42 protein-coding genes and 1 rRNA gene (1 of these 43 running past the window's edge) are annotated in these 57,671 nt (G+C 73.8%); 31 read left to right on the forward strand and 12 right to left on the reverse strand.

The features are described from left to right. Together rrf and ABTZ03_RS16385 are read left to right on the forward strand one after the other, a co-directional pair. Nucleotides 1-87: ribosomal RNA gene (gene rrf / locus ABTZ03_RS16380) — 5S ribosomal RNA — on the forward strand; the annotation flags it as partial. Between the two features lie 61 nt (nucleotides 88-148). Continuing rightward, the gene (locus ABTZ03_RS16385; RefSeq protein ID WP_350513635.1) at nucleotides 149-1,006 is read left to right on the forward strand and encodes a phosphatase PAP2 family protein; all 858 of its coding nucleotides are present in this window, start codon (nucleotides 149-151) and stop codon (nucleotides 1,004-1,006) included. Here ABTZ03_RS16385 and ABTZ03_RS16390 read toward each other — a convergent pair. Together ABTZ03_RS16390 and ABTZ03_RS16395 are read right to left on the reverse strand one after the other, a co-directional pair. Next, the gene (locus tag ABTZ03_RS16390; RefSeq protein WP_350513636.1) at nucleotides 999-1,562 is read right to left on the reverse strand and encodes a GPR1/FUN34/YaaH family transporter; all 564 of its coding nucleotides are present in this window, start codon (nucleotides 1,560-1,562) and stop codon (nucleotides 999-1,001) included. The two genes, ABTZ03_RS16385 and ABTZ03_RS16390, sit on opposite strands and share 8 nt — an antisense overlap. A 271-nt stretch (nucleotides 1,563-1,833) precedes the next feature. Next, nucleotides 1,834-4,389 (reverse strand): SpoIIE family protein phosphatase, encoded by a 2,556-nt coding sequence (locus tag ABTZ03_RS16395; protein WP_350513637.1) that lies wholly within the window; start codon nucleotides 4,387-4,389, stop codon nucleotides 1,834-1,836. 497 nt (nucleotides 4,390-4,886) lie between these two features. On the opposite strand from ABTZ03_RS16395, the gene ABTZ03_RS16400 reads away from it, so the two are divergent. The 9 genes from ABTZ03_RS16400 (at nucleotide 4,887) to ABTZ03_RS16440 (ending at nucleotide 18,159) form a co-directional block, all read left to right on the forward strand. After that, the gene (locus ABTZ03_RS16400) at nucleotides 4,887-9,497 is read left to right on the forward strand and encodes a HAMP domain-containing protein (RefSeq protein ID WP_502894488.1); all 4,611 of its coding nucleotides are present in this window, start codon (nucleotides 4,887-4,889) and stop codon (nucleotides 9,495-9,497) included. Between the two features lie 297 nt (nucleotides 9,498-9,794). Then, nucleotides 9,795-10,430, forward strand: coding sequence for a response regulator (locus ABTZ03_RS16405; protein ID WP_350513638.1), 636 nt, complete (start codon nucleotides 9,795-9,797; stop codon nucleotides 10,428-10,430). A gap of 148 nt (nucleotides 10,431-10,578) precedes the next feature. After that, entirely contained in the window at nucleotides 10,579-13,263 is a 2,685-nt protein-coding gene (locus tag ABTZ03_RS16410) for a DNA translocase FtsK (RefSeq protein ID WP_350513639.1), read from the forward strand. A gap of 282 nt (nucleotides 13,264-13,545) precedes the next feature. After that, nucleotides 13,546-14,406 carry a helix-turn-helix domain-containing protein gene (locus tag ABTZ03_RS16415; protein ID WP_350513640.1) on the forward strand — a complete coding sequence of 287 codons (861 nt, stop codon included), beginning with the start codon at nucleotides 13,546-13,548 and terminating at the stop codon, nucleotides 14,404-14,406. Nucleotides 14,407-14,503: 97 nt separating this feature from the next. After that, a complete protein-coding gene (gene rimO, locus ABTZ03_RS16420) occupies nucleotides 14,504-15,994 on the forward strand; it encodes a 30S ribosomal protein S12 methylthiotransferase RimO (protein WP_350513641.1) in 1,491 nt (496 codons plus the stop codon). Next, complete coding sequence (gene pgsA / locus ABTZ03_RS16425; RefSeq protein ID WP_350513642.1) at nucleotides 15,991-16,629, forward strand: CDP-diacylglycerol--glycerol-3-phosphate 3-phosphatidyltransferase; 639 nt, start codon at nucleotides 15,991-15,993, stop codon at nucleotides 16,627-16,629. Before rimO ends, pgsA begins: the two co-directional genes overlap by 4 nt. Before the next feature lie 20 nt (nucleotides 16,630-16,649). Further along, nucleotides 16,650-17,126 carry a CinA family protein gene (locus ABTZ03_RS16430; RefSeq protein WP_350513643.1) on the forward strand — a complete coding sequence of 159 codons (477 nt, stop codon included), beginning with the start codon at nucleotides 16,650-16,652 and terminating at the stop codon, nucleotides 17,124-17,126. 316 nt (nucleotides 17,127-17,442) lie between these two features. Further along, nucleotides 17,443-17,811: a helix-turn-helix domain-containing protein gene (locus tag ABTZ03_RS16435; protein WP_030290911.1), complete on the forward strand. Its 369-nt coding sequence runs from the start codon at nucleotides 17,443-17,445 to the stop codon at nucleotides 17,809-17,811. Between the two features lie 57 nt (nucleotides 17,812-17,868). Continuing rightward, the gene (locus ABTZ03_RS16440) at nucleotides 17,869-18,159 is read left to right on the forward strand and encodes a hypothetical protein (protein ID WP_350513644.1); all 291 of its coding nucleotides are present in this window, start codon (nucleotides 17,869-17,871) and stop codon (nucleotides 18,157-18,159) included. An 83-nt stretch (nucleotides 18,160-18,242) separates the two neighbouring features. Here ABTZ03_RS16440 and ABTZ03_RS16445 read toward each other — a convergent pair whose 3' ends face one another. Further along, entirely contained in the window at nucleotides 18,243-22,982 is a 4,740-nt protein-coding gene (locus ABTZ03_RS16445) for an ATP-dependent helicase (protein ID WP_350513645.1), read from the reverse strand. 289 nt (nucleotides 22,983-23,271) lie between these two features. On the opposite strand from ABTZ03_RS16445, the gene ABTZ03_RS16450 reads away from it, so the two are divergent. The 6 genes from ABTZ03_RS16450 (at nucleotide 23,272) to rny (ending at nucleotide 30,313) form a co-directional block, all read left to right on the forward strand. Beyond that, nucleotides 23,272-24,810, forward strand: a complete 1,539-nt coding sequence (locus tag ABTZ03_RS16450; protein ID WP_350513646.1) for a S8 family serine peptidase — start codon at nucleotides 23,272-23,274, stop codon at nucleotides 24,808-24,810. A 57-nt stretch (nucleotides 24,811-24,867) separates the two neighbouring features. Further along, nucleotides 24,868-25,062: a DUF3046 domain-containing protein gene (locus ABTZ03_RS16455; protein ID WP_350513647.1), complete on the forward strand. Its 195-nt coding sequence runs from the start codon at nucleotides 24,868-24,870 to the stop codon at nucleotides 25,060-25,062. Nucleotides 25,063-25,087: 25 nt separating this feature from the next. Then, nucleotides 25,088-26,311 (forward strand): AI-2E family transporter, encoded by a 1,224-nt coding sequence (locus ABTZ03_RS16460; protein ID WP_502894487.1) that lies wholly within the window; start codon nucleotides 25,088-25,090, stop codon nucleotides 26,309-26,311. 209 nt (nucleotides 26,312-26,520) lie between these two features. Then, on the forward strand, nucleotides 26,521-27,636 hold the full coding sequence (gene recA / locus ABTZ03_RS16465; RefSeq protein WP_350513648.1) for a recombinase RecA: 1,116 nt from the start codon (nucleotides 26,521-26,523) through the stop codon (nucleotides 27,634-27,636). A gap of 4 nt (nucleotides 27,637-27,640) precedes the next feature. Next, nucleotides 27,641-28,708 carry a regulatory protein RecX gene (locus tag ABTZ03_RS16470; protein ID WP_350513649.1) on the forward strand — a complete coding sequence of 356 codons (1,068 nt, stop codon included), beginning with the start codon at nucleotides 27,641-27,643 and terminating at the stop codon, nucleotides 28,706-28,708. A 132-nt stretch (nucleotides 28,709-28,840) separates the two neighbouring features. Further along, a complete protein-coding gene (gene rny / locus ABTZ03_RS16475) occupies nucleotides 28,841-30,313 on the forward strand; it encodes a ribonuclease Y (protein WP_350513650.1) in 1,473 nt (490 codons plus the stop codon). Between the two features lie 28 nt (nucleotides 30,314-30,341). On the opposite strand, the gene ABTZ03_RS16480 is transcribed toward rny, so the two are convergent. From ABTZ03_RS16480 to ABTZ03_RS16500, 5 genes are all read right to left on the reverse strand, one after another. Further along, nucleotides 30,342-32,081, reverse strand: coding sequence for an FAD-dependent monooxygenase (locus ABTZ03_RS16480; protein WP_350513651.1), 1,740 nt, complete (start codon nucleotides 32,079-32,081; stop codon nucleotides 30,342-30,344). A 122-nt stretch (nucleotides 32,082-32,203) separates the two neighbouring features. Further along, the gene (locus ABTZ03_RS16485) at nucleotides 32,204-33,052 is read right to left on the reverse strand and encodes an amino acid ABC transporter permease (protein WP_350513652.1); all 849 of its coding nucleotides are present in this window, start codon (nucleotides 33,050-33,052) and stop codon (nucleotides 32,204-32,206) included. Further along, a complete protein-coding gene (locus ABTZ03_RS16490) occupies nucleotides 33,049-33,699 on the reverse strand; it encodes an amino acid ABC transporter permease (RefSeq protein WP_350513653.1) in 651 nt (216 codons plus the stop codon). Before ABTZ03_RS16490 ends, ABTZ03_RS16485 begins: the two co-directional genes overlap by 4 nt. 56 nt (nucleotides 33,700-33,755) lie before the next feature. Further along, nucleotides 33,756-34,658, reverse strand: coding sequence for a glutamate ABC transporter substrate-binding protein (locus tag ABTZ03_RS16495; RefSeq protein WP_350513654.1), 903 nt, complete (start codon nucleotides 34,656-34,658; stop codon nucleotides 33,756-33,758). Nucleotides 34,659-34,778: 120 nt separating this feature from the next. Next, complete coding sequence (locus tag ABTZ03_RS16500) at nucleotides 34,779-35,552, reverse strand: amino acid ABC transporter ATP-binding protein (RefSeq protein WP_350513655.1); 774 nt, start codon at nucleotides 35,550-35,552, stop codon at nucleotides 34,779-34,781. 398 nt (nucleotides 35,553-35,950) lie between these two features. Here ABTZ03_RS16500 and ABTZ03_RS16505 point away from each other — a divergent pair, with 398 nt between their 5' ends. Next, entirely contained in the window at nucleotides 35,951-36,709 is a 759-nt protein-coding gene (locus tag ABTZ03_RS16505; RefSeq protein WP_350513656.1) for a response regulator transcription factor, read from the forward strand. 6 nt (nucleotides 36,710-36,715) lie between these two features. Then, entirely contained in the window at nucleotides 36,716-38,149 is a 1,434-nt protein-coding gene (locus tag ABTZ03_RS16510) for a sensor histidine kinase (RefSeq protein ID WP_350513657.1), read from the forward strand. A gap of 60 nt (nucleotides 38,150-38,209) precedes the next feature. On the opposite strand, the gene ABTZ03_RS16515 is transcribed toward ABTZ03_RS16510, so the two are convergent. Next, nucleotides 38,210-39,229, reverse strand: coding sequence for a TAXI family TRAP transporter solute-binding subunit (locus ABTZ03_RS16515; RefSeq protein WP_350513658.1), 1,020 nt, complete (start codon nucleotides 39,227-39,229; stop codon nucleotides 38,210-38,212). A 117-nt stretch (nucleotides 39,230-39,346) separates the two neighbouring features. On the opposite strand from ABTZ03_RS16515, the gene miaB reads away from it, so the two are divergent. Together miaB and ABTZ03_RS16525 are read left to right on the forward strand one after the other, a co-directional pair. Next, nucleotides 39,347-40,849, forward strand: coding sequence for a tRNA (N6-isopentenyl adenosine(37)-C2)-methylthiotransferase MiaB (gene miaB / locus ABTZ03_RS16520; protein ID WP_350513659.1), 1,503 nt, complete (start codon nucleotides 39,347-39,349; stop codon nucleotides 40,847-40,849). Between the two features lie 131 nt (nucleotides 40,850-40,980). After that, the gene (locus ABTZ03_RS16525; RefSeq protein ID WP_350513660.1) at nucleotides 40,981-41,679 is read left to right on the forward strand and encodes a class III extradiol dioxygenase subunit B-like domain-containing protein; all 699 of its coding nucleotides are present in this window, start codon (nucleotides 40,981-40,983) and stop codon (nucleotides 41,677-41,679) included. Nucleotides 41,680-41,682: 3 nt separating this feature from the next. Here ABTZ03_RS16525 and ABTZ03_RS16530 read toward each other — a convergent pair whose 3' ends face one another. Beyond that, nucleotides 41,683-41,940, reverse strand: coding sequence for an antitoxin (locus ABTZ03_RS16530; protein WP_350513661.1), 258 nt, complete (start codon nucleotides 41,938-41,940; stop codon nucleotides 41,683-41,685). 238 nt (nucleotides 41,941-42,178) lie between these two features. On the opposite strand from ABTZ03_RS16530, the gene miaA reads away from it, so the two are divergent. The 5 genes from miaA (at nucleotide 42,179) to hflX (ending at nucleotide 49,043) form a co-directional block, all read left to right on the forward strand. Continuing rightward, nucleotides 42,179-43,114, forward strand: a complete 936-nt coding sequence (gene miaA / locus ABTZ03_RS16535) for a tRNA (adenosine(37)-N6)-dimethylallyltransferase MiaA (protein WP_350513662.1) — start codon at nucleotides 42,179-42,181, stop codon at nucleotides 43,112-43,114. Nucleotides 43,115-43,343: 229 nt separating this feature from the next. Beyond that, nucleotides 43,344-43,856, forward strand: a complete 513-nt coding sequence (locus ABTZ03_RS16540; RefSeq protein ID WP_350513663.1) for a hypothetical protein — start codon at nucleotides 43,344-43,346, stop codon at nucleotides 43,854-43,856. A 149-nt stretch (nucleotides 43,857-44,005) separates the two neighbouring features. Beyond that, nucleotides 44,006-44,914 (forward strand): diaminopimelate epimerase, encoded by a 909-nt coding sequence (dapF, locus tag ABTZ03_RS16545; RefSeq protein ID WP_350513664.1) that lies wholly within the window; start codon nucleotides 44,006-44,008, stop codon nucleotides 44,912-44,914. Between the two features lie 184 nt (nucleotides 44,915-45,098). Continuing rightward, the gene (locus ABTZ03_RS16550; RefSeq protein ID WP_350513665.1) at nucleotides 45,099-47,414 is read left to right on the forward strand and encodes a RelA/SpoT family protein; all 2,316 of its coding nucleotides are present in this window, start codon (nucleotides 45,099-45,101) and stop codon (nucleotides 47,412-47,414) included. Between the two features lie 126 nt (nucleotides 47,415-47,540). Beyond that, nucleotides 47,541-49,043 (forward strand): GTPase HflX, encoded by a 1,503-nt coding sequence (gene hflX, locus ABTZ03_RS16555; protein WP_350513666.1) that lies wholly within the window; start codon nucleotides 47,541-47,543, stop codon nucleotides 49,041-49,043. Between the two features lie 41 nt (nucleotides 49,044-49,084). Here hflX and ABTZ03_RS16560 read toward each other — a convergent pair whose 3' ends face one another. Together ABTZ03_RS16560 and ABTZ03_RS16565 are read right to left on the reverse strand one after the other, a co-directional pair. After that, nucleotides 49,085-50,248 (reverse strand): trypsin-like serine peptidase, encoded by a 1,164-nt coding sequence (locus ABTZ03_RS16560; protein WP_350513667.1) that lies wholly within the window; start codon nucleotides 50,246-50,248, stop codon nucleotides 49,085-49,087. A 28-nt stretch (nucleotides 50,249-50,276) separates the two neighbouring features. After that, on the reverse strand, nucleotides 50,277-51,476 hold the full coding sequence (locus ABTZ03_RS16565) for a trypsin-like serine peptidase (RefSeq protein WP_350513668.1): 1,200 nt from the start codon (nucleotides 51,474-51,476) through the stop codon (nucleotides 50,277-50,279). Between the two features lie 434 nt (nucleotides 51,477-51,910). Here ABTZ03_RS16565 and ABTZ03_RS16570 point away from each other — a divergent pair, with 434 nt between their 5' ends. The 5 genes in view from ABTZ03_RS16570 to ABTZ03_RS16590 are tightly spaced (at most 12 nt apart) and all read left to right on the forward strand, a layout consistent with a single transcriptional unit that may run on beyond the window. Next, nucleotides 51,911-53,821, forward strand: a complete 1,911-nt coding sequence (locus ABTZ03_RS16570) for an IucA/IucC family protein (RefSeq protein WP_350513669.1) — start codon at nucleotides 51,911-51,913, stop codon at nucleotides 53,819-53,821. Then, nucleotides 53,713-54,384, forward strand: a complete 672-nt coding sequence (locus tag ABTZ03_RS16575) for a GNAT family N-acetyltransferase (protein ID WP_350513734.1) — start codon at nucleotides 53,713-53,715, stop codon at nucleotides 54,382-54,384. The genes ABTZ03_RS16570 and ABTZ03_RS16575 overlap by 109 nt, the downstream gene beginning before the upstream one ends. Nucleotides 54,385-54,393: 9 nt before the next feature. Then, nucleotides 54,394-55,815 (forward strand): lysine N(6)-hydroxylase/L-ornithine N(5)-oxygenase family protein, encoded by a 1,422-nt coding sequence (locus tag ABTZ03_RS16580; RefSeq protein WP_350513670.1) that lies wholly within the window; start codon nucleotides 54,394-54,396, stop codon nucleotides 55,813-55,815. Beyond that, nucleotides 55,793-57,616 carry an IucA/IucC family protein gene (locus ABTZ03_RS16585; protein ID WP_350513671.1) on the forward strand — a complete coding sequence of 608 codons (1,824 nt, stop codon included), beginning with the start codon at nucleotides 55,793-55,795 and terminating at the stop codon, nucleotides 57,614-57,616. Before ABTZ03_RS16580 ends, ABTZ03_RS16585 begins: the two co-directional genes overlap by 23 nt. Nucleotides 57,617-57,628: 12 nt before the next feature. Continuing rightward, a protein-coding gene (locus ABTZ03_RS16590; RefSeq protein ID WP_350513672.1) for an ATP-dependent DNA helicase crosses the window boundary here: on the forward strand, nucleotides 57,629-57,671 show its 5' end (the start). 2,099 nt of this gene lie beyond the right edge of the window; the window shows 43 of its 2,142 coding nt (coding positions 1-43); its start codon is at nucleotides 57,629-57,631; its stop codon lies beyond the right edge, outside the window.

The raw sequence follows: 57,671 nt of genomic DNA on the forward strand, positions 1-57,671 counted from the left end.
GGTTACATTCCGAACCCGGAAGCTAAGCCTCACAGCGCCGATGGTACTGCAGGGGGGACCCTGTGGGAGAGTAGGACGCCGCCGAACAATCATTCCAAAAAGACCCCCTCCCATTCGGGAGGGGGTCTTTTTGCGTTACCCTCTGCCAATGCAGAACCTGACCCTGACCTGGCAGAGTGCCGGGGGTGCCGCCGTCGTCCTCTACGGAGGTGCGTACGCCGCCGCGAGGGTCCGGAAACCGGGGGCCTCGGCCCTGCTGCGGGAGGCCGGCACGCTGTTGGCGCTGTTCGCGCTCTGGCAGCTGGTGGGGCACCTGTCGGTGATGAGCGCCGACCACGCGCTGGACCGGGCGAGTTGGATCCACCGGACCGAGCGCTCGCTGGGGCTGCCGGACGAGGCGGCCTGGCAGGCGGCCGTCACACCGCATCCGGTGCTGGTGCGACTGGCGAACTACTACTACGCGGTCATGCACTTCGCCGTGATGCTGGGCGTGCTGCTCTGGGTCTTCCTGCGGCACCGGGAGCGTTACGCGTGGGTGCGCAACACGGTGGTGATCACCACCGCGGTCTGTCTGCTGGTGCAGTTCGTCCCGGTGGCGCCGCCGCGGATGCTGCCGCAGAGCGGCTTCGTCGACGTGGCCGCGGAGTACGGGCAGTCGGTGTACGGCGGCGCGGTCGGCGGGGTGGTGGTGGCCGATCAGCTGTCGGCGATGCCGTCGGTGCACGTCGCCTGGTGCGTGCTGGCGGCGGTCGCGGTGGTGCGGGTGTCGCGGAGCCCGTTCCGCTGGGCGGTGCTGCTGCACCCGGTGCTGACGGTCGCGGTGGTCGTGGTGACGGCCAACCACTTCTGGGCGGACGGCATCGTCGCGGTCGCGATCCTGCTGTTCGCCTACGCCGTCCTGGCCCTGGCGGCCCGGGCGGTGGCACGGCGACGGGGCCGGGGCGCCGTCGAGACGGAGCTCCGACCCCGCGCCGGTGCCGAGGAGCGGCCCCGGCAGGTCACTTGACCGGCAGGGCGACCTTCCCCCAGGAGCCGTTGCTCAGTGCGGAGGTGGCCCAGTACCAGGCGACCAGCCCGGCGACCGCCGCGACCCAGCCGGCGGCCTTGGCCAGGCCGCTGTAGCCGCCGAGGACGGCGATCGCGTTCAGCACCAGGGCGACCGTGAACAGCCCGTAGACGGCGCGGCTGAACAGGCCCGCCCCCCAACTGGCCGCCGTGAGGCTGAGGGCGAGCAGGGCCCACAGCAGCAGGAACAGGCCCGCGGCGTTCTTGCCGGCGCCGCCCGCCACCGACCAGGTCGCCCAGAAGGCGCCGAGGCTGGTGAAGGCGGTCCCGGTGAAGCCCTCGCCGCCGCGGAGCTGCCAGAGGCCCGCGACGAAGAGGGTGATGCCGCCGAGGACATGGGCGAGGTGGGCCGCGTCCCCGGCGCCGGTGCCGTGCAGGACCCCGGTGGAGAGCAGACCGTAGGCGAGAAGTGTGAGGCCGAGGGCGAGGTAGCCGAGGTTACCCGCGTCGGCTCCGGTGGAGCGGGCGTTCGTTGCCCCGGTAGCGTCGTTGCTCACCGGAGGCTCCTTTCACTCTGGGCGCGCGCAGGGCGCAGTGACGCTCGGTGATGTCGGTGACGGGGGATGCGCGCGACCGCGCCGAGGGCGCACGGCGGTGGGCCGTGCGCGGGCAGCGGTCAGAAGTGAGGTCAGCAGTGGTGGGCCGGCGGAGAGCCGCTGGGCACGTCCTCGCCGGGGGATTCCCCGGCGAGATCGGTGTACCCGGCACCCGCTCGCTTGTACCCTTGTGAAGATAACAATTCGTGACGGCGTCAGTTGTGGGGAGAGTTCACGACTGACGCTGGGTCGGCACCCGCAGGGTCAGGATCGCCATGTCGTCGGAGGGCGGTTCCGGAGCGAAGCGCTCGACCGCGCGCTGCACCCGCATGGCGACCGCGCCGGCGGTCAGGCCGGTGCAGCCGGTGAGCACCTCGGCGAGGCCGTCGTCGCCCAACATCCGCCGCCCCTCCCGGCGTTCGGTCACGCCGTCGGTGACGCAGAGCAGCACCTCGCCGGGGGAGAGCACCAGGCGCTCGGCGGTGAGTTCGAGGTCGTCCATGACGCCGAGCAGCGGCTGCGGGGTGGCGGCCCGGTCGACCTGGCCGTCGGTGCGCAGGCGCAGCGGGAGCGGGTGGCCTGCGCAGACCAGGGACAGTTCGGTGCTGCCGTCCGGGCGGGGTGTCAGTTCGCCGTAGAGCAGGGTGAGGAAGCGGCTGCGCGCACCCTCGTCCAGGATGGCCGCGTTGAGCCGGCGCAGCACCTGCGGGGCGTCCAGGCCCTCGCGGGCGAGCAGGCGCAGCGAGTGCCGGGCCAGGCCGGTGACGGAGGCGGCCTCGGGGCCGGTGCCGCAGACGTCGCCGATGGCGAAGCCGTAGGTGCCCTCACGGATGGTGAACAGGTCGTAGAAGTCGCCGCCGACCTCGTTGCCCTCGCCCGCGGCCTGGTAGTAGACGTCCACCTCGACGCCGGGGATCTCGGGCAGGTCCGGCGGCAGCAGGCTGCGCTGCAGGGCCTGGCTGGTGGCGGTGCGCTCGGAGTAGAGCCGGGAGTTGTCGAGGGCGAGGGCGGCCCGGCGGGAGAGGTCCTCGGCGAGTTCGAGGATCTCCTGGCGGAACCGGACGCCGGCCGGGACGCCGAGCGCGAGCAGCCCGATGACCCGGTTGCGGGCGGTCAGCGGCAGTACGACGGTCTCGCCGAGCAGTCCGGCGAGTTCGGGGCTGTCGGTGAGGCCGCCCGCCCCGGCGGTCTCGGCGGGCGCGGTCCAGAAGCGCACCCCGTGGGTGGGGCCGGCCTCGGGGGCGGGGGTCTTGTCGAGCAGGTCGCGCAGCGGGTCGATCCGGTCCTCGTCCTCGTGCAGGACGAAGGCGAGGCCGGCCGAGGAGCTGTGGTCGCCGTTGGTGTAGACGGCGCACCAGGAGGCGAGGGTGGGGACGGCCATCTGGGCCATCAGCGCGAGGGTCTGCTCGTGTTCGAGGGTGCCGGCCAGCAGGTCGGAGGCCTCGACGAGGAAGGAGAGCGAGCCGCGGCGCAGTCGTTCGAGCTCGGTCAGCCGGGTGCTCTCGACGGCCAGGGCGACCCGGTCGGCGGCGAACTGAAGGCGCAGCGCGTCCTCGTTGTCGTAGCGGCCGGGGGCGGTGGTGGCGATGCCGAGCGAGCCGATCAGGCGGCCCTCGACCTTGAGCGGGACGGTGACCAGGGAGCGCATCCCGCTGCCGGAGAGCAGGGGCAGGCCGGTGGGGCGGGCGGCGAGGTCCTCGTGCACCGAGGGCAGCCGGGCGGAGTCGTAGCGGTTGCCGGTGCCGACCGGGAAGCGGGTGTGCCGGCGGTGTCCGGTGGTCAGGCCGGTGGCGGCGCGGACCTCGAACTCGGTCTCGTCGTCGGTGGTGAGCAGCAGGTAGGCGGCGTCGGCGTCGAGCAGGTCGCGGGCGCGGTCGACGGTGCGCTGGAGCAGGGTGTCGAGGTCGTCGGTGGCGACCGGGGCGGCCAGCAGGTCGAGCCGGGGTCCGGCCGGGTCGGGGCGCTCGCCGGGCAGGGCCCGGGCGGGGGAGCGCAGCACGGCGCGGTCGGGTTCGAGGACGAGCAGACAGAGGGTGGAGGGGACGCCCTCGGTGTCGCGCACCCGGACCTGGACGCCGTAGACCTCGACCTCCTCGCCGTCGGGGCGCCGTACCCCGTAGCCGCCCTCCCAGCGGGCCAGCCGGAGGGTGTCGGTGAGGCCGAGGCCGGGGGACTGCGGCCAGACCGCGAGGTCGGCCCAGGGGCGGCCGAGGACGGCGGCGGCGGGGTGGCGGAAGAGGGCCTCGGCGTCCGGGTTCCAGGCCAGGACGCGGCCGTCCTCGTCGAGCTGGACGACGGCGACGTGCACCGGTCCGGGGCCGCTGGGCAGGTCGCTGCCGGGGGTGGCGGGCACGGCGTAGCGGGTGCCGACCACGTGGGCGGGCAGGGCGAGGCGGAACCAGACGGTCTTCTGCCCGGCCGCGTACTCGACGCCCCAGCGTTCGGCGAGGGCGGAGCACATCAGCAGGCCGCGGCCGCCCTCGCCGTCGGGGTCGGCGTAGCGGTCGGAGCGGGCGACGGGCCCGTCGCCGAGGGAGGGCAGTCCGCGTTCGGGGTGGTGGTCGGTGACCTCGATCCGGACGGTCTCCTCCTCGCGCAGGCAGCACACCTCGGCGGCGGTGCCGGCGTGCACGACCGCGTTCGTGACCAGTTCGCTGACCAGCACGACGGCGTCGTCGACGACCTCGGGCAGACCCCAGCCGAGCAGCGCGTCCCGAACGAAGCCCCGGGCGGCGGCCGCGGACCGGCCGTCGGGGTCGAAGGTGGCGGCTGCGCGCGCGGTGACCACGTTGCCACTTCTCCTCTACTGCTCTGGCCCTGACTGTCCGGGGCTCGGCGCCGACCTCCCCGTGCGCGCCGTCGGGGGTGGGCGGCGGCGCTGGGTCGGGTCGTGGCCCGGTGCAGCGCTCCACCCTACTTTCCGCTTGGTTCCCCGTGGGGGCGGGGCTGTGAAACAGGCACCTGAGGGTGATTCTGCCCACCTGTTTCGGACGGTGCGGGGACAACCGGGCGCAACCGGCCGTATACCCGGCGTGGGTGCTGCCAGACTGGGGGGTCCGCGACGGCCGGTGGGAGCAGTACGGTCGTGTGGGTGCCGGTGGGCCGCGAGGGCCGGCCGGTGCAGCCCAGCCGGGCCGGTGCCCGGGCCCGTGCCGTGCCGGCGCGGCGGTCACCGGACAGTTCACACGATGTGGGAGGGGCCCGTTGAGTTCGGCCACCAAGGACGCAACCAAGGACGCCACCGGTACGACGCCGCCCGCGCCGCGCGGCGGTCGGTCCGGAGCGGTGCCGCGGATCGCGGCGGGCCGGCGGTCGGGCTCGGGCCACAACCGCAGCGCGGAGCCGGCCGAGCTGCGCAAGCTGCTGGCGGCGCTGACCGCGATGCGGGACGGCAACTTCCGCCGCCGGATGACCGTGCCGGGGGACGGGCCGCTGGCGGAGATCGCCGCGGTGTTCAACGAGGTCGCCGAGCGCAACCAGCACCTGACCGGTGAACTGGCCCGGGTGCGGCGGGCGGTGGGTCGCGAGGGCCGGCTGAACGAGCGGCTGGAGACCGGCGCGGGCGAGGGCGCCTGGATGGCGGCGGTCGACAACTGCAACGCGCTGATCGACGACCTGGCCCGCCCGATGGCCGAGGTGGGCCGGGTGCTGAGCTCGATCGCCGAGGGCGACCTGGACCAGAAGATGGAGCTGCGCTCGCTGCACAGCAACGGGGTGAGCCACCCGCTGCGCGGCGAGTACCTGAAGATCGGCCGGACCGTCAACGGGCTGGTGGACCAGCTCTCGGAGTTCACCGACGAGGTGACCCGGGTGGCCCGTGAGGTGGGCACCGAGGGCAAGCTCGGCGGGCAGGCCAAGGTCCGCAGCGTGTCCGGCAGTTGGAAGGACCTGGCGGACTCGGTCAACACCATGGCGGGCCGGCTCACCGCGCAGGTGCGCAACATCGCCCAGGTGACCACGGCGGTGGCCAAGGGCGACCTGTCCCGCAAGGTGACCGTCGACGTGGCCGGCGAGATGCTGGAGCTGAAGAACACCGTCAACACGATGGTGGACCAGCTGAACGGCTTCGCGGCGCAGGTCACCACGGTGGCCCGGGACGTCGGCACCGAGGGCCGACTGGGCGGTCAGGCGCAGGTGCCGGGCGTGGCCGGGGTGTGGCGGGAGTTGACCGATTCGGTGAACTTCATGGCCGACAACCTGACCGGCCAGGTCCGCAACATCGCCCAGGTGACCACGGCGGTGGCGCGCGGGGACCTCTCGCAGAAGATCGAGGTGGACGCGCGCGGCGAGATGCTGGAGCTGAAGAACACCATCAACACGATGGTCGACCAGCTCTCCGGCTTCGCCGAGCAGGTGACCCGGGTGGCCCGCCAGGTGGGCACCGAGGGGCGGCTGGGCGGCCAGGCCCAGGTGCCCTGGGCGGCCGGGGTGTGGCGGGACCTGACCGACAACGTCAACTTCATGGCGAACAACCTCACCGATCAGGTGCGCAACATCGCCCAGGTGACGACCGCGGTCGCCAAGGGCGATCTGTCGCAGAAGATCCAGGTGGACGCGCGCGGGGAGATCCTGGAGCTGAAGAACACCATCAACACGATGGTCGACCAGCTCTCCGCCTTCGCCGACGAGGTGACCCGGGTGGCCCGGGACGTCGGCACCGAGGGGATCCTGGGCGGTCAGGCGAGCGTGCCCGGGGTGTCCGGCACCTGGAAGGACCTGACCAACTCGGTCAACCTGATGGCCAACAACCTGACCAGCCAGGTCCGCAGCATCGCCGAGGTGACCACGGCGGTGGCGCGCGGCGACGTGTCCAAGAAGATCACCGTCGACGCCCGGGGCGAGATCCTGGAGCTGGTGACGACCGTCAACACCATGGTCGACCAGCTGTCGGCGTTCGCCGACGAGGTGACCCGGGTCGCCCGCGAGGTGGGCACCGAGGGCATCCTGGGCGGTCAGGCCCGGGTGCGCGGGGTGTCGGGGATCTGGAAGGACCTGACCGACAACGTCAACTTCATGGCGTCGAACCTGACCGGACAGGTGCGCAACATCGCCGAGGTCGCCTCCGCGGTGGCCCGCGGTGACCTCTCCAAGAAGATCACCATCGACGCCCAGGGCGAGATCGCGACCCTGGCCGGGACCCTGAACACCATGGTCGACCAGCTGTCGGCCTTCGCGGTCGAGGTCACCAGGGTGGCCCGCGAGGTCGGCACCGACGGAACCCTGGGCGGCCAGGCGAGCGTGCCGGGCGTGGCCGGCATCTGGAAGGACCTGACCGACAACGTCAACCAGATGGCCAACAACCTCACCGGCCAGGTCCGCAACATCGCGCTGGTGATCACGGCGGTCGCCCGCGGCGACCTCTCGCAGAAGATCGACGTCGACGCGCGCGGCGAGTTCCTCCAGCTCAAGACCAACATCAACACCATGGTCGACCAGCTCTCGGCCTTCGCCGACGAGGTCACCCGGGTCGCCCGCGAGGTCGGCACCGACGGACGGCTCGGCGGCCAGGCCCGGGTGCCCGGGGTGGACGGCACCTGGCAGGACCTGACCGAGTCGGTGAACGAGCTGGCCAACAACCTGACCCGGCAGGTGCGCGCGATCGCCCAGGTCGCCACCGCGGTGACCAGGGGCGACCTGAGCCTGCGGATCGACGTGGACGCCGCCGGGGAGCTCGACGAGCTCAAGGACAACATCAACCAGATGATCGCCAACCTGCGCGAGACCACCCGCACCAACCAGGAGCAGGACTGGCTCAAGACCAACCTGGCCCGGATCTCCGGCCTGCTCCAGGGCCGCCGGGATCTGGAGGCGGTGGCCTCGCTGATCATGACCGAGCTGACCCCGGTGGTCTCCGCCCAGCACGGCGCCTTCTTCCTGGCCCAGCCGGCCGGCCGGACCGCCGAACTGATCACCGAGGACGACGACGAGAACGACACCGTGCTGCGGCTGATCGGCAGCTACGGCTACCAGCGGCGGGCGATGCCGACCACCTTCCGGCCGGGCGAGTCGCTGATCGGCCAGTCGGCGGTGGAGAAGCGGGCGATCATCGTCAAGGAGGCGCCGCCCGGGTACCTCAAGATCGCCTCCGGTCTGGGCGAGGCCTCGCCGACCCACATCGTGGTGCTGCCGGTGCTGTTCGAGGGCCGGCTGCTGGGCGTGATCGAACTGGCCACCTTCAGCTCCTTCACCACCGTCGCACTGGACTTCCTCAACCAGATCGCCGACCTGATCGGCGTCACCGTGAACACCATCAGCGTCAACACCAAGACCGAGGGCCTGCTGCTGGAGTCCCAGCGGCTCACCGCCGAACTCTCGATGCGCTCGGCCGAGTTGGAGGCGCGCCAGGAGGAACTGGAGCGCACCAACGAGGAGTTGCAGGAGAAGGCGGAGCAACTCGCCCAGCAGAACCGCGACATCGAGATCAAGAACAGCGAGATCGAGGAGGCCCGGCAGGTGCTGGAGGAGCGCGCCGAGCAGCTCGCCCTGGCCTCCCGGTACAAGAGCGAGTTCCTCGCCAACATGTCGCACGAGCTGCGCACCCCGCTCAACTCGCTGCTGATCCTGGCCAAGCTGCTGTCCGACAACAACGAGGGCAACCTCTCGCCCAAGCAGGTCGAGTTCGCCGACACCATCCACGGCGCCGGCTCCGACCTGCTCCAGCTGATCAACGACATCCTCGACCTGTCCAAGGTCGAGGCCGGCAAGATGGACGTCCGCCCGGCCCGGATCGCCCTGGTCCAGCTGGTCGACTACGTCGAGGCGACCTTCCAGCCGGTCGCCCTCGACAAGAACCTGGACTTCGCGGTCCGGGTCTCGCCGGTCCTGCCGGTCACCCTGCACACCGACGAGCAGCGGCTCCAGCAGGTGCTGCGCAACCTGATCTCCAACGCCGTCAAGTTCACCGAGACCGGCGGCGTGGACTTCTCGATCAGCGCGGCCGGCCGGGACGTCCCCCAGCACGTGCGCGAGCGGTTGCTGGAGTTCGGCTCGATCCAGGGCCCGGACGACGAGCTGATCGCCTTCTCGGTCTCCGACACCGGCATCGGCATCCCCAGCAACAAGCTGCGGGAGATCTTCGAGGCGTTCAAGCAGGCCGACGGCACCATCAGCCGCAAGTACGCCGGGACCGGCCTCGGGCTGTCCATCAGCCGCGAGATCGCCCGGCTGCTCGGCGGTGAGATCCATGCCGAGAGCGAGCTGGGCAAGGGCTCGACCTTCACGCTCTACCTGCCGCTGCGCACCGACGCCCCGGACGCCGCTGAGCGGTCGGCCGAGCGCCCGGGCGCGGCGGGCCAGTCCGTGCTGCGCGCCTCGGTCGGGGTGACCCCGGTGGGCCTGCCGGTGCCGGTCGGCGAGAGTCCGGCCGACCACTGGGCCCAGGAGGTCCGGGAGCTGGCCGAGGAGCGCCGCCGCGGCGTGGTGGAACGCCGTCGCAACGCCGCGCTGGAGAGCGCCGCGGCGCCCCGGGCGGTGGAGCCCGTCCAGCCCCGGCCGGCCCGCGGCGACACCCGCTTCGACGGCCAGCAGGTGCTGATCGTGGACGACGACGTGCGCAACGTGTTCGCCCTGACCAGCGTGCTGGAGCAGCACGGGCTGACCGTCCTGTACGCGGAGAACGGCCGCGAGGGCATCGAGATGCTGGAGCAGCACGAGAACGTGGCGCTGGTCCTGATGGACATCATGATGCCGGAGATGGACGGCTACGCGACCACCGAGGCGATCCGCCGGATGCCCCAGTTCGCCGGTCTGCCGATCATCGCGCTGACCGCCAAGGCGATGAAGGGCGACCGGGAGAAGTCCCTGGAGGCGGGCGCCACCGACCACATCACCAAGCCGGTGGAGACCGACCACCTGCTGTCGGTGATGTCCGAGTGGTTGAACGGCGACCGCGCATGACGCCGGCGGCGGGCGTGAACTCCGATGCGGGCCCCGGGCTTCACGCCTGCCGGTCGGTCGGTTTGCTGGCGGTCGGGCCCGGGAACCCGGTAGGGTCACCGAGCGTTGCGAACAGTGACCGGACGGCGACACGCTGCTGAGCGTGCGCCGGAGCACTGGCTGAGCGCCGTTCCGGATCGGGTCACGACGGAGCGATGTGCCGGGCGAGGGGGTGCGGCTAGCATGACCGGGGTAGCGGTGGGCAGTACGCGGGTGCCCACACCGGGCGGCAGGCAGGCGACAGGAGGGCGAGCCCCGATGCAGAAGGCGAAGATCCTCCTGGTCGACGACCGGCCGGAGAACCTCCTGGCACTGGAGGCGATCCTCTCCGCCCTGGACCAGACGCTGGTGCGCGCCGCCTCCGGCGAGGAGGCGCTCAAGGCGCTGCTGACCGACGACTTCGCGGTGATCCTGCTGGACGTCCAGATGCCCGGGATGGACGGCTTCGAGACGGCCGCCCACATCAAGCGCCGCGAGCGCACCCGGGACATCCCGATCATCTTCCTCACCGCGCTCAACCACGGCCCGCACCACACCTTCCGCGGCTACGCGGCCGGCGCGGTGGACTACATCTCCAAGCCCTTCGACCCGTGGGTGCTGCGGGCCAAGGTCTCGGTCTTCGTCGACCTGTACGTCAAGAACTGCCAGCTGAAGGAGCAGGCCGCGCTGCTGCGGCTGCAGCTGGAGGCGGGCGGTGGCGAGCCGGCCCTCGGCGGGGCGCTGCTCGGCGAGCTGTCCGCGCGGCTGGCGGCGGTCGAGGAGCAGGCGGAGGCGCTGGGCAAGCAGCTGGACGGGGCGGAGGACGCCGGGGTGGCCGCCACCGCGACGCACCTGGAGCGCAAGCTCGTCGCCCTGCGCCGGGCCCTGGACGCGATGCGCCCCGGCAGCGCGTAGTCCCGCGGTACCGCGTTCACCCGTCCGGGTGGCCCACTGCTGCGGCCGGGTGAAACCCGGTCAGCGTGACGGAGTGTCTGCGACACGTCGGGGCGGCCCAGCTCGGCCGCGTGGGCACGGGTGGCCCGCCCCGGTAGGCTGCTGACCCATGGCCACTCGTACGCCCGGAAACGCCGCACGCAAACCGAGTCCGGGACCGTCCAAGAAGGCCGCGGCCAAGTCCCCGGGCAAGCCGCCCGCGAAGAAGGCGGCCGCCCGTCGGGCCCCCGCGAAGAAGGCGGCGGCAAGGTCGGCGCCGCCGCCCCCGCCGCGCCGGTCGGGGCTGATGAGCCTCCTCAACGCCCTGGCGAGCCCGATCGCGGCGATCTTCCGCGGCGTCGGCGACGGCGCCAAGAACCTCCACCCGGACCACCGCAAGGACGGTCTGGGACTGCTGCTGTTCGGCCTCGCGCTGGTGGTCGCCGGCGGCACCTGGTTCAGCTCGGAGGGCTGGCTGAACGGCGCGGCCACCGCCGTGGTGTCCGGGCTGTTCGGCCGGCTCGACGTCCTGGTGCCGTTCCTGCTGGCCGGGATCGCGATCCGGCTCTGGCGCCACCCGGAGCTGCCGGAGGCCAACGGCCGGATCGTGATCGGGCTGAGCACGCTGCTGGTCGGCGTCCTCGGCCTGGTCCACATCGGCTGCGGCGCGCCCACCATGGGCAGCGGCGCCACCCGGATAAGGGCGGCCGGCGGGATCATCGGCTGGGGCGCGTCCACCCCGATGATGGCCGCCGCCGGCGCGGTGCTGGCCGTGCCACTGCTCCTGCTGCTGGCCTTCTTCGGCCTGCTGGTGGTCACCGCCACCCCGGTCAACCGGATCGGCGAGCGGCTGCGCGGGGCGGCGATAAGGCTCGGGGTGATGGAGCCCGGGCCCGAGGACGAGCTGCGCTGGGGGCGCACGCCGGGGTACGAACCGTCCACCGACCCGCCGGAGGACGCCGACCCCGACGCGCTGCCGTACGCCGTGGACACCGACGGTGACGACCCGGTCGACGAGGTGGCCGCCCGCCGGCGCCGCCGTCGGCGCAAGCAGGACGTGCCGGACGAGCTGGACGAGTCGCCGCAGGCCCAGCGGGTCTCGCTGGACAAGGAGCCGCTGGACCCGTACGCCACCCGCGACCTGGCCGCCGGCGCGGCCGCCGACCTGGACGGTGCGCTGGTCTACGGCGTGCCCGCCTCCTCGGCGGTGGCCGACATGATGCACCAGGTCAAGGACCTGACCGCGGCGCCCGAGGAGTCCGCCGTCCCGGCCGCCCGCAACGGCGGCCCGGGCGCGCCCGCGGAGCACGGCCCGGCGCCGGTGCGGATGGAGCAGCTCCAGCTCGGCGAGGGCGTCACCTACGCGCTGCCCTCGCTCGACCTGCTGGAGCGCGGCGGCCCGGCCAAGGCCCGCAGCGCCCTCAACGACGAGGTGGTGGCCCAGCTCACCGGCACCTTCGCCGAGTTCAAGGTGGACGCCAAGGTCACCGGCTTCACCCGCGGCCCGACGGTCACCCGCTACGAGGTCGAGCTCGGCCCGGCGGTCAAGGTGGAGCGGATCACCGCGCTCGCCAAGAACATCGCGTACGCGGTGGCCAGCCCGGACGTGCGGATCATCAGCCCGATCCCGGGCAAGTCCGCGGTCGGCATCGAGATCCCCAACCGGGACCGGGAGATGGTCAACCTCGGCGACCTGCTGCGCTCGCGCACGGCCGCCGAGGACACCCACCCGATGGTCGTCGGCATGGGCAAGGACGTCGAGGGCCACTCCGTGATGGCCAACCTCGCCAAGATGCCGCACATCCTGGTGGCCGGCGCGACCGGCGCGGGCAAGTCCTCCTGCATCAACTGCCTGATCACCTCGATCCTCGCCCGGGCCACCCCGGACGAGGTGCGGATGGTGCTGGTCGACCCCAAGCGGGTCGAGCTGACCGCCTACGAGGGCATCCCGCACCTGATCACGCCGATCATCACCAACCCCAAGAAGGCCGCCGAGGCCCTCCAGTGGGTGGTGCGCGAGATGGACATGCGCTACGACGACCTCGCGGCGTTCGGCTTCCGGCACGTGGACGACTTCAACGCGGCGGTCAAGGCCGGCAAGGTCACCCCGCCGCTGGGCAGCGAGCGGGAGCTGCGGCCGTACCCGTACCTGCTGGTGATCGTCGACGAGCTGGCCGACCTGATGATGGTCGCGCCGCGCGACGTCGAGGACTCGGTGGTCCGGATCACCCAGCTGGCCCGCGCGGCCGGCATCCACCTGGTGCTCGCCACCCAGCGGCCCTCGGTGGACGTGGTCACCGGTCTGATCAAGGCCAACGTGCCGTCCCGGCTGGCCTTCGCGACCTCCGCGATGGCCGACTCCCGGGTCATCCTGGACCAGCCCGGCGCGGAGAAGCTGATCGGCAAGGGCGACGCGCTGTTCCTGCCGATGGGCGCCGGCAAGCCGGTCCGGATGCAGGGGGCGTTCGTCACCGAGGCGGAGATCGCCAGGGTCGTGCAGCACTGCAAGGACCAGCTGACCGCCGTCTACCGGGACGACGTGACGGTCGGCGGCGGGCCGAAGAAGGAGATCGACGAGGAGATCGGCGACGACCTGGACCTGCTGATCCAGGCGGCCGAGCTGGTGGTCTCCACCCAGTTCGGCTCGACCTCGATGCTCCAGCGCAAGCTCCGGGTCGGCTTCGCCAAGGCCGGCCGGCTGATGGACCTGATGGAGTCGCGCGGGATCGTCGGCCCGAGCGAGGGCTCCAAGGCCCGCGACGTGCTGGTGAAGCCGGACGAGCTGGACGGGGTGCTGCTGACCCTGCGGGGCTGAGCGGCGGCGCGGCCGGGCCGACGGGCCGTGCCCTCCGGGTGGGTTCACTCGTTCGGAGGAGGGTAGGCGCGGTGTGCGGAACCGAATGCCCGTAGGCCGCGTCCCAGGCCGGACAGCGCACTCCGGGTCCCCGCGCACGTCCCCGCTGACGGCCGGTCAGCGGGGGCCGGACCCCGGCCGGAACGGGCACGCGCATTCGGGCCCGTTCCGCTTGAGAAACGATCCGCCCACGCCCCTAGACTGTTCTCCAGCAGGTGGCCATCCGCTCGAAAGGCGTGCCCCGTGACCATCGGCAAGTCCTCCGACCGCGAGAACGCCCCGTCGTCCGTCGAGCCGACCGACGACGCGGTGCAGGCGGCCGATGCCCCGAGCATCGGCCGGGTGCTGTCCGCCGCCCGGATCGAGGCGGGACTCACGGTGGACCAGGTGAGTACCGCCACCCGGGTCCGGGTGCCGATCGTCCATGCCATCGAGGAGGACGACTTCGACCGGTGCGGCGGCGACTTCTACGCCCGCGGGCACATCCGCGCGATCGCCCAGGCGGTCGGCGCCGACGGCGAGGCGCTGGTCGCCCGCTACGACGCCGCGCACGGCGGCTCGCCGGCCTCCAGGAGCCCGGCCACCCAGCTGATCGACAGCGGCCCGATCAAGGTGCCCGCCCGCAGCCGGCCGAACTGGGCGGCGGCCATGGTCGCCGCGATCGTCGCGGTGGTCGCGCTGATCGGTTTCAACCTGGTGAGCGGCAAGAGCGGGCACACCGGCTCCGGCACCGCCAGCGCGCCGCTGCCCAGCGGCTCCGGCACCGGCTCGGTCGCCCCGGCCACCCCGGCCGTCCAGCCGCCGGCCCCCGCGCCGAGCGCGGCGGCGATCGCCGCCGTCCCGGCCGACAAGGTCACCGTGAAGCTGGTCGCCGAGGGCACCAGCTGGGTCTCGGCGACGGACGGCAGCGGGAAGTCGCTGTTCCAGAACAACATCAGCGACGGCCAGGACCAGACCTTCACCGACCCCAAGCAGATCAAGCTGGTGCTCGGCAACGGCGGGGCCGTGCACGCGTACGTCAACGGCAAGGACCTCGGTGTCCTGGGCAAGGACGGCCAGGTGGTGCACGTCACGTACACCCCCGGAGACCCGCAGGCTGGCTGACCACAGGGCCCGCCGAGGGCCGTCGATGATCAGCTGATCGAAGGCACGCGGCCTCCGGGGCGAACGGCACCGGAGGCCGCGCGTTAATCTTGGCCCTATGCCTGAACGCCGTACTGTCGCCCTTGTCACGCTCGGATGCGCCCGCAACGAGGTGGACTCCGAGGAACTCGCCGGGCGACTGGAAGCCGACGGCTGGTTGCTCGTCGACGATGCCGCCGAGGCCGATGTCGCCGTCGTCAACACCTGTGGCTTCGTCGAGGCCGCCAAGAAGGACTCCGTCGACGCCCTGCTGGAGGCCAACGACCTCAAGGGGCACTCCCGCACCCAGGCCGTCGTCGCCGTCGGCTGCATGGCCGAGCGGTACGGCAAGGAGCTCGCCGACGCGCTGCCCGAGGCCGACGGGGTGCTCGGCTTCGACGACTACGCCGACATCTCCGACCGCCTGCAGACCATCCTCTCCGGCGGCCACCACGCCCCGCACATCCCGCGCGACCGCCGCAAGCTGCTGCCGATCAGCCCGGCCGAGCGGCAGTCCGCCGCCGAGGCCGTCGCGCTGCCCGGCCACGGCGCCGAGGCCGCCGCCGAGCCGATCGCCGACCTGCCCGAGGGCCTCGCCCCGGCCTCCGGCCCGCGCACCCTGCGCAAGCGGCTGGACGACAACCCGGTCGCCTCGGTCAAGCTCGCCTCCGGCTGCGACCGGCGCTGCTCCTTCTGCGCCATCCCCGCCTTCCGCGGCTCCTTCATCTCCCGCCGCCCCTCCGACGTGCTGCAGGAGTCCCAGTGGCTGGCCGGGCAGGGCGTCCGCGAGGTCGTCCTGGTCAGCGAGAACAACACCTCGTACGGCAAGGACCTCGGCGACATCCGGCTGCTGGAGACGCTGCTCGGCGAGATCTCCACGATCGAGGGCGTCGAGCGGGTGCGGGTCTCCTACCTGCAGCCCGCCGAGATGCGCCCTGGCCTGATCGACGCGATGACCGGCACCGCCGACGTGGTGCCCTACTTCGACCTGTCCTTCCAGCACTCGGCGCCCGCCGTGCTGCGCCGGATGCGCCGCTTCGGCTCCACCGACCAGTTCCTCCAGCTGCTGGGCACCATCCGGGACAAGGCCCCGCAGGCCGGTGCCCGGTCCAACTTCATCGTCGGCTTCCCCGGTGAGACCGAGGAGGACTTCGCCGAGCTGGAGCGCTTCGTCACCCACGCCGGGCTGGACGCGATCGGCGTCTTCGGCTACTCCGACGAGGACGGCACCGAGGCGGCGACCTACGACGGCAAGCTGCCCGAGGACGTGGTCGCCGACCGGCTGGCGCGGCTGAGCCGGCTCGCCGAGGAGATGACCGCCCAGCGGGCCGAGCAGCGGATCGGCACCGAGGTCGAGGTGCTGATCGAGTCGATCGAGGACGGCGTGGTCGAGGGCCGGGCCGCGCACCAGGCCCCGGAGACCGACGGCCTGACCACCCTGCACGGGGTCGAGGACCCGCAGGTCGGGCAGTTCTGGCGGGCCACCGTGGTGGCCAGCGAGGGCGTCGACCTGATCGCCGAGGCGCAGGAGCAGGTGCGGGTCCGTCGGGCTCCCGGAGCCGGGGAATGACCAAGGGGCCCGGCGCCCCGGCCGCGGCCCACCCGGGCAGACCGGCGGCCGCCCTGCCGACGGCACCGGGCATCTGGAACATCGCCAACGTGCTCACCATGGTCCGGGTGCTGCTGGTGCCGGTCTTCGTGGCCCTGCTGTTCGCCGACGACGGGCACAACCCGAAGTGGCGCGCGGTCGCCTGGGCCTCGTTCGCGATCGCGATGATCACCGACCTGTTCGACGGTGAGCTCGCCCGCCGCAAGGGCCTGGTCACCGACTTCGGGAAGATCGCCGACCCGATCGCCGACAAGGCGATCATGGGCGCCGCGCTGATCGGCCTCTCGGTGCTCGGCGACCTGCCCTGGTGGGTCACCGTGGTGATCCTGGCCCGTGAGCTCGGCATCACGCTGATGCGGTTCTGGGTGATCCGCTACGGGGTCATCCCGGCCAGCCGCGGCGGCAAGCTCAAGACGCTCACCCAGGGCACCGCGGTCGGCATGTACGTGCTGCCGCTGACCGGCTGGCTGGCCACCGGGCGGGCCTGCCTGATGGGCCTGGCGGTGCTGCTGACCGTCGGGACCGCGCTCGACTACATCGGACAGGCGGTGCGACTGCGCCGCGAGGGCACGGCCGCGGAGCGCGCGGACCGGTAGGAACGGACGGGGGAGCCTCGGTGACGGACTACGGGCTGGCCGAACGGGTGCACGCCGCGCTGCGGGCCGAGGGCGGCACGCTGGCCGTCGCCGAGTCGCTGACCGGGGGGCTGCTGGCGGCCGCACTGGTGGACGTCCCCGGGGCGTCCGCGACCTTCCGCGGCTCGGTCACCGCGTACGCGACCGAGCTGAAGGCCTCGGTGCTCGGTGTGGACGAGGGGCTCCTGGACGTGTACGGTCCGGTCCACCCGGTGGTGGCCCGACAGATGGCCGAGGGCGTGCGCGGGTTGCTGGGCGCCACCTACGGGCTCGCGACGACCGGGGTGGCCGGTCCGGAGCCGCAGGACGGGCAGCCGGTGGGCACGGTACACCTGGCGGTCGCGGGCCCGGGCGGAACTCTGGTCAGTTCGCCCCTGCTGTCGGGCGCTCGTGCCACAATCCGTCACGGGGCGGTGACCGCCGCACTGGAACTGCTCGCCGGTCGGCTCGCCCGCTAGCGGTCCGCGGCCGGATTCTCCACCGGGCCGGGATCCGCCGAACTGCCGTGCGGGTATGGCACGGCTGGAGGATCGTGTTACATCCAACGGCCTGGTTGGGCAGAAACCAGGTGGCGAACGAGTTGCGTGACGGTGGCCGGGTGGGCCAGGTCGGGTACCACGAGGGGCCCGCGAACCCGGGTACGACACCGGAACAAGGAGGGGGACGGCCTTGCAGCCCAGAGTGAACACGACCAGGGTCCCCGCACGCGAAGCGGGCAAGGCGGTACGGTGGGGTCGTGACATCTCGATCCGCAGTCCGAGGAGGGAGGCACCGATGATCCTGCTCCGTCGCCTACTGGGCGATGTACTGCGTCGGCAGCGCCAGCGCCAGGGCCGCACACTCCGCGAGGTGTCGGCGGCCGCACGGGTTTCGCTCGGATACCTCTCCGAGGTCGAGCGGGGACAGAAGGAGGCCTCCTCGGAGCTGCTCTCCGCCATCTGCGACGCACTCGACGTCCGGATGTCCGAGGTCATGCGCGAGGTCAGCGACGAACTGTCGCTCGCCGAACTTGCGGCGATGGCCACCCTCTCCGAAGGTGATCTGCTGAGGCCGGTACTCGAACCGGTTCCGCTGCCCGCCCCCGGCGCCGACCGGGCGAACATGTCGCCCAAGGCCGCCGCCATGGACGTGGTCGCCGCCTGAATCCGGCCTCGACACCCGGGCGCCTCCGATGCCCGGGGCGAGCGGAGGAGGGCGGTCGTGCGAAGAGTCGCGACGGTGCGCGCGGTGGCCCGAATACGGCTGTGGGTGCGACGGTCGGTGCCCTGGCCGGCCCGTTGGGTCCTGGTGGTCCTGGCGGCCGGGCTCGGCTGGTGGCTGGTGGCCCTGCGCGGGCAGCTGTCCGACGGCGCCGTGCTGGGGCTGTTGGCGGCCGGCGGCTGGGGGCTCGGTCTCATTCCGGTCCACGCCGACCGGAACGCCACCGGACCGGTCCGCCGCCGTACGGCGGCCGTGGGCCGGGCGGAGGCACCGCCGCCACCGATCGGGTGAATCGACGTGGCCGGAGGCCGCGGAGTCGACGACTCCGCGGCCTCCGGGCTTTCCGGGGCCGTCCCGGAGCGGCGGGACGGGCCCTACGGCCGCAGCCGCAGACCGCGCGGGGTGGCGTGGAAGCCGGCCTCCTCCAGCGCGCGGCCCAGCTCCGAGCCCAGCGCGGGCTCACCGTTGGCCCGTTCGACCGTGACGCTGCCGAGCGCCCCCGCCCGGACCGCCCCGGCCAGCGCCCCGGCGGCCGGGGCCAGCACCGCGTCGTCCTGCGCCCAGGCCAGCAGGGACTTGCCGCCGCGCTCCACGTACAGCACCAGCTCGCCGTCCACCAGCACCACCAGGGCGCCGGCCTTGCGGCCCGGGCGGTGCGCCCTGGCCTCCTTGGCGTCCGGGGCGGTGGGCGGCTCGGGCCAGGGCAGCGCGGCGCCGTAGGCGTTCGCCGGATCGGCGGCGGCCAGCACCAGCAGCTGCGGCGGCTCGGCCGACGGCGGGGCCGGCCACTCGGCGGCCCGGGCCCGCTCCAGCCGGCCGTTGACCGAGCGCAGCCGGTCGGCCGCGCCCTCCATGGCGAACTGGGCGCCGCCCAGGCCCTCGACGAAGTAGCCCCGGCGGGCCCGGCCGCGCTCCTCCATGGCGGCGAGCACCCGGTACACCCCGGCGAAACCGCCGGGCACCCGTTCGGCCGCCACCGCGCCCCTGGTCAGCAGACCGTGCCGGTCCAGCAGGCTCTGCGCCCGGGTGGTGGCCCGGACCGTCGGATCGGCGGCGAAGGCGGGCAGCAGCGACCACCGCCCGGCCACCGTCGGCGGGCCGCTGCGCAGTGCCCCGCCGGCCCGGCCGAAGGCGCGGCCCGCGCCGCCGTAGCGGCCGCGCGGGGTGGCCCGCGGCGCTCGGTGGGCGGTGGCGCCGGCCGTCCGGCCGGAACCGAGCAGGGCGCGCATCGGGGCGAGCGTGTCATTGCTGACGTAACCGGCCCAGACCAGGTCCCAGAGCGCTTCGACGGCCTCCGGCTCCGGCGTCTCCTCCGGCAGCTGCTGGAGGAGTTGGCGGAAGAACAGGCCGTAGCCGCCGGCCAGCGCCTGCAGCAGGGCGCTGTGCAGCGGGGTGAGGGCGGGCGGGACGGGCTCCGGGCGCAGCAGGTGGGCGTTCTCGGCCAGGTGCAGGCTGAGCCAGCCGTCCTTGCCGGGCAGCGCGCCGGCGCCGCACCAGCCGATCTCGCCGGCCGCCATCAGCTCGTCCAGCAGGCCGGGGGAGTAGTCGGCGAGCCGGGCCGGGAGGATCAGCTTCTCCAGCGCGGAGGCGGGCAGCGCGGTGCCCTGGAGCTGTTCGACCACCCGGAGCAGGCCGTCCGGGCCGCGCAACCGATGGCCGGCCAGGTGCTGCCACTGGGGGAGGAAGGCGGCCAGGGCGCGCGGCGGGACGGGCTCCACCTCCTGGCGCAGGGCGGCCAGTGAGCGGCGGCGCAGTCGACGCAGCACCTCGGTGTCGCACCACTCGGGGGCGGTGTGCCACTCGGGGTCGGTGTGGCCGGCGGGCCTGAACTGGCCCTGGACCAGGCGGCCGGCCGCGGTGAGCCGTTGCAGGGTGCCGGTGACCACGGCGGTGCCGAGGCCGTAGCGGGCGCCGACCTCGGCGGCGGTGAACGGGCCGTGGGTGCGGGCGTGCCGGGCCAGCAGGTCGCCCAGCGGGTCCTTGACCGGCTCGGTGAAGGCCTCGGGGACGCCGACCGGCAACGGGGTGCCGAGTGCGTCGCGCAGCCGTCCGGCGTCCTCGATCGCGGCCCAGCGCTGCTCACCGGCGATCCGGACCTGGATCACCCGGCGGGCGGCCTCCAACTCCAGCGCCCGGAGCGGCTCGGCGCCGCGGGCCGTCAACTCGGCCTCGGTGAGCGGGCCGAGCAGGCGCAGCGCGTCGGCGACGCCCTCGGCGTCCTTGATCCGGCGTTCGGGGGTGAGGCGTTGGAGCTCGGCCTCCAGTTCGGCGAGCACCTGGGGGTCGAGCAGTTCGCTCAGCTCGGCCTGGCCGAGGAGTTCGGACAGCAGGCGGGAGTCGAGGGAGAGCGCGGCGGCGCGGCGCTCGGCGAGCGGGGAGTCGCCCTCGTACAAGAACTGGGCGACGTAGCCGAACAGGAGGGACCGGGCGAAGGGGGACGGCTCGGGGGTGGTGACCTCGACCAGGCGGACGGCCCGGGATTCGAGGTCCCCCATCAGCTCGACCAGTCCGGGGACGTCGAAGACGTCCTGGAGGCACTCCCGGACGGCCTCCAGGACGATCGGGAACGAGCCGTACTCGGAGGCGACTTCGAGCAGTTGGGCGGCGCGCTGGCGCTGCTGCCAGAGCGGGGTGCGGCGGCCGGGGTTGCGGCGCGGCAGCAGCAGGGCCCGGCCGGCGCACTCGCGGAAGCGGGAGGCGAACAGGGCGGAGCCGCCGACCTGGTCGGTGACCAGCTGCTCGATCTCGTCGGCCGCGAACAGGGCGGCGTCGGCGCCGACCGGGGCCTCGTCGGAACCCTGCTGCGGGGAGGGGCTGCTGAAGTCGAAGTCGGGGGACAGCAGGTCGGCGTCCGGGAGGCGGAGCACGATGCCGTCGTCGGCGTGCATCACCTGCGGGTCCAGGCCGTGCTTCTCGCGCAGCCGGGCGCCGAGGGCGAGTGCCCAGGGGGCGTGCACCTGGGCGCCGAAGGGGGAGTGGATGACGATCCGCCAGTCGCCGAGCTCGTCCCGGAAGCGCTCGACCACGATGGTGCGGTCGTCGGGGAGGTGGCCGCAGGCGGTGCGCTGCTCGGCCAGGTAGTCCAGCAGGTTGGCGGCGGCCCAGTCGTCCAGGCCGGCCCGCTTCAGCCGCTCGGTGGCCTCGGCGGGCTGGAGGGTGCCCAGTTCGCGGGTGAACGCGCCGAGGGCGCGGCCGAGTTCGAGCGGGCGGCCGAGGGTGTCGCCCTTCCAGAACGGGAGTCGGCCGGGGACCCCGGGGGCGGGGGTGACCAGCACCTTGTCGTGGGTGATCTCCTCGATCCGCCAGGAGGTGGTGCCGAGGGTGAACACGTCGCCGACGCGGGACTCGTAGACCATCTCCTCGTCGAGCTCACCCACCCGTCGCCCGCCGCCGGCCTTCCCGCCCGTCTTGGCGTCCGACCCGGTGCTGCCGGCGATGAAGACGCCGAACAGGCCGCGGTCCGGGATGGTGCCGCCGGAGGTGACGGCCAGCCGCTGGGCGCCGGGGCGGCCGGTCACCGTGCCGGCCACCCGGTCCCAGACCACCCGGGGGCGCAACTCGGCGAAGGCGTCCGAGGGGTAGCGGCCGGCCAGCATGTCCAGCACGGCGTCGAAGGCGGACTGCGGGAGGGTCGCGAAGGGTGCGGCGCGCCGGACCACGGTGAGCAGTTCGTCCACCGGCCAGGCGTCCAGCGCCGTCATCGCGACCAGCTGCTGGGCCAGGACGTCCAGCGGGTTGCGCGGGATCCGCAGCGCCTCGATCCGGCCCGCCCGCATCCGCTCGGTGACCACGGCGGACTGCACCAGGTCCCCGCGGTACTTGGGGAAGAAGACACCGGTGGAGACGGCGCCGACCTGGTGTCCGGCCCGGCCGACCCGCTGCAGGCCGGAGGCCACCGAGGGCGGGGACTCGACCTGGACGACGAGTTCGACCGCGCCCATGTCGATGCCCAGCTCCAGGCTGGAGGTGGCGACCACGGCGGGCAGCCGGCCGGCCTTCAGGTCCTCCTCGACCAGGGAGCGCTGCTCCTTGGAGACGGAGCCGTGGTGGGCCCGGGCGATCACCGGGGGCGCGCCCTTGGCCGCGCCCGAACCGCCCATCAGCTCGGCCGGGGCGTGCGCCTCGGGGACGGCGGTGCCGGTGGCGCGCTCGTACGCGATCTCGTTCAGCCGGTTGCACAGGCGCTCGGCCAGGCGGCGGGAGTTGGCGAAGACGATGGTCGAGCGGTGCGCCTCGACCAGGTCGACGATCCGCTCCTCGACGTGCGGCCAGATCGAGGCCTGACGCTGCGGGTCGGAGCCGGCGGCGCCGCCGGTGGCCGGGGCGGCGGGCAGGTCGTCCAGGTCGGGGACGGGGACGACCACCGAGAGGTCGAACTCCTTGGCGGCGATGGGCTGGATGACCGTCGCCCCGCGCCGGGGGCTGAGGAAGCGGGCCACCTCCTCGACCGGGCGGACGGTCGCCGACAGGCCGATCCGGCGGGCCGGGCGGTCCAGCAGTTCGTCCAGCCGCTCCAGGCTGAGCGCCAGGTGGGCGCCGCGCTTGGTGCCGGCGACCGCGTGCACCTCGTCCAGGATCACCGTGTCCACCCCGCGCAGGGCCTCCCGGGAGGCGGAGGTGAGCAGCAGGAAGAGCGACTCGGGGGTGGTGATCAGGATGTCCGGCGGGTGGGTCGCGAAGCGGCGGCGGTCGGCGGCGGGGGTGTCGCCGGAGCGGATCGCGACCTGGACCTCGGGCTCGGGCAGGCCCAGCCGGACGGCGGCCTGGCGCAGGCCGGTCAGCGGGGCGCGGAGGTTGCGCTCGACGTCCACCGCGAGGGCCTTGAGCGGGGAGACGTAGAGCACCCGGCAGCGGTGCTTGGGCTCGGCGGGGGGCGGGGTGCTGCTGAGCCGGTCGAGGGCGGAGAGGAAGGCGGCGAGCGTCTTGCCGGAACCGGTGGGGGCGACCACCAGGACGTCGGTGTCCTGCCCGATGGCGTGCCAGGCCTCGGCCTGGGCGGTGGTGGGGGCGGGGAAGGCGCCGGTGAACCAGGCCCGGGTGGCCGGGGCGAAGCCGGCCAGCGGGTCGTCCGGCCGGGGGGTGTCGGCGGGTGGGGTCGGGTGCGGGGGCGCCATGCCCCCATGGTGCCGGGTGGGACTGACAAGTGGGACGGGGGTGGGGTGGGGGTGGTGGCGTTGCGGGTGGCGTTGCGGGGGCGGGAATGATGAACCGCTCATATGGTGATGAATCGGGCGCGTGATCAAACCGTGACCGGGACCGTGGCCGTGGGAGTGCGGCTGCGGCCGCACCGGACCGACGAGCGGAGGGCGTGGGATGGCGCAGGCGCACCGGTCCGGTGGGTCCGTCCGTGACCGTGGGTGTGGGCGCGGCCCCGGGTGCGGGCGTGCGGTGCGGCGGCGCGGGGTGCGCGGGCCGGTCGGGGTGCTGTTCGCGATGCTGCTCACGGCGCTGGTGCTCGGCGGCGCGGTGCCGTACGGGACCGGGCCCGGGCGGGCGTACCTCAGCTACCTGGTGCTGGCCGCGCAGGAGGACGCCGCGGGGGCCGCCCGGGCCGGGGCGGAGAGCCGGGCGGCGGGCGGGCGGGTGGTGCAGGAGTACCCGCAGATCGGGGCGGTGCTGGCGTACGCGACCGACGGCTTCGCCGACAAGGTGCGGGCCCGGCCCGGGATCGCCGCGGTCGGGGCGACCCGGACGACGCCGGTGGTGGGGCCGCCGCGGGCGGTGGACGGGGCCGGGGACTTCGCGGCGGGACGCGGGCGCGGCCGAGGGAGTTCGGAGGGGTCCGAGGGGGTGGAGGTTCGCGGCGGTGCGGAGGAGGGCGACCGGGGCAGTGTGGAGGGGGTGGCGCGGAGGGCCTCGGACGGGCGGGACGGCGGGACGGTCACGGTGCCGGACCCGGGGGAGGGCGGGGCCTGGAACCTCGCGGCGGTGCACGCCGGAACGGGACGGCCCGGTGACGCCACCGGGGGCGCGCCGAGTGCCGAGGCGATGCGCAGGGTGCTGGTGGCGGTGCTGGACTCGGGTGTCGACGACACCCATCCGGACCTGCGGGCGGCCGTCGACCCGAAGGCCTCGGCCTCCTGCGCGGACGGACGCCCGGACGCCCGGACCGGCTCCTGGCGGCCCGACCCCGGGGTGGCGGAGAGCGGGCACGGGACCCACGTGGCCGGGATCATCGGCGCGGGGGGCCGGGACGGCCAGGGCGTCACCGGGGTCGCTCCCGGGGTGCGGATCGCCGCCGTCCGACTGCTCGGGCCGCTCGGGCAGTACTACGCGGAGAACATCGTCTGCGGGATGCTCTGGGCGGCCGACCACGGGGCCAAGGCGATCAACGACAGCTACTTCGCCGACCCGTGGAAGTACAACTGTCCCGAGGACCGCGACCAGGCGGCACTGATCGCCGCCGTCGGCCGGGCCGTCGGGTACGCCCAGCGCAAGGGCGCGGTGGTGGTCGCCTCGGCCGGCAACGACGGCCAGGACCTGGGCGCCGCCCGGACCGACGGGCGCAGCCCCAACGACCGGGTCTCCGGGCCGGCCACGACGCGCTACCTGGGCGCCGAGTGCATCCGCCTTCCCGGCCAGCTGCCCGGCGTCGTCACCGTCACGGCCGTCAACCGGGACGGGCGCCCGTCCTCGTACACCAACTACGGGCGCGGCCTGGTCTCGCTGGCGGCCCCGGGCGGGGATCCGGACGCGGGGGCGCAGGGGGCGATCGTCTCGGACTGGCCGGGCGGGCAGTACGCGGTGCTCGCGGGCACCTCGATGGCGGCGGCGCACGTGACGGGGGCGGTGGCGGTGGCGGCGGCGCTGCATCCGGACTTCGGGTCGGCGCGGTTGGCCGAGCTGTTGGCGGTGACGGCGGCGGGGGCCTGTCCGGCGGGGGCCGGGGGGTGCGGGGACCGGCGGGTGTTCGGGGCGGGGGAGGTGGTGCTGCCCCGGTGAGGGTGGGGGTGGGCGCGCGACCGGGGTGGTGGGGCGTGGGTCCGGGATACTGGGGGCATGAGGCTGACCGAGTTCTGGCGACGGATGTACGCGCACTTCGGGGAGGCGTACGCGGAGTCCTTCGCGTCCGACCACGTGATGAGCGGGTTGGGCGGGCGGACGGTGCGCCAGGCGCTGGACGCGGGGTGGGAGGCCAAGGACGTCTGGCGGGTGGTCTGCGAGACCCAGGGGGTTTCCGCGCAACTGCGTTGAGCGTCCGGTGGGACAGACTGTTCGGGTGACTGTGAGCGAAGAGCGGAAGGGCCCGGACGAGGCGGCGCGGGCCGACGGGCGGGGGCGGACGGGCGGCGGGCTGCTGTGGGGCGGGATGCCGCCCTGGCTGCCCCGGGCGATGGTGCTGTTCCTGGTGCTGGTGGGGCTGTTCCAGCTGGCCGACTGGGCGTTCCGGCAGCTGATCGACCTCTTCGTGATGCTGCTGGTGGCCTTCTTCATGTCGCTGGCGCTGGAGCCGGCGGTGGACCGGATGGCGGCGCGGGGGGTGCGCCGGGGGGTGGGCACCTTCCTGGTGTTCGTCGCGGTCGGGGTCGCGGTGGTCGGGTTCCTGGCGGCGCTCGGCACGCTGTTGGTGGATCAGGTGGGGAAGATCGCCGGGGACATGCCGCACCTGGTCGACAACCTGATCGGCTGGGTGAACCGGACCTTCCATCAGGACCTCTCGCTGGGCGAGCTGCAGAAGCGGCTGCTGAAGGACTCCGGCACGATCGAGGGCTACGCCCAGCAGGCCGCGGACAACGTGTGGGGGGTGTCCTCCACGCTGATCGGGGGGCTGTTCCAGACCTTCACGGTCGGGCTGTTCACCTTCTACTTCACCGCCGAGGGCCCGCGGGTGCGCCGGACGGTCTGTTCGCTGCTGCCGCCCGCCAAGCAGGGCGAGGTGCTGCGGGCCTGGGAGATCGCGCTCGCCAAGACCGGCGGCTACCTGTACTCCCGGGCGGTGCTGGCGGTGGTGTCGGCGGCCGGGCACTGGGTGATGTTCGTGCTGATCGACCTGCCGTACTCGGCGGCGCTGGCGATCTGGGTCGGCGTCATGTCGCAGTTCGTGCCGACCATCGGGACGTACCTGGCGGGCGCGCTGCCGGTGCTGGTGGCGCTCACCGTGCAGCCGGTGGACGCGCTCTGGGTGCTGATCTTCACGGTGGTCTACCAGCAGATCGAGAACTACCTGCTGCACCCGAGGATCACCGCCCGGACGGTGGACGTGCACCCGGCGGTGGCCTTCGGTGCGGTGATCGCGGGCGCGGCGCTGCTGGGGGCGGTGGGCGCGCTGATCGCGATCCCGGCGGCGGCGACCCTGCAGGGCTTCGTCGGGACGTACGTGCGGCGGTACGAGGTGGCCACCGACCCGCGGATCGACCGGGGGGAGCAGCGGCGGGCCCGGCGGGCGCTGCGCCGGGAGGCGGCGCGGCGGTTGCGCCGGATGGTCGGCGGCGAGGGGGAGTGACCGGTCCGCGGGGCGGGTGGAGGGCGATGGCCCACCACCCGCCCCGCGGCGTGTTCGGGAGCTGCGGGGCTTGAATCGAACAGGTGTTCTTTTGTACTCTCCGGCGAGGAGTTTTCCACAGGCCGAGCCGGGTGGGGCTCGTTTGTCAGTGGGACGCGCTAGCGTCGATGACGATGAAGCGCACAGCACAGAACCCGAGGGAAAAAGTCATGGCAGGTACGGACCGCGAGAAGGCCCTGGAAACCGCGCTCGCCCAGATCGAGCGGCAGTTCGGCAAGGGCTCGGTGATGCGCCTCGGCGAGAAGGCCAACGAGCCGGTCGAGGTGATCTCCACCGGGTCGACCGCCCTGGACGTCGCCCTCGGGGTCGGCGGCATCCCGCGCGGCCGAGTGGTCGAGATCTACGGCCCCGAGTCCTCCGGAAAGACCACCCTGACCCTGCACCTGGCCGCCAACGCCCAGCGGGCCGGCGGTACGGTCGCCTTCGTCGACGCGGAGCACGCGCTCGACCCGGAGTACGCCAAGAAGCTCGGCGTGGACACCGACGCCCTGCTGGTCAGCCAGCCGGACACCGGTGAGCAGGCCCTGGAGATCACCGACATGCTGATCCGCTCCGGCGCGATCGACCTGGTGATCATCGACTCGGTCGCGGCCCTCGTCCCGCGCGCCGAGATCGAGGGCGAGATGGGCGACTCGCACGTCGGTCTGCAGGCCCGACTGATGAGCCAGGCGCTGCGCAAGATCGCCGGTGCGCTGAACCAGTCGAACACCACCGCGATCTTCATCAACCAGCTGCGCGAGAAGATCGGCGTGATGTTCGGTTCGCCGGAGACCACGACGGGTGGCCGGGCGCTGAAGTTCTACGCCTCGGTCCGCCTGGACATCCGCCGGATCGAGACCCTGAAGGACGGCACCGAGGCGGTCGGTAACCGCACCCGCGTCAAGGTCGTCAAGAACAAGGTCGCCGCGCCGTTCAAGCAGGCCGAGTTCGACATCCTCTACGGCATCGGCATCAGCCGCGAGGGCGGCCTGATCGACATGGGCGTCGAGCACGGCTTCATCCGCAAGTCCGGCGCCTGGTACACCTACGAGGGCGACCAGCTCGGCCAGGGCAAGGAGAACGCCCGCAACTTCCTGCGGGACAACCCGCAGCTCGCCGACGAGATCGAGCGGAAGATCAAGGGCAAGCTCGGCATCGGCCCGAAGACCGAGGAGCCCGCCGCCGGTGAGCCGGAGGCCGCCGCCGCCGACGCCGCGGCCAAGCCGATCACCGCGACCGCCGCCAAGACGGCCGCGGCGAAGAAGACGGCGGCTGCCAAGGCCTGAGCCGTTGACGCAGCACGACATGGTGGGCGGCGGTCCGGCGGGCCCCGAGGACGACGACTTCGGCCCGCCGGACTGGTTCGCCGCGGGCGCGGAGCCGGAGCCGGAAGGAGAGCCGGAGCCGGCACCGCGACCGTCGGCGCTCCGCTCGCGGGCGCGCTCGCGCTCCGGCAACTCGCGCTCCGGCAAGGGGCGCGCGGCCACCACCCAGTGGGCAACCGGTCCCGAGCCGGAGCCCGACCAGGCCCCGGGCCGGGCGGCGCGCGGCGCGGCGTCCGGCCCGGTCTTCGAGCCGGAGCCGTCGATCGGGGAGCTCGGCCTGCTCTCCGCCTCCGAACTGCCCACCGGCCGCCGTCGGCGCCGTACGGCGCTGGCGGCCGAGGAGGCGGACACCGAGGGCGGCCCGCCGCCGGCGATCGGCGGGTGGAGCGGAGCCGGGGCGGCCGGTCACGGGGGTGCGGCCGCCTCGCCCGCCCGTCCGCGCCGGAGCGGCCGCGGGGGCGCCCGTACCGGGGAGGGTCCGCCGGGCGAGGACGACGAGGGCACGGGCCGCGCCCCCCGCAAGCGCGCCGAGGAGGAAGCGGATCCGGAGAGTCGCGCCCGGGACATCTGCCTGCGGCTGCTCACCGGTGCCGCCAAGAGCCGCAAACAGCTCGCCGACGCCCTGCGCAAGCGGGAGATCCCGGAGGACGTCGCCGAACAGGTGCTCGGCCGGCTGGAGGAGGTCGGGCTGATCGACGACGCGGCCTTCGCCGAGGCGTGGGTGGAGTCCCGGCACGCCGTCCGGGGACTGTCCCGGCGGGCGCTCGCCCAGGAGCTGCGCACCAAGGGCGTGGCCGTCGACCTGGTCGAGCAGGCGCTCCTCCAGGTCGACCACGACGACGAGACGGACGCCGCCCGGGCGCTGGTCGAGCGCAAGCTGCGGTCCACCCGGGGGCTGGACCCCCAGGTCCGCACCCGTCGGCTGGTCGCCATGCTGGCCCGGCGCGGCTACTCCGAGGGCCTCGCCTTCCGGGTGGTGCGCGGTGCGCTGGAGGAGGAGGCCGGAGGACCGTCCGGGAGCGGCTGGGAGTGAGGGGGAGCCTGACGGTTCCTTGGTCCGCTCCTGGTCTGGCCTTGACCCTTTCGTGACCCGCACCTAGCCTCGCACTCAGCGTGCGGCCGCTCCCGCGCAGGCACGCCCGCGCGAGGACTGGGAGTGGGGCGCATGAGGATCTCGGCGGGCACCGGCACGGCTGACTCCCTCCTGGTTCCGATCGCCGGGGCGGCGGCAGCCGTCCTGCTGGTGCTCGCGGTGCTGGCCGTCCTGACGGTCAGGCGACTGCGGGCCGCGCAGCGGGAGGCGCTGGCCGAGGCCGAGCGGTCCCGTCGGTGGGCCGAGGAGCAGGCCGGCCGACAGCGGGACGAACTCGCCCGGCGCGAGGAGAGCGTGGCCGAGGAGCTGCGCCGACTGCGCCAGCGGGAGGACGAACTGGCCGAGCGGTCGGCGGAGTTGGAGCGGTCCCGGGGCGAGGTCGAGGCGCTGGCGGCCCGCCGGGCGGCGGCCCTGGAGCGTGCCGCCGGGCTCTCCGCCGAGCAGGCGCACGCCCAACTGCTGCGCGAGGCCGAGGAGTCGGCCCGGCGGGAGGCGGCCGTCACGGTCCGGGAGATCGAGCGCGGTGCCAAGGAGGAGGGCGAGCAGCGGGCCCGGGAGATCCTCGCCGGGGCGATCCAGCGGCTGGCGTCGGAGCAGACCGCGGAGACCGCCGTGACCCTCTTCCGGCTGCCGGGTGAGGAGATGAAGGGCCGGATCATCGGCCGCGAGGGCCGCAACATCCGGGCCTTCGAGGCGGTCACCGGCGTCAACCTGATCGTCGACGACACGCCCGCCGCGGTGCAGTTGTCCTGCTTCGACCCGGTCCGCCGGGAGGCCGCCCGGCTCACCCTGGAGCAGCTGGTCGAGGACGGCCGGATCCAGCCGAGCCGGATCGAGCACGTCCACGAGCGCAGCCGGGCCGAGGTCGAGCAGCGCTGTGTCCGGGTCGGCGAGGACGCCCTGTTGGACGCCCGGATCGGCGGAATGCACCCCGACCTGGTCCGCACCCTGGGCTCGCTGCGGTACCGCGCCTCCTACGGGCAGAACGTGCTCGGGCACCTGCTGGAGTCCGCGCACCTGGCCGGGATGATGGCCGCCGAGCTGGGGGTGGACCCGGAGCCGGTGCGCCGGGCGGCGCTGCTGCACGACATCGGCAAGGCGCTCACCCACGAGGCGGAGGGCAGCCACGCGGCGGTCGGCGCGGACTTCGCCCGGCGGCACGGGGAGTCCCCCGAGGTGGTGCACGCGATCGCCGCGCACCACGGCGAGGTGGAGCCGCGGACCGTGACGGCGGTGCTGACCCAGGCCGCGGACGCCTGTTCGGGCGGCCGGCCGGGGGCGCGCAAGGAGTCGATGGAGCTGTACGTGCGGCGGCTGGCCCGGCTGGAGGAGATCGCGCGCTCGCACACCGGGGTGGCCGAGGTGTACGCGATGCAGGCCGGGCGCGAGGTGCGGGTGATGGTGCGGCCGGAGGCCGTGGACGACCTCGGGGCGGAGCTGATCGCCCGTGAGGTGGCCCGCCAGGTCTCGGCGGAGCTGACCTACCCGGGCCAGATCCGGGTGACGGTGGTGCGGGAGAGCCGGGCCACGGCGGTCGCGGGGTAGGGCGTCCCGGAGACGCCCCTGGGCCTCGTCAGCCGGCCGAGTCGACCTGCTGGGCGGCGGGTTCCGGGACGGCCTCGTCCTCGATCTCGGCCCCGGGTTCGGGGCTGCCGGCGAGCGGGGCCGGGCCGCCGCGGGCGCGGTCGGCGAGCACCAGGAGGTCCTCGGCGGCGGCGCCCTGGGTGACGCCGACCAGGTGGCCGTCCGGCCGGATCAGCAGCACGGTGTGCGGCCCGGCGCCCGGGTACTCCTCGGTGACCAGCACCTCGGCCGGCACCGGCAGCGCGGCGGCGACCTCGGCGAGCCGGGGCATCAGGCCGGCCCCCAGCCAGTGCTCGGCCGACCAGACGGCGGTGCCGGGGGCGACCAGCAGCAGCAGGAAGGTGGCTCCGAGCCGGGCGTGCAGGTGGTCCGGGGTGCCGTCGTCGGCGAGCACCGGAAGGTCCGGGACGAGCACGCCGGGGGCGGTGGCGGGCAGCAGCTCGCTGAGCGAGGTGGTGCTGCGCGCGCCGCGCTGCACCGGCACCCGGCCGGGGACGCCGGAGGGCGCCGCCGGGTAGGCGGGCGCGCCGCCGAAGCGGCCGGTGCCCAGCTGGCCGTCGGCGAGCAGCGGGGCGTGCTTGCGGAAGCCGCCGACCAGCAGCGAGCGGCGGGTCTGCTGCCAGCCCCGCAGCGGGCGCAGCAGCGGCATGGACTGGTCGACGGAGCGCAGCCGGGCGCCGACCGCGCCGCGCCGCTCGGCCTCGTAGCCGTCCAGCAGCGAGCCGCCGGGCTGCGGGCCGCCGGAGTGGAGGTGCCAGGCGAGGGCGAGCCGCCAGGCCAGGTTGTCGGCGTCGCGCAGCCCGTCGGCGAGGTTCTGCATGCCGAGCGCGCCGTGCAGGTGGGCGGCGTCGCCGGCCAGGAAGCAGCGGCCGCTGCGGAAGCGGGCGGCCAGGCGCTGCTGGGCGGTGTGGTCGGCGGCGGCGAGCAGCTCGTAGCGGGGGAGTTCGCCGCACCAGCCGGTGAGGGTGGCGGTGACCCGGGTGAGCAGGGTGTCGCCGGTGACGATGCCGGGCCAGGTGGCGTGCGGGTCGACCGGTTCGGTGGGGGCGGGCCGGCCGGGGGGCAGCCGCCAGTCGAGCCGCCAGACGCCGTCCGGCAGCGGGCGGGCGGAGGCCTCGCGGTCGCCGCGCCAGGGGGGCTCGCGGTGCAGCCGGGCGCCGTCGAAGGGCAGGTCGACCCGGACGGTGGCGATGGCGTTGCGGTCGACCGCCGGGCGGCCGGGGAAGCGGATCTTCAGCAGTTTGCGGACGCTGGACCGGGCGCCGTCGCAGCCGACCAGGTGGCTGCCGCGCCACCAGGTGGCGGAGCCGTCCTGGGTGCCGTGGGTGCGGACGCTGACCCCGTCGCGGTCCTGTTCCAGCTCGACGACCCGGTTCAGCGGGACCAGCCGGACCAGCGGGGTGCCGGTGAGGGCGTCGCGCAGGCCGCGCTGGAGGCGGTGCTGGGGGAGGTGGAAGGTCGGCGAGTCGGTGAGGTCGATCCGCAGCACCTCCTGGCGGCGGCGCCAGACCGCGAAGGAGTCCCACAGCGCCGAGTCGGAGACGGCCCGGGAGTAGCCGATCCGGGTCAGGAAGGCGGCCGTGTCGGCGCCGAGGACGACGCTCCGGGGGCCCTCGGGGCAGAGCCCGGAGCCCTCGTCCAGGACGACGGTCGGCACCTCGTGCCGGGCGAGTGCGAGGGCTAGGGCCAGACCGACCGGTCCGGCCCCGACCACGATCACCGGATCCATGCGGGGACCTCCGGGCACGAACCGGACCATGGGCCGGCGTCAGTTACCGCTGCCGCATATGCCGCGTGGATGCTCCCGGGAGGTGTCACGAAGAGCAATGCAACAGTTCGCCTGGGTGTCCGTCAAGCAGCAGCTGAAGTGCGCCGGTTCGCGCCGCGACGGCCACGTGCTTCGATCCACCGCGCGAGCGCGGTCAGCAGGAGGCACAGGATGATGTAGATCGGCGCGATCACCAGGACCACGGGGATGTACGGGAAGCCCGCGGCGTTCAGCGGCTGGCTGGCGATCTTCTTGCCCATGAAGAGCAGCTCGTTGTACGTGATGACGAAGCCCAGCGAGGTGTCCTTGAGGGTGACCACCAGCTGACCGATCATCGACGGCAGCATCGAGCGGACGGCCTGCGGCACCAGGATGCCGGACATCACCTGGGTCTTGCGCATCCCGAGGGCGTACGCCGCCTCGCCCTGGCCGCGCGGGACGGCGTTGACGCCGCTGCGGATGATCTCGGCCTGGACCGCACCGTTGTAGAGGGTGAGGCCGAGCACCAGGGCCCACATCGGGTTCTTGGCGAAGAACGCGTAGTAGAGCGCGACGATCAGGATCAGCAGCGGCATCGCCCGGAAGAACTGGACGACCGAGGTGCAGACCCAGCGGACCGGCCGGTGGTCGGACAGCTGCCCGGCGGCCAGCAGCGAGCCCAGGGTGAGCGAGAAGACCGCCGCCAGGCCGAAGGCCTTCAGGGTGGCCAGCAGGCCGTCCAGGATCATCTGCTGGACGTAGTTGTACTGGAACGCGTCCCACAGGTCGGGGTCGAACTGGCCGTTGTCGGCGAGCGCGGAGATCACGTACCAGAGCAGTCCGGCGATGCCGAGGACCGAGAGCGCGCCGAAGAGGCGGTAGCGGGCTCGGGCGTTCGGGCCGGGGGTGTCGTAGAGGACACTGGCCGTCGCCGGGCGGTTGAAGAACTTCATCGGGCCACCGCCAGTCGGGATTCCAGGAAGCGGAAGAGGGTGGCGACCGTCGCGCTGATCAGCAGGTAGGCGCAGGCCACCCAGAAGAAGATCGAGAAGATCGAGTAGCCGCGCTCGGAGAAGGTCTGCTGGGCGCTGTACAGCTCGGCGACGCTGAACGCGCCGGCGATCGCCGAGTTCCTCGGCAGCGCGATGAACACGCTGCTCATCGGCGCCAGCACGGTCCGGGCGGCCTGCGGCAGGACGACCAGGGTGACGGTCTGGAAGAAGTTCATGCCGAGGCTGCGGGCCGCCTCCGCCTGGCCGAGCGGCACGGTGTTGATGCCGGAGCGGATCACCTCGCAGACGAACGAGGCGGTGTAGCCGCCGAGCGCCAGCACCGCGAAGGTGAGGTAGCTGAAGTGCACACCGAGCGGCGGCAGGCCGAAGGTGACGGCGAAGAACAGCAGGGTCAGCGGGGTGTTGCGGAACAGCGTCACCCAGACGGTGCCGAAGGCGCGCAGGGCCGGTACCGGGGAGACCCGGAAGGCCGCCAGCAGGGTGCCCAGCAGCAGGGCGAGCAGCGAGCTCAGTGCGCTCAGTTCGAGCGTCTGCAGGAAGCCGTCGCGGAACAACGCGAAGTTGTCCTGCTCGAACAGGAACCCCATCCGGCGGCCCTCCTCTCACAGATGGTCGGAACGGTCGGTCGGGAGCGGGAAGGGGATCAGTAGCGGTCGAGGGTCGGGATCGCCGGGGCGGCCGAGCCGGACGCGCCCAGGGTCGCGTCGTAGGCCTTCTTCCAGTCGCCGTTGTCCTCGTGGGCCTTGAGGGCGTCGCTGATCGCGTCGCGCAGCACCTTGTCGTCCTTGTTCAGGCCGACGCCGTAGTTCTCCTTGGTGAACGGCTTGCCGACCACCTTGAGCTTGGGGGCGTACTTGGAGGCGTAGCCCTTGAGGATCGCGTCGTCGGTGGTGACCGCGTCGACCTCGCCCGACATCAGCTTCTCGACGCAGGCCGAGTAGGTGTCGAACTGGGTGATCTTCGGGTTGTACTGCTTGATGTTCTGGATCGAGGTCGAGCCGGTGGCGGTGCAGATGTTCTTGCCGCTGATGCTCTCCGGGCCGGTGATCGAGGTGTTGTCGCTCTTCACCAGGAAGTCCTGGCCGGCGATGTAGTACGGGCCGGCGAAGGAGACGGTCTTCTTGCGCTCGTCGTTGATGCTGTAGGTGCCGACGTAGAAGTCGATCTGGCCCTTGGCGATGGCCGGCTCGCGCTGCGAGGAGACCAGGGTCTGCCACTTGATCTGCTGCGGGGTGAAGCCGAGGTCGGCGGCGACCATCTTGGCGATCTCGATGTCGAAGCCGCTGCGGTCGCCGCTGGCGACGTCCTCCCAGCCGAGGTTCGGCTGGTCGGCCTTGGCGCCGATGATCAGCTGGCCGCGCTTCTTGGCCTCGGCGATGACCGGGGAGTCGACCTTGACGTCGGTCTTGACCGTGTAGGTCGGCAGCGCCGGGGCGTTGCTGGCGCTCGCCGCGTTGGAGGCGGGCGTGCCGTCCTTGCCGCAGGCGGCGGTGGCGGTGAGCGCGACGGCGCAGAGCGCCACGGCGAGGGTGCGGGAAGTCCTCATGAGGGTTGTTCTCCTGGGGGCTGGGCCGCGGCGTCAACCGGGCTCTGGCGTCTGGAAGTCGTGCACGGGGCAGGGCCGGCCGGCGTGGTCGCCGGCCGTGGACCCGCGGGTCTCGAAGCGTCAGTGGTGGAGGATCTTCGAGAGGAAGTCCTTGGCGCGCTCGGAGCGCGGCGCGGTGAAGAAGGCGTCCGGGGTGTTCTGCTCGACGATCTTCCCGTCGGCCATGAACAGCACCCGGTTGGCGGCGGAGCGGGCGAAGCCCATCTCGTGGGTGACCACGACCATCGTCATGCCGTCGGCGGCCAGTTGGCGCATGACCTCCAGCACCTCGTTGACCATCTCCGGGTCGAGTGCCGAGGTCGGCTCGTCGAAGAGCATCACCTTCGGCTTCATCGCCAGCGCGCGGGCGATCGCCACCCGCTGCTGCTGGCCACCGGAGAGCTGGGCCGGGAACTTGTCCGCCTGGGCGCCGACGCCGACCCGGTCCAGCAGTTCACGGGCGGTCTTCTCGGCGTGCGAACGGACCACCTTGCGCACCTTGACCTGGGCCAGGACCACGTTCTCCAGCACGGTCTTGTGCGCGAACAGGTTGAAGCCCTGGAACACCATGCCGACCTCGGCGCGGAGCTTGGCCAGCTCCCGGCCCTCGGCGGGCAGCGGGCGGCCGGACAGGGTGATCGTGCCGGAGTCGATCGTCTCCAGCCGGTTGATGGTGCGGCAGAGCGTGGACTTGCCGGACCCGGACGGGCCGATCAGCACGACCACCTCGCCCTGCTCGATCTCCAGGTCGATGTCCTGGAGCACGTGCAGCGCCCCGAAGTGCTTGTTGACCTTGCTCAGCACGACCAGCGGGGCGGCTGCGGGGGTGTAGTCCTCGACCGGGCTTTCGGTCATCGCGCCTGGCTCCCTCTGTGTCGAACTGTCGAATACCACCCGCCAGCACCGGACCGGAAGGCCCAACTCCCTTGGCGGGCAGTGGTGGTGCGAATCCGGGGGCCGCGACCGGCGGAGCCGCGGCCCCTGGTGGGGTGACCATAGGAGCGCTGACCGGGCCCCGTCAGCCGATCTGAGCGGAACTTGAGCATCACGAAACGGCCACGTGGTGCGTACGCCGTGTTCGCGACGGCGTCGACGGGGCATGTCACAGCGGGAAACCGAGCCGGTGCCGACCGTCCCCCACGGGCCCGGTCCGCGGCCGAACCTGGCGCAGGGCCGCGCACTGGCCCATACTGCGCAGGACCGGGCCCCGAACGAACAGCCCGGTGACCACGTGGGGAGAGGAGGAGAACAGGATGCGACTGCTGCTCGTCGAGGACGACGAACGCGTGGCCGCGGCACTGGTCGCGGTGCTCGGCCGGCACGGCTTCCAGGTGCGGCACGCCCGTAGCGGGCACGAGGCGCTGGACGCCCTGGTGCCGGACGGCAACGAGCCGTACCGGGTCGTGCTGCTCGACCTCGGGCTGCCCGACCGCGACGGCTTCGAGGTGTGCAGCCGGATCAGGGCCGGCAGCGGCGTGCCGGTGATCATGGTGACCGCCCGGGCCGACATCCGCTCCCGGATCCACGGCCTCAACCTGGGCGCCGACGACTACGTCACCAAGCCGTACGACATGGGCGAGCTGCTCGCCCGCATCCACGCGGTGGCCCGCCGCGGCGCCCAGCCGTCCTCGGTGGCGGTGCCCGCGCCCGACGCCGTACCGCAGCAGCGCGGCCCGCTGGAGTCCCGCGGCATCCGGATCGACCGGGAGCGCCGCCGGGTCAGCGTGGACGGCCGTGACGTGCCGCTCACCCGCAAGGAGTTCGACCTGCTGGCGCTGCTCGCCCAGAGCCCCGGCGTGGTCTACCGGCGCGAGCAGATCTTCAGCGAGGTCTGGCGCAGCGGCTGGGAGGGCAACGGCCGCACCCTGGAGGTGCACATCGGCTCGCTGCGCAACAAGCTGGCGCTGCCCGGCCTGGTCGAGGCCGTGCGCGGCGTCGGCTACCGGCTGATCCCCGACTCCCCGACCACCACCGCGGCCGACCGGGCCCCGTCCGCCCCCGCGGAGCACTGACCGCACGTGCGCACCCGCCTGCTCGGCATCCTGATCGCCCTCATGCTGTGCGTCCTGGCCGCCCTGGGGCTGCCGCTCGCGGCGGCGTTCGCGGCGGCCGAGCAGACCCGGGTGGTGGTCGACCGGCTCGACGACGCCGCCCGCTTCGCCCAGGACCTGCCCACCTCCGGGGCGGCCGCCCTGGACTCCGCCCTCAAGGCCGACCCGCAGGACGCCCCCGGCGACGCCGGCCGGCGGCACGCGATCACCACCGAGGTCCAGCGCTACTACGACCTGTACGGCGTGCGGCTGGGCATCTTCCAGCGCGACGGCATGCCGATCGCGGTCGCGCCCCGCGACTGGCGGGTGCCCGCCGTCGGCTGGGGCGCCCAGGCCTTCCAGGAGGCGCTGGACGGGCGGCGCAGCCACAACCCGCCGCAGGTCTGGCCGTGGACCGAGGACCGGACGATCATCGTCGCCGCCCCGGTGGTGCGCGACGGCGACGTGGTCGCGGTGGTGCTGAGCGAGTCCCCGACCGGGGCGGTACGGGCCCGGGTGCTGCACAAGTGGCTGGTGCTGGCCGGCGGCGAGGCGGCCGCGATGGCCGTCGCGGTGCTGCTGGCCGTCCGGCTCACCGAGTGGGTGCTGCGCCCGGTGCGCACCCTCGACCGGGCCACCCACGACATCGCCACCGGGCAGATGGCGGCCCGGGTCGCGCCCGGCGGCGGACCGCCCGAACTCCAGCGGCTGGCACGCTCGTTCAACGAGATGGCGGACCACGTGGTGCACGCCCTGGACCAGCAGAAGGCGTTCGTCGCGGACGCCTCGCACCAGCTGCGCAACCCGCTCTCGGCCCTGCTGCTGCGGGTCGAGGTGCTCGGCCTGGAGCTGCCCGAGGGCCACGAGGAGGAGCTCAGCGGCGTCCGGGAGGAGGGCACCCGGCTGGCCCGGGTGCTGGACGACCTGCTCGGCCTGGCCACCGCCGAGCACGCCCGTCCGGAACCCGAGCAGACCGACCTGGCCCAGCTGACCCTGGCCCGGGTGGACGGCTGGCGGCCGGTCGCCGAGCAGCGCGGGATCGAGCTGCGCTGGGACGGCCCGGCGATGGCGATCGGCATGGCGGACCCGATCGGCTTCGGCTCCGCGCTGGACGCCGTCCTGGACAACGCGCTCAAGTTCGGGCCGACCGGCAGCCAGGTGCGACTGCGGGTCTCGGTGCGCCGGGACGAGGTCGCGGTGACCGTCACCGACGCCGGGCCGGGGCTGACCGAGGACGAGCTGGCCCGGGCCGGGGACCGGTTCTGGCGCAGCGCGCGGCACCAGAACGTGGACGGCTCGGGGCTGGGACTGTCGATCGCCCGCACCCTGCTGGCGGCCGGCGGCGGCTCGCTGGGCTTCGCTCCGGTCAGGCCGACCGGGCTCGCGGTGACCCTGGCGGTGCCGCGGCCGGGGCACTCCTAGAGCTCCAGGGCTGCGGGGCCTCAGGGCGTCAGGGGCGCGGGGCCTCAGGGCATCAGGGCCTCAGGGCTTCACCGAGCGGTAGTAGCGCGCCGCGCCCTCGTGCAGCGGGAGCGGATCGGTGTAGACGGCGGTGCGCAGGTCGACCAGCTGGGCGGCGTGCACCTGGGCGCCGATCTGGTCCCGGCTGTCGATCACCGCCCGGGTCATCCCCTCGACCAGCCCCGGGTCCACGTCGTCCCGGGTGACCAGCAGGTTGGGCACCGCCATGGTGGCGACGGCGTCCTTGGGCTCGGCGTTCGGGTAGGTGCCCTTGGGCATGGTGGCCGCCCGGTAGGCGTCCATCCCGTCGCCCTCCGTCCGGTGCAGCGACCCGGCGAGGTCGGCCAGCGGGACGATCCGGATCCGCATGTGCTCGGAGAGGTCGGTGAGGGCGCTGGTCGGCAGGCCGCCGGACCAGAAGAAGGCGTCGATCTTCCCCGCGCGCAGCTCGTCGGAGCCGTCGCTGACGCCGCCCGGGACCGGGGTGATGTCGTGGTCCGGGTCCAGGCCGGCCGCCGTCAGCAGCCGCCGGGTCACCAGGTTCACCCCGGACTGCGGCAGGCCGATGCCGACCCGCAGCCCCTTGAGGTCGGCGGTGCGGCGCACCCGCGAGTCCTCCGGGACGATCAGCTGCAGGTAGTCGTCGTACAGTCGGGCGATCGCCCGCAGTTTCCCCTTGCCCTCGCCCTGGTAGGCGGCGACCGCGTCGGCGGTGGCGATGGCGAAGGTGTCCTGGCCCTTGACCACCCGGGTGAGGTTGTCCACCGAGCCCTCGGAGCTGTCCAGGGCCAGCCGCACCCCGGGCATGGTCTGCGAGACGTGGGACTGCAGCAGCTGCCCGTACCGGTCGTAGACGCCGCGCGGGACGCCGGTCGCGAAACGGGTCTCCCCGCGCGGGTACCCGGGCGAACGGGCCGCCGACAGCCACCAGCCGCCCAGCCCGGCCACCAGCAGCGCCAGCGCCAGAACCGTCCGCCACAGCGGGCTGCGGGCCGCGCGGCGGACGGCGGCGCCGAGTCGGGACGGATCGGTGGGGGCCATGCAGGGATACTGCCAGGCGCTCCGGCCGAACGGGAGGGGAACGGAGCGTGGAAAGCTCCGCGGCCGCTCGGTGAAGATCCGGAAAAACCCGCTCGCGGCTGCCCGTACCCTGGTCTGGTGAGCGGTGAGAGCGGATTGAAGAGCTACAAGGTCGTCACGCACGGCTGTCAGATGAACGTCCACGACTCCGAGCGGCTGTCCGGCCTGCTGGAGGACGCGGGCTACGTCAAGGCCGGGTCGGAGGGCGACCCGGACCTGGTGGTGTTCAACACCTGCGCGGTGCGCGAGAACGCCGACAACAAGCTGTACGGCAACCTCGGGCAGCTCGCGCCGGTCAAGAGCCGCCACCAGGGCATGCAGATCGCCGTCGGCGGCTGCCTGGCCCAGAAGGACCGCGAGTCCATCGTCAAGCGAGCCCCCTGGGTCGACGTGGTGTTCGGCACCCACAACATCGGGCACCTGCCGGCCCTGCTGGAGCGGGCCGCGGTCGAGCGCAAGGCCCAGGTCGAGATCCTGGAGTCGCTGGAGACCTTCCCCTCCACGCTGCCCACCCGCCGCGAGTCCGCGTACGCCGCCTGGGTCGCCATCTCGGTCGGCTGCAACAACACCTGCACCTTCTGCATCGTCCCGGCGCTGCGCGGCAAGGAGGAGGACCGCCGCCCCGGCGACGTCCTCGCCGAGATCGAGGCGCTGGTGGACGAGGGCGTCATCGAGGTGACCCTGCTCGGCCAGAACGTCAACGCCTACGGCTCCGACCTGGGCGACCGCGAGGCCTTCTCCAAGCTGCTGCGCGCCGCCGGCCAGATCGAGGGCCTGGAGCGGATCCGCTTCACCTCGCCGCACCCGCGCGACTTCACCGACGACGTGATCGCCGCGATGGCCGAGACCCCGAGCGTGATGCACCAGCTGCACATGCCGCTGCAGTCCGGCTCGGACCGCGTCCTCAAGGCGATGCGCCGCTCCTACCGGCAGGACCGCTTCCTGGGGATCATCCGCAAGGTCCGGGAGGCGATGCCCGACGCGGCCATCTCCACCGACATCATCGTGGGCTTCCCCGGCGAGACCGAGGAGGACTTCGAGGAGACGATGCACGTTGTCCGCGAGGCCCGCTTCACCAACGCCTTCACCTTCCAGTACTCCAAGCGCCCCGGCACCCCCGCCGCGGAGATGGCGGACCAGGTGCCGAAGGAGGTCGTCCAGGCCCGCTACGACCGGCTGATCACGCTCCAGGAGGAGATCTCCTGGGACGAGAACAAGAAGCAGGTCGGCCGCACCCTGGAGATCCTGGTCGCCGAGGGCGAGGGCAAGAAGGACGACCGGACCCAGCGGCTCTCCGGTCGTGCCCCGGACAACCGGCTGGTGCACTTCAGCAAGCCGACGGAGCCGGTGCGCCCCGGCGACGTGGTGACCGTCGAGATCACCTACGCCGCCCCGCACCACCTGCTGGCCGAGGGCCCCGCCCTCGGGGTGCGCCGCACCCGGGCCGGCGACGCCTGGGAGAAGCGCCAGGCCAAGCCCGCCGACAAGCCGGTCGGCGTCATGCTCGGCCTGCCGGGCATCGGCGCCCCGGCCCAGCTGCCGCTGGCCGCCCCGGCGGGCGGCGCCTGCTGCGGCGACTGACCCGCGTGCCCTGACGGGCGGCCCGGTGGGAGCTTCCGAGCTCCTGCCGGGCCGTTCCGCTTCCCGGTGGGGGCTTCCACGCCCACGCCGGTCCCGCGGGGCCGTTCCGCTTCCCGGCTAGAGTGATCGACATGCTGGTAGCCGCCGCCGTGTGCCCCTGTCCGCCGCTGCTCGTCCCCGAGGTCGCCGCCGGGGCCGCGCCCGAGCTGGACGGGCTGCGCGCCGCCTGCGACCAGGCGCTGGCGGCGCTGGTCGCGGCCGGGCCCGAGCTGGTCGTGGTGGTCGGCACCGGGCCGGACGCCGAGGTGTGGACCGAGGGCGGGGCCGGCTCCTTCCACCGCTACGGGGTGCCGCTGGTCGCCAAGCTGCCCGGCGGGCGGGTCGAGGGGCCGGAGCTGGCGCCCTCGCTCACCGTCGGCGCCTGGCTGCTGGAGCGCGCCGGGGTGACCCTGCCGACGCACGCCTGCGCGGTGCCCGCGGACGCCCCCGCCGACCGGATGCTCGGGCTCGGCCAGGGCCTGGCCGGTCTCGCCGACCGGGTCGCCCTGCTGGTCCTCGGCGACGGCAGCGCCTGCCGTTCGCTGAAGGCGCCCGGCTACCTGGACGAGCGGGCCGAGGGCTACGACGCGGCCCTGGCGGCCGCCCTGGGCACGGCAGACCTGCCCGCGCTGGCCGCACTGGACCCGGCGCTGGCCGCCGAGCTCAAGGCCGAGGGCCGGGCGCCCTGGCAGGTGCTGGCGGGTGCCGCCGAGGGCGCCGGCCTGACCGCGCGGCTGGGGTACCAGGACGCGCCGTACGGGGTCGGGTACTTCGTGGCGTCCTGGAGCTGAGCCTCAGGACTGCGGGGGCCGCGGGGTCCCGTCCTCCTCGTCCGTCGGCTTCGGCTTGTGGGCGAAGTCGCCCACCGCGTCCTTGGCCTTGCCCGTGCCGTGCTCGATCTTGTCGCTGTACTTGCCCTTGGTCGCCTTGTCGATCGCGCCGCCGGCCTTGTCCACGATCTGGTCGATCTGGTCGTTGTGCTTGCCCGCGAGCTCGCTGGCCTTCTCCTTGAGCTCCTCGGCCTTGCCCTTGAGGTTGTCCATCAGGCCCATGGTGATCTCCTTCGTTCCCTGTCTCCTGCACAACGCACGGGACTGGTAAAGCGTTCGCAAAAACCGGGTCGGGTGCGGAACGGGCCGGAGGCAGTCCGGGAAACAGTCATATCCTCGCGCAGTCCGGGCCGCGGGGCAGCCCGGCCAGGGTGGCCGCCCCGGTCGGGCGACGGCGGTGCCCGCGGCCGCGGCCCCGGCGGCGGCCCCGGCAACGGCGACGGTTTGGGAGACTGGAGCGGTGAGCAGCTCCCGTGTGATCAGCATCGTCGGCGCGACCGCCGCCGGAAAGTCCGACCTGGCCGTCGCCATCGCCCGCAGCCTCGACGGCGAGGTGATCAACACCGACTCGATGCAGCTGTACCGGGGCATGGACATCGGCACCGCGAAGCTGACCACCGCCGAGCGCGGGGGAGTGCCGCACCACCTGCTGGACGTCTGGGACGTCACCGAGGCCGCCAGCGTCGCCGAGTACCAGCGGCTGGCCCGGGCCGAGATCGACCGGCTGCTCGCGGCCGGGCGCAGCGCCGTCCTGGTCGGCGGCTCCGGGCTGTACGTCCGGGCCGCGATCGACGAGATGGAGTTCCCCGGCACCGACCCGGCGGTGCGCGCCCGGCTGGAGGCCGAGCTGGACCAGGCCGGCCCGTACGCGCTGCACCGGCGGCTGGCCGAGCTGGACCCGGCGGCCGCCGAGGCGATCCTGACCTCCAACGGCCGGCGGATCGTCCGCGCCCTGGAGGTCATCGAGATCACCGGTCAGCCGTTCACGGCCAACCTGCCGACCAACACCGCGGTGTACGACGCGGTGCAGATCGGCGTCGCGGTGCCCCGCCCCGAGCTGGACGAGCGGATCACCCTGCGGGTCGACCGGATGTGGCGGGACGGGCTGCTGGACGAGGTGCGGGAGCTGGAGCGGGTCGGTCTGCGGGACGGCCTGACCGCCTCCCGGGCGCTCGGCTACCAGCAGGTGCTCGACCACTTCGCCGGCGGGTGCACCGAGGACGAGGCCCGGGCCGAGACCGTCCGGGCCACCAAGCGCTTCGCCCGCCGCCAGGAGTCCTGGTTCCGCCGGGACGACCGCATCCACTGGCTCTCCCGACCGGCCGGTACCGACCCGGTCGAGCTGCTGGACCGGTCCCTCGAACTGATCGAACGTCAGGGAGTTCCGGCCGCATAGGTCCTGTTCCGGCCAATTCGGCGGTGCACCTGCGCGCGCAGGTGACCGTGCAGGACACACCGGGGGTCACGGCCCGATCACGTGATGGCCACGGATCACCCGAGGACCCCGGTCAGGCCCCGAACGTCCCCTCTGGACATGCCATCATCGATGCCATAAGGGTCGGCCCGCGCGGGTCGACCGTGCCCGGCCGCGAGTCCGCTCGTGTCGAACTGTCAGGGGAGGCCGTGTGTCGACGGGTACCGGCCCCGAACCCGGCCAGAGCGGGAGCGTCACCGCACCGGCCGAGGAGTTCGACGAGTCGACCAGGGGGGACCTTCCCGTGCTGACCGGCCTGGAGGCGCCGACCTCGTACGCGGCCGCGGTGCCCGCGCTGGACACCCGCACCCCGCCGGACGCCGCGGTGCACGAGCGGGAGATCCGGCCGCTGCGCCGGCTCCGCTGGTGGCAGACCCTGCCGATCGCGCTGCTCGGCACCCTCGGCTCGCTGATGTTCGCCTTCCCGCTCGCCTTCGGCTCGGCCGGGGCGCGGGCCACCATGATCGGGATGCTCGGGCTGCTGTTCACCGCGGCCTCGTTCGGCTGGGGCGCGATGGCGGCCCGGCACGCCGGCTACAAGTGGCCGGGGCTGCCGCGCCGGGGCTCCGGGCAGCGGGCCGGCTGGAAGGCCATCGCGGTCTACACCCTGATCGCACTGGCCGCCTGCGCGCTCGCGGTCTGGCGGGTCGCCTACCTCCGCTGACCGCGGTGCCCGGGCCGAACCCCCGGTGACCCGCCCCGAGCCGAAGGGGCGCGCCGGTGCCGAAAGGGAGGAGCGAGGGAGCGCCGACCGTCGGCACCGGACGAGAGCGCCCCGGAGGCGAGCGGGCGAGTATCAGTACCATCGGGGGCGTGAGCGCATCCTCTCCTCAGCGGGCCGGCCTCCCCTTCTTCAAGGGGCACGGCACCCAGAACGACTTCGTGATCGTGCCGGACCCGGACGGCGTGCTGGAGATCGGCCCGGAGGCCGTCGCCGCGCTGTGCGACCGACGGGCCGGCATCGGTGGCGACGGGCTGCTGCGCGTGGTGCGCGCGGCCGCCGACCCGGCCGCCGCGGACCAGGCCGACCGGGCCGAGTGGTTCATGGACTACCGCAACTCCGACGGCAGCATCGCCGAGATGTGCGGCAACGGTCTGCGGGTCTTCGCCCGCTTCCTGGTCGAGGCGGGCCTGGCCAAGGTGGGTGAGCTGGCGATCGCGACCCGCTCCGGGGTGCTCACCGCGAGGGTCGCCGAGGACGCCGCGGACGGCACGCCCGGCGACGTCACCATCGACATGGGCCGGGCGAAGCTGCCCGGACCGGACGGCATCGAGGTCGCGGTCGGCGGGCGGCGCTGGCCGGCCCTGAACGTCAACATGGGCAACCCGCACGCGGTGGCCTTCGTGGAGAGCCTGGACCACGCCGGGGACCTGTACACCGCCCCGCTCACCAGCCCGGCGGGCGCCTACCCGGAGGGCGTCAACGTCGAGTTCGTGGTGGACCGCGGCCCCCGGCACGTCGCGATGCGGGTGCACGAGCGCGGCTCCGGCGAGACCCGCTCCTGCGGCACCGGCGCCTGCGCCGTCGCGGTGGCGGCGATCCGCCGGGACGGCGTGGACCCGGCGGTCACCGGCGCGGCGGTCGCCTACACGGTGGACGTGCTGGGCGGCCGGCTGGTGATCACCGAGCACCCGGACGGCCGGGTGGAGATGACCGGGCCGGCCGTGATCGTGGCCGAGGGCCGGCTGGACGCGCGCTGGTGGGAGTCGCTCGGCCGGTAGCAGTGGGGCGGTGACGGCCCGGTTTGCCCACTTCGTACGGCGACGAATCCCCCCGATCGGGTGATACCGGTCGCGGACGGGAATCACGGCGTCGCGGAACGTGCTCTGCTCGGTAGCATGGACCACCGGGTCGATCACCCCGACGGGGAGGGGGAGCGCCCGGCGACCGTTGCCGGAGGTGCCGATGACCATCTCAGCCGGGCAGCCCATCGCGGGGCAGCCGACGAGCACGCGACAGGCCGGGCCCAGGCGGCCGCTCGGCGAGCTGGGCCGGGCCGCCCTCGGCCGGGCCGGGCGGGCCGCCCTGCTGGCCACCGGCCGCCAACCGGTGCCGGACGCGCTGGAGCCGCTGGTCCAGGTGCACCGGCGGCACCATCCGCAGGCCGACCTCGCGCTGCTGGCCCGGGCCTACCGGCTGGCCGAGGCCAGCCACCGTGGCCAGAAGCGCAAGAGCGGCGAGCCGTACATCACCCACCCGCTGGCCGTCACCATGATCCTGGCCCAACTCGGCGCCGGGACAACCACCTTGGTCGCCTCGCTGCTCCACGACACGGTCGAGGACACCGAGTTGACGCTGGACCAGGTGGGTGCCGGGTTCGGGCCCGAAGTCGCCTACCTGGTCGACGGGGTGACGAAACTGGAGAAGGTCGACTTCGGTGCCGCCGCCGAGGCCGAGACCTTCCGCAAGATGCTGGTCGCCACCGGGGACGACGTCCGGGTGATGGTGATCAAGCTCGCCGACCGGCTGCACAACATGCGCACCATCCGGCACATGAAGCCGGCCAGCCAGGTGCGGATCGCCAAGGTCACCCGGGACGTGCTGATCCCGCTGGCGGAGCGGCTCGGCATCCAGGTGCTGAAGGCGGAGCTGGAGGACATCGTCTTCGCCACCCTGCACCCCGAGGAGCACGCCCGCACCCGCGGTCTGATGGCCGGTCACGAGGCCCTTCCGGACGCCCTGCTGGAGCCCTTCGCCCGGCAGCTGGCCCGCCAGCTGGCCGAGACCGGGGTCGCCGCCGAGGTGACGGTCCGGCCCCGGCACTGCGTCTCGCTGCACCGGGTGCTGCTCAAGCGGGCCGCCGCGCCGGGGCGGGACGGGCGGCCGCAGGAACCCCAGCCGGCCGACTTCGGGCGGCTGCTGGTGGTGGTCGAGGAGAACGCCGACTGCTACGCGGTGCTCGGCGAGCTGCACACCTGCTGGACGCCGCTGCCCGGGGAGTTCAAGGACTTCGTGGCCGCCCCCAAGTTCAACCTCTACCAGTCGCTGCACACCGCGGTGGCGCTGGACGGCGGCGCGGTGGTCGAGGTGCTGGTCCGGACCCGGCGGATGCACGAGGTGGCGGAGACCGGGGTGGTCGCGCTCGGCGACCCGTCCCCGGCCGGCCCGGGCCAGGACGCCGACGAGCTGGACCGCACCGACCCGGCCCGGCCCGGCTGGCTCAGCCGGCTGCTGGAGTGGCAGCAGGAGACCCCCGACCCGGACGCCTTCTGGTCCGCGCTCACCGCCGACCTGGCCGGCGACCGCGAGATCACCGTGGTGACGGAGAGCGGTGAAACGCTTCAGCTGAGGGCCGGGGCCAGCTGCGTGGACGCCGCCTACCTGCTCGGTGAGGAGACCGGCCACCGATGTATCGGCGCCCGGGTCAACGGCCGGCTCACCGCGCTGTCCACCCCGCTCCAGGACGGCGACGTGCTCGCGGTGCTCACCGAGAACCTCCCGGCCGGGGGCGCGGCACAGCCCTCCGGCCCGTCCCCGGAGTGGCTGGCGCACGCCCGCACCCCCGCCGCCCGGCTGGCCATCGAACGCTGGCTGGCCGACCACCCGGCCCGGCTACCGGTGGTACGCACCGGCCCGGCCGCCCACCAGCCCGCCCCGGCCGCGCACCGGGCCGGCGAGCGCCGGGCCGCCCCGGTCGCGGTGGCCGGCCGGCCCGGGGCGCCGGTGCGGCTGGCCCGCTGCTGCACGCCCGTCCCCCCGGACGCGGTGGCCGGCTACCCGATCCGCGGCGGTGCGGTGGCCGTGCACCGCACCGGCTGCCCCGCCGGGCAGCGGCTGCGCGCCGACGGGCGGACCGAGCTGGAGGTCCGCTGGCGGTCGGAGGACGCCCCGGCCGCCGGGCACCGGGTGACCCTGCGGGCCGAGGCGCTGAACCGGCCCCGGCTGCTCGCCGACCTCACGGCGGCGATCTCCGCCGCGGGCGTCGGCATCGTCTCCGCCGAGGTCGAGCCGCCGCAGGAGCTGCGGGTCCGGCACACCTACTCCGTCGAGCTGCCCGAGCCGGGCGCGCTGCCCGCGCTGATGCGGGCGATGCTCCGGGTCTCCGGGGTGTACGACGTGAGCCGCCCGCACGCGCCGGAGGGCGCCCGGACCCGTGAGGGGGGCCGGGCGGGCCGGGACGGGGGCCCGGAGGGCCGGGACGGCGGTCCGGACGGCGGGCAGGGGAGCCCGGAGGGGCGAGAAGGGGGCTCGGAGGCGGCGCTCCGGGGGAAATGGGGATGACCCGCCCGCACCGGGCGTGCGACCATCATGGGGAATTCACGGCCGGTCCACGGCGTTCTCAGGGCTGAGGAGCCCGGGATGGGAAGCAGGGGCCCCGCCGCAGCAGCCCAGCGACCAAAGGACAGAATGACCTCCACGTTCGACACCCGCGACCACGCCGACGCCCCGCGCCGCCTCGACGGTCTGCGGGCGGAAGCCCTCATGGACGAGGACCTCGCGGCCATCGACGAGGACCTCGGCCACAACTACGACGGCGACCAGTACGACCGCAGTGAGCGCGCCGCCCTGCGCCGGGTCGCCGGCCTCTCCACCGAACTCCAGGACGTCACCGAGGTCGAGTACCGCCAGCTCCGCCTGGAGCGCGTGGTGCTCGTCGGCGTCTGGACCGACGGCACCCTGGAGGAGGCGGAGAACTCGATGGCCGAGCTCGCCGCGCTCGCCGAGACGGCCGGCTCCGAGGTGCTGGACGGTGTCATCCAGCGCCGCGACAAGCCCGACGCGGCCACCTACATCGGCTCCGGCAAGGCGAAGGAGCTGCGCGACATCGTCGCCTCCACCGGCGCCGACACCGTGGTCTGCGACGGTGAGCTCACCCCCGGCCAGCTGATCCAGCTGGAGGACGTGGTCAAGGTCAAGGTCGTCGACCGGACGGCCCTGATCCTGGACATCTTCGCCCAGCACGCCAAGTCCCGGGAGGGCAAGGCGCAGGTCTCGCTCGCGCAGATGCAGTACATGCTGCCGCGCCTGCGCGGCTGGGGTCAGTCGCTGTCCCGGCAGATGGGTGGCGGTGGCTCAGGCTCCTCCGGTGGCGGCATGGCCACCCGTGGTCCCGGTGAGACCAAGATCGAGACCGACCGGCGTCGGATCCGCGAGAAGATGGCGAAGCTCCGCAAGGAGATCGCCGACATGAAGAAGGGCCGCGACACCAAGCGCCAGGAGCGCAAGCGCCACCAGGTGCCGTCCGTGGCCATCGCCGGGTACACCAACGCCGGCAAGTCCTCCCTGCTCAACCGGCTCACCGGCGCGGGCGTGCTGGTGGAGAACTCGCTGTTCGCCACCCTGGACCCGACCGTGCGCCGGGCCCAGACCCCGAGCGGGCGGCTCTACACCCTGGCCGACACCGTCGGCTTCGTCCGGCACCTGCCGCACCACCTGGTCGAGGCCTTCCGCTCGACCATGGAGGAGGTCGCCGACGCCGATCTCATCCTGCACGTGGTGGACGGCTCGCACCCCGAGCCGGAGACCCAGCTGGCGGCCGTCCGCGAGGTCGTCGTCTCGGTCGACGCACAGAACGTGCCCGAGATCGTGGTGATCAACAAGGCGGACGCCGCCGACCCGCACGTGCTGCAGCGCCTGCTGCGCCGCGAGCCGCACGCCATCGTGGTGTCGGCCCGCACCGGCGCGGGCATCGAGGAGCTGCTGCAGCTCATCGACGACGAACTGCCGCGTCCGGCCGTCGAGGTGCGGGCCCTGGTGCCCTACACCCAGGGCGCGCTGGTCTCCCGGGTGCACAAGGAGGGCGAGCTGCTCGCCGCCGAGCACACCGCCGAGGGCACGCTGCTGCACGCCAAGGTGCCGGCCGAGCTGGCCGCCGAGCTGGAGTACTTCGCGGTGGCCCTGCGGGGCTGACCGGCTGGAGGAAGCAGCCCCCGGACGTTCGCGTCCGGGGGCTACTTCACGTTCTTGGCGAAGTAGTCGAAGGCCTGCTTCGCCTGGTCCTGGAGGGACGGCCCGGCCAGGTAGCCGACCGGGTTGCGGTTGCCGATCGAGCTGACGCTGACCAGGTTGGGCTTGCCGTCCTTGGTGATGAACCAGCCGCCGCCGCCCGCCCCGCCGGTCATGGTGCAGCCGAGCACGTACATCGGCGGACGGGTCCGGTCGAAGGACAGCCGGCCCGGCGCGACGGGGGAGTCGCAGCGCTGCAGCTCCGTCCCGTCGAAGGGACGCTCGACCGGGTAGCCGAACACGGTGGCCGAGGTGATCTGCTCGGCCGGGGCGTTGAACCAGACCGGGACGGAACCGCCGACCGCCTCCTCCAGGGACGGGCCGGAGCCGGACTCGGGCCGCACCCGGACGATCCCGTAGTCGTACTGGTCGTGGGCGCCGACGCCGCCCTCCTGCAGCCAGGTCGGCGAGACCAGCGCGCGCACCGCCGTCCAGCGGCCGTACGGGGCGGCCTGCTTGTCGTCGTACGGCTTGCCGCGGGCCGCCCCGCCGTCCCGGTTGCCCGCCTGTCCGTCCCGGTTGTAGGCGGGGGCGAAGGTCAGGTTCCGCACCCAGCCGCCGCCCTTGCCGTCGTGCAGGCAGTGCGCGGCGGTGTAGACCAGGTTGCTCCGGCCCGGGGTGAGCGGGTCGGCGACCACCGTGCCGGAGCAGACCGCGTCGCCCTGCGCGGTGGTCATCAGCAGCTTGCCGACCAGGGCGGAGTCCGGGCCGTACGGGTGCGGTTGCGGCCGGGCCTGGACGGCGGCCGGCGGGGCGTCCCGCTGGACGGTGGCCGGGGTGGGCGCGGTCAGCGCGTACTCGGGGGTGGGGCGGGCCTTGGCGGCCTCCGTCCGAGCGGTGGTCCAGTAGCCCGGGGCCGCCGGGGCGGGGGAACCGCTGTCGGTGACGTACCGGGCCCAGTCCTCCAGCTTCCAGCCGCTCAGGTCGCCCAGGCTGGTCGGCGCCGCCTTCGGCAGGGCCGCGGGCGGGGTGGCCGGAGCAGCCGGGCCGTCCGGCCCGCACGCGGCCGCGCTGAGGGTCAGGGCGGCGAGCAGCGCGGCGCCGGCCGTGACGGCCCGCCGGCCCCGGGGGGCGGTGCCGGAGGTGCGGGTGGTGCCGATGGTGCGCAAGCTGAGGAGTCCCTCGTGGTGGTGCCGGTCACTGCTTCCTGGAGATCCAGTCCAGGGCCTGTCGGGCGACCGTCTCCAGGTACGGGCCGCTCAGCGAGGTGTGTCCCTGGGTGCCGATCGACGTGTTGCTGACCAGGGCGGTCTTCCCGTCCGGCATGGTGGCGAACCAGCCGCCGCCGCTGGCGCCCTGGGTCATGTTGCAGCCGATGGTCAGCATGGTCGGGCGCTTGGGGTCGAAGGACAGCCGGGTCGGCTTGCCGCCGTCGCACTTGTACAGCTCCTGGCCGTCGAACGGCTTGACCAGCGGGTAGCCGACGGCCGAGACCTTGAGCTGGTCGCGGGGCGCGTCGAACCACACCGGGACGGCCGAACCCACCGTCTCCTCCAGGGACTTGCCGGCGTCGTTCTGGTTGTGCACCCGCATCACGGCGAAGTCGTACTGATTGGCGGCGTCACCGGTCGGGCCGCCCTCGACCATCCACTGCGGCGAGGTGACCACCTGGTCGGCCCACCAGGTGCCGAGCGGGGCCAGCTCGGACAGCGGGGCCTTCTTGCCGCCGCTGGAGGCACCGGAGTTGTTGTAGGCGGGGACGAAGACCAGGTCCTTGTAGAAGTCGCCGCCCTTGCCCTCGTGCACGCAGTGCGCGGCCGTCCAGACCAGGTTGCTCTTGCCCGGGTGCTGGGGGTCGGCGATCACCGTCGCCGAGCAGTTGCCGCGGCCGCCCTGGGCGGAGAAGAACACCTTCCCGGAGGGCTGCTTGAGGTACGGGCGGGGCACCTGGACGGCCTTGACCACCGGCGGCTCCGGGTCGGTCACGCCGTCGTCGGTGGCGGGCTTCGGGGTGGACGGGGCCGGCTTGGCGGTGGGCGGGGCCGGGTCGGCGGGCTTGGCGTCGCCCATCTTGTCCGGGTCCCAGAAGTCCTTCACCACCGGGTTGTTGAAGACGTGCTTGGACGCCCACTTGTCCCAGTCGTCGTACTTCCACTTCTTCAGGTCGTCCCAGCTCTTCGGCAGGCCCTCCAGCAGGCTGGTCGGGAGGCCGGACGGCAGGGTGATCCCGCCGATCACACCGCCGCCGGGAGTGGTGGAGGCGCTCACGCTCGCCGCGGGCGGCGGGGCCGGGGTGTCGGCGGCGCCCGGCGAGCCGTCCGGCCCGCAGGCGCTGACGGCCAGCAGCGTTCCGGTGGCCAGGGCGGCGGCCAGGACTGACCGGTGGATCGGTGGCATCGGTGCGCTTCCCCCTGTGTTCGGTCGGGCTTCGGTGCGGCGGCTCGCCGCCCTGGAGTCTTCCATCGCCGTACAGGACGGCGGTGGCCGCCCCCCGGGTTCCGGGGTTGACCGGAGGTCACCGATCCGTGATGCGGGACGGATGCGCCGCGGGGGCGGACGCCGGCGGTTCCCCGGCGTCCGCTTCGACGGTTCGTCGACGCCCCTTCGGGGTGCGCCGGTTCCGGTCGGCGTCCGACGCCGCCGCGTTCGCACAGCAGGGCCGCCCCGCCCGCTGGCGCACTATCCCCGATCTTCACCCGGACGAGTGAGCCGTCCTTGTGATCACTCGTCAGAGATAGGTAACCCTTACCTGACGCGACGGTGCGAGCGCCCGCCGAACCCCTCCACCAACCAGCGCGCGTCCGCACCCCCACGCGCACCAAGGAGCAGCCTTGAGCACCGCCCTCACCGGAGCCCCACCCGTACCGCCGCCGGCCGCGGACCGGGCCGCCGGGCCCGACCCGCTGCTGCACCCCGACCCCGCCGTCGCCGCCGAACAAGCCGCCTTGGAAGCCCTGTTGCGCTGCTGGGCCCGGGAGACCGGCACCCGCCCCGGACCGGACGGCCGACTGCGGATCGACGTCCTCGGCGGCGCCGCCCGGCTCACCGCCCCGGTCCGCTACTGGTCGTCCGGCGGCTGGCACCGCTTCGGGCCGGCCACCCTCTCGGCCGGGCAGGGTACCGCCGAGTCCCCGGTGGACGCCGTCACCGCCGCCGCCCTGCTCGCCGCCGTGGCCGCCGACCGGCCTGACCCCGGGCAGGTCGCCGAACTCGCCGCCCGGGTCGCCGACTCGGTCGTGCGCACCGCCGAGATCCTCGCCCACCACCGCACCGCCGCCGACCCCGGCGGACCCGAGCGCTCGCGGTTCCTCGCCGCCGAACAGGCCCTGCTGCTCGGCCACCCGCTGCACCCCACGCCGAAGAGCCGCGACGGCCTCGGCCCGGCCCAGAGCGCCGCCTACTCGCCCGAACTGCACGGCTCCTTCCAGGTGCACTGGTACGCCGTGGACCGCGTCCTGCTCGCTGCCGACTCCGCCGTCGCCCGGAGCGCCGACCGGATCACCGCCGACCTGCTCGGCGACCACGCCGCCCTGCCGCCCGGCACCGCCGCCCTGCCGCTGCACCCCTGGCAGGCCCGCGAACTCGCCCACCGCCCCGCCGTCGCCGCGCTGCTCGCCGACGGACTGCTGCACGACCTCGGCCCGGCCGGCGAGCCCTGGTACCCCACCTCCTCGGTGCGCACCGTCTATCGGCCCGGCACACCCTGGATGCTCAAGCTCTCGCTCGGGCTGCGGATCACCAACTCCCGCCGGGAGAACCTGCGCAAGGAACTCCACCGCGGCGTGGAGGTGCACCGGCTGCTGGAGAGCGGGCTCGCCGCCGAGTGGCGGGCCGCCCACCCCGGCTTCGACATCGTCCGCGACCCGGCCTGGATCGGCGTCGACCACCCCGGCCTCGGGGACCCGGGCGGCCTGGACACCGTGCTGCGCGTCCAACCGTTCGCGCCCACCGAGCGTGCGCTGTGCGTGGCCGGGCTGATCGCCGAGCAGCCGGGCGGGAGCCGCTTGACCGGCCTGGGCGCGGAGCCGGGCCTGGGCGCGGAGCCGGGCCTGAGTGCGGGGACGGGCCTGAGTGCCGGGCCCGGCTCGGGCGGCGGGGCCGACAGTGGCCCGGCGGGCGGCACCGTGCCGTCCGGGCTCGGCGACGTCCTGCGCTCGCTGGCCGCCCGCACCGGCCGCCCGCTGCGCACCGTGGCCGCCGAATGGTTCCTGCGCTACCTGGACGCCGTGGTGCTGCCCGTCCTCTGGCTGGACGGCCGGGGCGGCATCGCCCTGGAGGCGCACCAGCAGAACAGCATCGTGCTGCTGGACGCCGAGGGCTGGCCCAACGGCGGCCGCTACCGCGACAACCAGGGCTACTACTTCCGGGAGAGCGCCGCCGAACGGCTCACCGCCCGGCTGCCCGGACTCGGCGAGCACAGCGACACCTTCCTGCCGGACCCGGTCATCGACCACCACTTCGCCTACTACCTCGGCATCAACCACGTGCTCGGGCTGATCGGCGCCCTCGGCTCCCAGGGGCTGGCCGACGAGGCGGTGCTGCTGGCCGGACTGCGCCGGTTCCTGGCCGGCCCGCGCGCGGCCGCCACCGGCTCGACGCTGCCCGCGCTGCTGCTGGACGCGCCCACCCTGCCCTGCAAGGCCAACCTGCTCACCCGGATCAACGGCCTGGACGAGCTGGTCGGCCCGGTCGCCACCCAGTCCGTGTACGTGGACATCGCCAACCCGCTCGCGGGGGCCTGATGTTGGACGACCTGCCCGGGTGGGGCGAAGTCCCCACCCCGGCCGGGCGGTTCCGGCTCGTCCCGGTCCGGCTGCCCGCCGACCTGGACCTGCTCGCCGGGTGGATGAACGACCCCGAGGTCGACGAGTTCTGGACGCTCGCCGGACCGCCCGCCGTCACCGAGCGGCACGTCCGGGCCCAACTCGACGGCGACGGACGCAGCGTGCCCTGCCTCGGCCTGCTCGACGGCGCGCCGATGAGCTACTGGGAGGTCTACCGCGCCGACCTCGACCCGCTCGCCGGGCACTACCCGGCGAGCCCGCACGACACCGGCGTGCACCTGCTGCTCGGCCCGGCCACCAGCCGCGGCCGGGGACTGGGCGCCCCGCTGCTGGCCGCCGTCGCCGACCTGATCCTCCGCCGGAGAGCCGACTGCCGACGGGTGGTGGCCGAACCGGACGTCCGGAACCGGCGCTCGGTCCGGGCCTTCGAACGGGCCGGCTTCCGGGCCGCCGCCGAACTCGACCTGCCCGACAAGCGCGCCGCCCTGATGGTCCGCGACCGCGACTCACCCCCTGCCTAGGACAACCCTGTGGACACCTCGACACCCCCTCCGTACGACCTGCTCGGCGTCGGCATCGGCCCGTTCAACCTCTCGCTCGCCGCCCTCGCCGAGCCCGTGACCGGCCTGCGCACGCTCTTCTGCGACCAGCGCCCGGAGTTCCGCTGGCACCACGGCATGCTGGTGGACGGCGCCCGGATGCAGGTCCCGTTCCTCGCCGACCTGGTCTCACTGGTGGACCCGACCAACCCGTGGTCCTTCCTCAACTACCTGCGCGCCCAGGACCGGCTGTTCCCGTTCTACTTCGCCGAACGCTTCCAATTGCCCCGCCGGGAGTACGACCACTACTGCCGCTGGGCCGCCGAGCGGCTGCCCAACTGCCGCTTCGGCACCGAGGTCACCGCCCTGCACCGGGAAGGCCCGCTGTTCCGGGTCGAGTTGACCGACACCGCGACCGGCCGGCGCTCCACCGTGCGGGCCCGCAACCTCGCGCTCGGCGTCGGCACCCGGCCGGTGCTGCCCGAGGCCTTCGCCGGGCTGGCGGACCGCCCGCGGGTCTTCCACTCCGCCGCGTACCTGGACCGCCGGGCCGACCTGGCCGGTGCCCGGGACATCACCGTGGTCGGCAGCGGGCAGTCCGGCGCCGAGGTCTTCCTCGACCTGCTCCGCCGCCACGCGGGCGACGGCGTCCGGCTGCGCTGGCTCACCCGGACCAGGGCGCTCGCCCCCATGGAGTACTCCAAGCTCGGCCTGGAGCACTTCACCCCCGACTACACCCGCTACTTCCACGGCCTGCCCGGTCCGGCCCGGGACGCCCTGGTCAGCGCCCAGTGGCAGCTGCACAAGGCCGCCAGCGCCGAGACCCTGGCCGAGATCCACGACCACCTCTACGAACGCACCATCGGCCGCCCGATCGACGCCGCCCCGGTCGAGATCACCCCCGGCACCGCCGTCACCGAGGCCCGGCCGGGGCCCTGCGGCGGCCTCGAACTGCGCTGCCGGCACACCGACTCGGGCGCCGAGCACCTGCTGCGCACCGACGCCGTGGTGCTCGCCACCGGCTACCGGGCCGCTCGCCCGGCCGCGCTCGAACCGCTCGCCGACCTGATCGACTGGGACGAGTCCGGGCGCTACCGGGTCGACCTCGACCACCGGGTCGCCACCCGGCCGGAGCTCGCCGGGGGGCTCTACGTCCAGAACGCCGAGCTGCACACCCACGGCGTCGGCACCCCGGACCTCGGCCTCGGCGCCCACCGGGCCGCCGTGATCCTCAACGCCGTCACCGGTCGGACCGTCCACCGGCTGCCCGGCCGCACCGCCTGGACCGGCTTCGCGCCGCCCGCGCCGGTCGCTTCCGACGTCCCCGCCGTGCCCGTTGCCCTGAAGTCCGAGCAGACCCCCGTCGTCCCCCGCCCCCAGGAGCTGACCCGTGCCGCAACCGTCGGCCGCTGAACCGCCGCTCTACCTGCCCCCGCACCTCACCGCCGGGCACTGGCAGCGGGCCGGCCGCGCCCTGCTGGCCAAGATGCTCGGCGAGTTCTCCTACGAGGAACTGCTCCGACCCGTCCCGGGAGCCCTCGACGGCGAGTACCTGCTGAAGCTGCCCGAGGCCGAGTACCGCTTCGCCGCCCGGCGCGGTGCCTACGACGGCTGGCAGGTCGACCCCGAGTCGATCCGCTGCTCCCGCCCGGACGGCCTCGACCCGCTGCGCTTCCTCCCGTACGCCCGGGACGCCCTCGGGATGCGCGGCGAGACCACCGCCCACCTGGTCCGCGAGCTCTCCGCCACCCTCACCGCCGACGCCCGTCAGCTCGCCACCGCGCTCACCGCCGCCGAACTCGCCGAGCTCGACCACCCCGCACTGGAGGGCCGCCAGGGCGGCCACCCGTGGATCGTCCCCAACAAGGGCCGGATCGGCTTCTCCGGCACCGACGCCGCCCGCTGGGCCCCGGAGGCCCGCAGCCCCCGCCCGCTGCCCTGGATCGCCGTCCACCGCCGGCTCGCCGAGTACCGCGGGGTGCCCGGCCTGGAACGCCCCGAGCAGCTCTACGCCCGCGAGCTGGACGACGTCGACGCGCTGCGCGCCCCGCTCGGCGCGGACGCCGACGACTACCTGCTGCTGCCGGTCCACCCCTGGCAGTGGGACGAGACGGTGCTGACGCTGTTCGCGCCCTGGATCGCCTCGGGCGAGATCGTCCCGCTGCCCTCGGACGGCGACCCGCGGCTGCCGCAGCAGTCCATCCGCTCCTTCTTCAACACCGCCCACCCCGGGCGCTGCACCGTCAAACTGCCGCTGTCCATCCTCAACACCCTGGTCTGGCGCGGCCTGCCGGTCGAACGCACCCTCGCCGCGCCCGCCGTCACCGCCTGGCTGCACGGGCTGCGCGACGCCGACCCGTACCTGCGGGAGGAGTGCCGGGTGATCCTGCTCGGCGAGATCGCCTCCATCACCGTCGACCACCCGCTCTACCGCGAGATGCCCGACTCGCCGTACCAGTACAAGGAGCTGCTCGGCGCGATCTGGCGCGAACCGCTCGGCCCCTTCCTCGCCGCCGACGAACGCGCCCGCACCCTCGCCGCCCTGCTGCAGACCGGCTCCGACGGGCGCGCCCTCGCCGTCGAGCTGATCGCCCGCTCCGGCCTCACCCCCGCCCGCTGGACCGCCCGGCTGTTCGCCGCGCTGCTGCCGCCGCTGCTGCACTTCCTCTACCGCTACGGACTGGTCTTCTCCCCGCACGGCGAGAACGCCATCGTGGTCTTCGACGAGCGCGACACCCCTACCCGGCTGGCGGTCAAGGACTTCGTCGACGACGTCAACCTCAGCGACCAGGACCTCCCCGAACTGCGCGGGCTGCCCGCCGAGGTCGCCGACGTGCTGCTCCGGGACGACCCCCAGGGGCTCTGCCAGTTCATCCACTCCGGGCTGTTCATCGGCGTCCTCCGCTACCTCGCCCCGCTCCTGGAGGCTCAGGCCAGCCTGGCCGAGACCGAGTTCTGGGCCCTGCTGCGCGCCGAGATCCACCGCTACCAGGACCGCTTCCCCGAGCTGCGCGAGCGCTTCGAGCTGTTCGACCTGTTCCAGCCGCGGATCGACCGGCTCTGCCTCAACCGCAACCGGCTGGTCATGGACGGCTACCAGGACCGCCCGCACCGCCCGCACGCCGTCCGGCACGGCACGGTGCCGAACGCCCTGGTCGGTGTGGAGGTGCGCCTTCCGGGGCAACGGGACCGGATTGTCACCCCCGCCCCGTAGGCTGGGAGGGTCATGACGAACGACTCCGAATCCCACGACCTTGAATCCCAGCGGG

The sequence above is a fragment of the Kitasatospora sp. NPDC096077 genome, assembly GCF_040303245.1.
Taxonomy (GTDB): domain Bacteria; phylum Actinomycetota; class Actinomycetes; order Streptomycetales; family Streptomycetaceae; genus Kitasatospora.

Bases quoted from the DNA above. Each gene is read 5' to 3' on its own strand.
- ABTZ03_RS16385 (WP_350513635.1), top strand. From the start codon at position 149: ATGCAGAACCTGACCCTGACCTGGCAGAGTGCCGGGGGTGCCGCCGTC.
- ABTZ03_RS16405 (WP_350513638.1), top strand. From the start codon at position 9,795: ATGCAGAAGGCGAAGATCCTCCTGGTCGACGACCGGCCGGAGAACCTC.
- ABTZ03_RS16410 (WP_350513639.1), top strand. From the start codon at position 10,579: ATGGCCACTCGTACGCCCGGAAACGCCGCACGCAAACCGAGTCCGGGA.
- rimO (WP_350513641.1), top strand. From the start codon at position 14,504: ATGCCTGAACGCCGTACTGTCGCCCTTGTCACGCTCGGATGCGCCCGC.
- pgsA (WP_350513642.1), top strand. From the start codon at position 15,991: ATGACCAAGGGGCCCGGCGCCCCGGCCGCGGCCCACCCGGGCAGACCG.
- ABTZ03_RS16435 (WP_030290911.1), top strand. From the start codon at position 17,443: ATGATCCTGCTCCGTCGCCTACTGGGCGATGTACTGCGTCGGCAGCGC.
- ABTZ03_RS16445 (WP_350513645.1), bottom strand. From the start codon at position 22,982: ATGGCGCCCCCGCACCCGACCCCACCCGCCGACACCCCCCGGCCGGAC.
- ABTZ03_RS16455 (WP_350513647.1), top strand. From the start codon at position 24,868: ATGAGGCTGACCGAGTTCTGGCGACGGATGTACGCGCACTTCGGGGAG.
- recA (WP_350513648.1), top strand. From the start codon at position 26,521: ATGGCAGGTACGGACCGCGAGAAGGCCCTGGAAACCGCGCTCGCCCAG.
- rny (WP_350513650.1), top strand. From the start codon at position 28,841: ATGAGGATCTCGGCGGGCACCGGCACGGCTGACTCCCTCCTGGTTCCG.
- ABTZ03_RS16480 (WP_350513651.1), bottom strand. From the start codon at position 32,081: ATGGATCCGGTGATCGTGGTCGGGGCCGGACCGGTCGGTCTGGCCCTA.
- ABTZ03_RS16485 (WP_350513652.1), bottom strand. From the start codon at position 33,052: ATGAAGTTCTTCAACCGCCCGGCGACGGCCAGTGTCCTCTACGACACC.
- ABTZ03_RS16490 (WP_350513653.1), bottom strand. From the start codon at position 33,699: ATGGGGTTCCTGTTCGAGCAGGACAACTTCGCGTTGTTCCGCGACGGC.
- ABTZ03_RS16495 (WP_350513654.1), bottom strand. From the start codon at position 34,658: ATGAGGACTTCCCGCACCCTCGCCGTGGCGCTCTGCGCCGTCGCGCTC.
- ABTZ03_RS16500 (WP_350513655.1), bottom strand. From the start codon at position 35,552: ATGACCGAAAGCCCGGTCGAGGACTACACCCCCGCAGCCGCCCCGCTG.
- ABTZ03_RS16505 (WP_350513656.1), top strand. From the start codon at position 35,951: ATGCGACTGCTGCTCGTCGAGGACGACGAACGCGTGGCCGCGGCACTG.
- ABTZ03_RS16515 (WP_350513658.1), bottom strand. From the start codon at position 39,229: ATGGCCCCCACCGATCCGTCCCGACTCGGCGCCGCCGTCCGCCGCGCG.
- ABTZ03_RS16525 (WP_350513660.1), top strand. From the start codon at position 40,981: ATGCTGGTAGCCGCCGCCGTGTGCCCCTGTCCGCCGCTGCTCGTCCCC.
- ABTZ03_RS16530 (WP_350513661.1), bottom strand. From the start codon at position 41,940: ATGGGCCTGATGGACAACCTCAAGGGCAAGGCCGAGGAGCTCAAGGAG.
- ABTZ03_RS16550 (WP_350513665.1), top strand. From the start codon at position 45,099: ATGACCATCTCAGCCGGGCAGCCCATCGCGGGGCAGCCGACGAGCACG.
- hflX (WP_350513666.1), top strand. From the start codon at position 47,541: ATGACCTCCACGTTCGACACCCGCGACCACGCCGACGCCCCGCGCCGC.
- ABTZ03_RS16565 (WP_350513668.1), bottom strand. From the start codon at position 51,476: ATGCCACCGATCCACCGGTCAGTCCTGGCCGCCGCCCTGGCCACCGGA.